Source organism: Bradyrhizobium viridifuturi, assembly GCF_001238275.1.
Lineage (GTDB): Bacteria > Pseudomonadota > Alphaproteobacteria > Rhizobiales > Xanthobacteraceae > Bradyrhizobium > Bradyrhizobium viridifuturi.
On sequence record NZ_LGTB01000003.1, the window covers coordinates 229,303 to 285,285 of the forward strand.

At 64.6% G+C, this 55,983-nt stretch carries 52 protein-coding genes and 7 pseudogenes (2 of these 59 cut by a window edge); 39 read left to right on the forward strand and 20 right to left on the reverse strand.

The annotated features are described in order from the left end of the window. Together ALC15_RS04645 and ALC15_RS04650 are read left to right on the forward strand one after the other, a co-directional pair. Positions 1–364, forward strand: the 3' portion of a protein-coding gene (locus ALC15_RS04645; protein ID WP_050626262.1) for a hypothetical protein. Its footprint begins 515 nt before the window's first position; 364 of the gene's 879 nt are visible here — the last part of the coding sequence; the start codon falls outside the window, past its left edge; it ends in the stop codon at positions 362–364. Between the two features lie 183 nt (positions 365–547). After that, the gene (locus ALC15_RS04650; protein WP_050420182.1) at positions 548–961 is read left to right on the forward strand and encodes a Ros/MucR family transcriptional regulator; all 414 of its coding nucleotides are present in this window, start codon (positions 548–550) and stop codon (positions 959–961) included. A gap of 3 nt (positions 962–964) precedes the next feature. Here the strand turns inward: ALC15_RS04650 and ALC15_RS04655 are convergent, their stop codons facing one another. Together ALC15_RS04655 and ALC15_RS04660 are read right to left on the reverse strand one after the other, a co-directional pair. Next, positions 965–1,396, reverse strand: a complete 432-nt coding sequence (locus ALC15_RS04655) for a SufE family protein (protein WP_050626263.1) — start codon at positions 1,394–1,396, stop codon at positions 965–967. Positions 1,397–1,515: 119 nt separating this feature from the next. After that, complete coding sequence (locus ALC15_RS04660; protein ID WP_050626264.1) at positions 1,516–1,893, reverse strand: DUF5330 domain-containing protein; 378 nt, start codon at positions 1,891–1,893, stop codon at positions 1,516–1,518. A 434-nt stretch (positions 1,894–2,327) separates the two neighbouring features. Here ALC15_RS04660 and ALC15_RS04665 point away from each other — a divergent pair, with 434 nt between their 5' ends. Together ALC15_RS04665 and ALC15_RS04670 are read left to right on the forward strand one after the other, a co-directional pair. Continuing rightward, positions 2,328–4,139 carry a PAS domain-containing sensor histidine kinase gene (locus tag ALC15_RS04665; RefSeq protein WP_050626265.1) on the forward strand — a complete coding sequence of 604 codons (1,812 nt, stop codon included), beginning with the start codon at positions 2,328–2,330 and terminating at the stop codon, positions 4,137–4,139. A gap of 7 nt (positions 4,140–4,146) precedes the next feature. Beyond that, a complete protein-coding gene (locus ALC15_RS04670; protein WP_050626266.1) occupies positions 4,147–4,896 on the forward strand; it encodes a peptidoglycan-binding domain-containing protein in 750 nt (249 codons plus the stop codon). 66 nt (positions 4,897–4,962) lie between these two features. On the opposite strand, the gene ALC15_RS04675 is transcribed toward ALC15_RS04670, so the two are convergent. Continuing rightward, the gene (locus tag ALC15_RS04675) at positions 4,963–6,606 is read right to left on the reverse strand and encodes an ankyrin repeat domain-containing protein (protein ID WP_050626267.1); all 1,644 of its coding nucleotides are present in this window, start codon (positions 6,604–6,606) and stop codon (positions 4,963–4,965) included. 225 nt (positions 6,607–6,831) lie between these two features. On the opposite strand from ALC15_RS04675, the pseudogene ALC15_RS04680 reads away from it, so the two are divergent. Next, positions 6,832–7,175, forward strand: a pseudogene (locus ALC15_RS04680) (DUF1491 family protein). 367 nt (positions 7,176–7,542) lie between these two features. Then, entirely contained in the window at positions 7,543–8,649 is a 1,107-nt protein-coding gene (locus ALC15_RS04685) for an NADH:flavin oxidoreductase (protein WP_050626268.1), read from the forward strand. An 80-nt stretch (positions 8,650–8,729) separates the two neighbouring features. Here ALC15_RS04685 and ALC15_RS04690 read toward each other — a convergent pair whose 3' ends face one another. The 3 genes from ALC15_RS04690 to ALC15_RS43090 all read right to left on the reverse strand — a co-directional run bounded on the left by ALC15_RS04690 (position 8,730) and on the right by ALC15_RS43090 (position 11,605). Next, positions 8,730–9,662 carry a DUF2336 domain-containing protein gene (locus tag ALC15_RS04690; protein WP_094193669.1) on the reverse strand — a complete coding sequence of 311 codons (933 nt, stop codon included), beginning with the start codon at positions 9,660–9,662 and terminating at the stop codon, positions 8,730–8,732. Positions 9,663–9,929: 267 nt separating this feature from the next. Beyond that, the gene (locus ALC15_RS04695; protein WP_210168577.1) at positions 9,930–11,120 is read right to left on the reverse strand and encodes a glycosyltransferase family 87 protein; all 1,191 of its coding nucleotides are present in this window, start codon (positions 11,118–11,120) and stop codon (positions 9,930–9,932) included. Positions 11,121–11,386: 266 nt separating this feature from the next. After that, entirely contained in the window at positions 11,387–11,605 is a 219-nt protein-coding gene (locus tag ALC15_RS43090) for a hypothetical protein (RefSeq protein ID WP_128089431.1), read from the reverse strand. A gap of 155 nt (positions 11,606–11,760) precedes the next feature. Here ALC15_RS43090 and ALC15_RS04700 point away from each other — a divergent pair, with 155 nt between their 5' ends. Beyond that, entirely contained in the window at positions 11,761–11,955 is a 195-nt protein-coding gene (locus ALC15_RS04700; RefSeq protein WP_050626271.1) for a hypothetical protein, read from the forward strand. Positions 11,956–11,971: 16 nt separating this feature from the next. Further along, positions 11,972–12,739 (forward strand): hypothetical protein, encoded by a 768-nt coding sequence (locus ALC15_RS04705; protein ID WP_050626272.1) that lies wholly within the window; start codon positions 11,972–11,974, stop codon positions 12,737–12,739. On the opposite strand, the gene ALC15_RS04710 is transcribed toward ALC15_RS04705, so the two are convergent. Continuing rightward, the gene (locus ALC15_RS04710) at positions 12,708–13,589 is read right to left on the reverse strand and encodes a LysR family transcriptional regulator (protein ID WP_050626273.1); all 882 of its coding nucleotides are present in this window, start codon (positions 13,587–13,589) and stop codon (positions 12,708–12,710) included. The genes ALC15_RS04705 and ALC15_RS04710 overlap by 32 nt on opposite strands. A gap of 91 nt (positions 13,590–13,680) precedes the next feature. Here ALC15_RS04710 and ALC15_RS04715 point away from each other — a divergent pair, with 91 nt between their 5' ends. Then, positions 13,681–14,520, forward strand: a complete 840-nt coding sequence (locus tag ALC15_RS04715; protein ID WP_050626274.1) for an MBL fold metallo-hydrolase — start codon at positions 13,681–13,683, stop codon at positions 14,518–14,520. Positions 14,521–14,693: 173 nt separating this feature from the next. Beyond that, on the forward strand, positions 14,694–15,809 hold the full coding sequence (locus tag ALC15_RS04720; protein ID WP_050626275.1) for a helix-turn-helix transcriptional regulator: 1,116 nt from the start codon (positions 14,694–14,696) through the stop codon (positions 15,807–15,809). On the opposite strand, the gene ALC15_RS04725 is transcribed toward ALC15_RS04720, so the two are convergent. From ALC15_RS04725 to ALC15_RS04735, 3 genes and pseudogenes are all read right to left on the reverse strand, one after another. Next, entirely contained in the window at positions 15,806–16,426 is a 621-nt protein-coding gene (locus ALC15_RS04725) for a DUF1254 domain-containing protein (protein ID WP_050626276.1), read from the reverse strand. The two genes, ALC15_RS04720 and ALC15_RS04725, sit on opposite strands and share 4 nt — an antisense overlap. Then, a pseudogene (locus tag ALC15_RS04730) lies at positions 16,423–17,000 on the reverse strand (DUF1214 domain-containing protein). The gene ALC15_RS04725 and the pseudogene ALC15_RS04730 overlap by 4 nt, the downstream one beginning before the upstream one ends. 1 nt (position 17,001) lies before the next feature. Continuing rightward, a pseudogene (locus ALC15_RS04735) lies at positions 17,002–19,274 on the reverse strand (transglycosylase domain-containing protein). A 287-nt stretch (positions 19,275–19,561) separates the two neighbouring features. On the opposite strand from ALC15_RS04735, the gene ALC15_RS04740 reads away from it, so the two are divergent. From ALC15_RS04740 to ALC15_RS04770, 7 genes and pseudogenes are all read left to right on the forward strand, one after another. Then, complete coding sequence (locus tag ALC15_RS04740; RefSeq protein ID WP_050626277.1) at positions 19,562–20,083, forward strand: YcgN family cysteine cluster protein; 522 nt, start codon at positions 19,562–19,564, stop codon at positions 20,081–20,083. Positions 20,084–20,274: 191 nt separating this feature from the next. Further along, complete coding sequence (locus ALC15_RS04745; protein ID WP_050626278.1) at positions 20,275–21,870, forward strand: MDR family MFS transporter; 1,596 nt, start codon at positions 20,275–20,277, stop codon at positions 21,868–21,870. Between the two features lie 551 nt (positions 21,871–22,421). Further along, positions 22,422–23,644, forward strand: a pseudogene (locus ALC15_RS04750) (ABC transporter substrate-binding protein). A 94-nt stretch (positions 23,645–23,738) separates the two neighbouring features. Continuing rightward, the gene (locus tag ALC15_RS04755; protein WP_050424320.1) at positions 23,739–24,614 is read left to right on the forward strand and encodes a branched-chain amino acid ABC transporter permease; all 876 of its coding nucleotides are present in this window, start codon (positions 23,739–23,741) and stop codon (positions 24,612–24,614) included. Position 24,615: 1 nt separating this feature from the next. Continuing rightward, positions 24,616–25,542, forward strand: coding sequence for a branched-chain amino acid ABC transporter permease (locus ALC15_RS04760; RefSeq protein ID WP_050626279.1), 927 nt, complete (start codon positions 24,616–24,618; stop codon positions 25,540–25,542). After that, complete coding sequence (locus ALC15_RS04765) at positions 25,543–27,021, forward strand: ATP-binding cassette domain-containing protein (protein ID WP_050626280.1); 1,479 nt, start codon at positions 25,543–25,545, stop codon at positions 27,019–27,021. Between the two features lie 41 nt (positions 27,022–27,062). Next, positions 27,063–28,303 (forward strand): annotated as a pseudogene (locus ALC15_RS04770) (ABC transporter substrate-binding protein). 120 nt (positions 28,304–28,423) lie between these two features. On the opposite strand, the gene ALC15_RS04775 reads toward ALC15_RS04770, so the two are convergent. Beyond that, a complete protein-coding gene (locus ALC15_RS04775) occupies positions 28,424–29,638 on the reverse strand; it encodes an NAD(P)/FAD-dependent oxidoreductase (RefSeq protein ID WP_050626281.1) in 1,215 nt (404 codons plus the stop codon). Positions 29,639–29,720: 82 nt separating this feature from the next. Further along, a pseudogene (locus ALC15_RS04780) lies at positions 29,721–31,354 on the reverse strand (thiamine pyrophosphate-requiring protein). A gap of 322 nt (positions 31,355–31,676) precedes the next feature. Between ALC15_RS04780 and ALC15_RS04785 the strand changes: the two are divergent. Then, positions 31,677–31,841 carry a Flp family type IVb pilin gene (locus tag ALC15_RS04785; protein WP_050424338.1) on the forward strand — a complete coding sequence of 55 codons (165 nt, stop codon included), beginning with the start codon at positions 31,677–31,679 and terminating at the stop codon, positions 31,839–31,841. A gap of 238 nt (positions 31,842–32,079) precedes the next feature. Here ALC15_RS04785 and ku read toward each other — a convergent pair. Further along, positions 32,080–33,056: pseudogene (gene ku / locus ALC15_RS04790) on the reverse strand (non-homologous end joining protein Ku). Positions 33,057–33,310: 254 nt separating this feature from the next. On the opposite strand from ku, the gene ALC15_RS44695 reads away from it, so the two are divergent. The 9 genes from ALC15_RS44695 to ALC15_RS04830 all read left to right on the forward strand — a co-directional run bounded on the left by ALC15_RS44695 (position 33,311) and on the right by ALC15_RS04830 (position 37,779). Beyond that, on the forward strand, positions 33,311–33,463 hold the full coding sequence (locus ALC15_RS44695) for a hypothetical protein (protein ID WP_167350126.1): 153 nt from the start codon (positions 33,311–33,313) through the stop codon (positions 33,461–33,463). 195 nt (positions 33,464–33,658) lie between these two features. After that, positions 33,659–33,838, forward strand: a complete 180-nt coding sequence (locus tag ALC15_RS04795; RefSeq protein WP_050626282.1) for a hypothetical protein — start codon at positions 33,659–33,661, stop codon at positions 33,836–33,838. Positions 33,839–33,870: 32 nt separating this feature from the next. Continuing rightward, complete coding sequence (locus ALC15_RS44700) at positions 33,871–34,029, forward strand: hypothetical protein (RefSeq protein WP_167350127.1); 159 nt, start codon at positions 33,871–33,873, stop codon at positions 34,027–34,029. Between the two features lie 160 nt (positions 34,030–34,189). Next, positions 34,190–34,390 (forward strand): hypothetical protein, encoded by a 201-nt coding sequence (locus ALC15_RS04805; RefSeq protein ID WP_050626284.1) that lies wholly within the window; start codon positions 34,190–34,192, stop codon positions 34,388–34,390. A 162-nt stretch (positions 34,391–34,552) separates the two neighbouring features. Next, entirely contained in the window at positions 34,553–34,840 is a 288-nt protein-coding gene (locus ALC15_RS04810; RefSeq protein ID WP_050626285.1) for a hypothetical protein, read from the forward strand. A gap of 55 nt (positions 34,841–34,895) precedes the next feature. Then, positions 34,896–35,312 (forward strand): hypothetical protein, encoded by a 417-nt coding sequence (locus tag ALC15_RS04815; RefSeq protein WP_050626286.1) that lies wholly within the window; start codon positions 34,896–34,898, stop codon positions 35,310–35,312. Positions 35,313–35,409: 97 nt separating this feature from the next. Beyond that, positions 35,410–36,438 carry an NAD-dependent epimerase gene (locus tag ALC15_RS04820; RefSeq protein WP_430649139.1) on the forward strand — a complete coding sequence of 343 codons (1,029 nt, stop codon included), beginning with the start codon at positions 35,410–35,412 and terminating at the stop codon, positions 36,436–36,438. A gap of 102 nt (positions 36,439–36,540) precedes the next feature. Continuing rightward, a complete protein-coding gene (locus ALC15_RS04825) occupies positions 36,541–36,753 on the forward strand; it encodes a hypothetical protein (protein WP_244485924.1) in 213 nt (70 codons plus the stop codon). Positions 36,754–37,569: 816 nt separating this feature from the next. Continuing rightward, positions 37,570–37,779, forward strand: a complete 210-nt coding sequence (locus tag ALC15_RS04830; RefSeq protein ID WP_050626288.1) for a hypothetical protein — start codon at positions 37,570–37,572, stop codon at positions 37,777–37,779. 186 nt (positions 37,780–37,965) lie between these two features. Here ALC15_RS04830 and ALC15_RS04835 read toward each other — a convergent pair whose 3' ends face one another. After that, a complete protein-coding gene (locus ALC15_RS04835; RefSeq protein ID WP_050424306.1) occupies positions 37,966–38,154 on the reverse strand; it encodes a hypothetical protein in 189 nt (62 codons plus the stop codon). A 667-nt stretch (positions 38,155–38,821) separates the two neighbouring features. On the opposite strand from ALC15_RS04835, the gene ALC15_RS04840 reads away from it, so the two are divergent. Next, positions 38,822–39,196, forward strand: coding sequence for a helix-turn-helix domain-containing protein (locus ALC15_RS04840; protein ID WP_050626289.1), 375 nt, complete (start codon positions 38,822–38,824; stop codon positions 39,194–39,196). Positions 39,197–39,211: 15 nt separating this feature from the next. On the opposite strand, the gene ALC15_RS04845 is transcribed toward ALC15_RS04840, so the two are convergent. Further along, positions 39,212–39,517, reverse strand: a complete 306-nt coding sequence (locus ALC15_RS04845; RefSeq protein WP_050626290.1) for a hypothetical protein — start codon at positions 39,515–39,517, stop codon at positions 39,212–39,214. 101 nt (positions 39,518–39,618) lie between these two features. Between ALC15_RS04845 and ALC15_RS04850 the strand changes: the two genes are divergently transcribed. Beyond that, positions 39,619–41,055 (forward strand): undecaprenyl-phosphate glucose phosphotransferase, encoded by a 1,437-nt coding sequence (locus ALC15_RS04850; RefSeq protein ID WP_050626291.1) that lies wholly within the window; start codon positions 39,619–39,621, stop codon positions 41,053–41,055. Between the two features lie 40 nt (positions 41,056–41,095). Here the strand turns inward: ALC15_RS04850 and ALC15_RS04855 are convergent, their stop codons facing one another. The 5 genes from ALC15_RS04855 to ALC15_RS04875 form a co-directional block, all read right to left on the reverse strand. After that, positions 41,096–41,692, reverse strand: a complete 597-nt coding sequence (locus ALC15_RS04855) for a hypothetical protein (RefSeq protein ID WP_050626292.1) — start codon at positions 41,690–41,692, stop codon at positions 41,096–41,098. Between the two features lie 4 nt (positions 41,693–41,696). After that, entirely contained in the window at positions 41,697–42,473 is a 777-nt protein-coding gene (locus tag ALC15_RS04860) for a metallophosphoesterase family protein (protein WP_094193670.1), read from the reverse strand. A 7-nt stretch (positions 42,474–42,480) separates the two neighbouring features. Further along, the gene (locus ALC15_RS04865; RefSeq protein WP_210168578.1) at positions 42,481–43,821 is read right to left on the reverse strand and encodes a hypothetical protein; all 1,341 of its coding nucleotides are present in this window, start codon (positions 43,819–43,821) and stop codon (positions 42,481–42,483) included. Between the two features lie 74 nt (positions 43,822–43,895). Continuing rightward, on the reverse strand, positions 43,896–44,180 hold the full coding sequence (locus tag ALC15_RS04870; RefSeq protein ID WP_128089432.1) for a hypothetical protein: 285 nt from the start codon (positions 44,178–44,180) through the stop codon (positions 43,896–43,898). 93 nt (positions 44,181–44,273) lie between these two features. Next, complete coding sequence (locus tag ALC15_RS04875; protein WP_128089433.1) at positions 44,274–44,576, reverse strand: hypothetical protein; 303 nt, start codon at positions 44,574–44,576, stop codon at positions 44,274–44,276. 298 nt (positions 44,577–44,874) lie between these two features. Here ALC15_RS04875 and ALC15_RS04880 point away from each other — a divergent pair, with 298 nt between their 5' ends. From ALC15_RS04880 to ALC15_RS04925, 10 genes are all read left to right on the forward strand, one after another. After that, the gene (locus ALC15_RS04880; protein WP_094193671.1) at positions 44,875–45,987 is read left to right on the forward strand and encodes a polysaccharide biosynthesis/export family protein; all 1,113 of its coding nucleotides are present in this window, start codon (positions 44,875–44,877) and stop codon (positions 45,985–45,987) included. A gap of 31 nt (positions 45,988–46,018) precedes the next feature. Next, the gene (locus ALC15_RS04885; protein WP_094193672.1) at positions 46,019–47,473 is read left to right on the forward strand and encodes an O-antigen ligase family protein; all 1,455 of its coding nucleotides are present in this window, start codon (positions 46,019–46,021) and stop codon (positions 47,471–47,473) included. A 2-nt stretch (positions 47,474–47,475) separates the two neighbouring features. Beyond that, positions 47,476–48,225, forward strand: coding sequence for a hypothetical protein (locus ALC15_RS04890; RefSeq protein WP_244485925.1), 750 nt, complete (start codon positions 47,476–47,478; stop codon positions 48,223–48,225). A 129-nt stretch (positions 48,226–48,354) separates the two neighbouring features. Further along, positions 48,355–50,628, forward strand: a complete 2,274-nt coding sequence (locus tag ALC15_RS04895) for a polysaccharide biosynthesis tyrosine autokinase (protein WP_050626299.1) — start codon at positions 48,355–48,357, stop codon at positions 50,626–50,628. Between the two features lie 13 nt (positions 50,629–50,641). Then, positions 50,642–51,454 (forward strand): hypothetical protein, encoded by an 813-nt coding sequence (locus ALC15_RS04900; protein ID WP_050626300.1) that lies wholly within the window; start codon positions 50,642–50,644, stop codon positions 51,452–51,454. Beyond that, entirely contained in the window at positions 51,451–52,209 is a 759-nt protein-coding gene (locus ALC15_RS04905) for a class I SAM-dependent methyltransferase (RefSeq protein ID WP_050626301.1), read from the forward strand. The genes ALC15_RS04900 and ALC15_RS04905 overlap by 4 nt, the downstream gene beginning before the upstream one ends. A 3-nt stretch (positions 52,210–52,212) precedes the next feature. Further along, positions 52,213–53,328, forward strand: coding sequence for a glycosyltransferase family 4 protein (locus ALC15_RS04910; protein ID WP_050626302.1), 1,116 nt, complete (start codon positions 52,213–52,215; stop codon positions 53,326–53,328). Beyond that, entirely contained in the window at positions 53,325–54,617 is a 1,293-nt protein-coding gene (locus tag ALC15_RS04915; protein ID WP_050626303.1) for an O-antigen ligase family protein, read from the forward strand. Before ALC15_RS04910 ends, ALC15_RS04915 begins: the two co-directional genes overlap by 4 nt. Before the next feature lie 26 nt (positions 54,618–54,643). Further along, positions 54,644–55,933, forward strand: coding sequence for an MATE family efflux transporter (locus tag ALC15_RS04920; RefSeq protein WP_244485926.1), 1,290 nt, complete (start codon positions 54,644–54,646; stop codon positions 55,931–55,933). After that, positions 55,930–55,983, forward strand: partial view of a class I SAM-dependent methyltransferase gene (locus ALC15_RS04925; protein ID WP_050626305.1) — the 5' portion only. Its footprint extends 570 nt past the window's final position; 54 of the gene's 624 nt are visible here — the first part of the coding sequence; its start codon is at positions 55,930–55,932; the stop codon falls past the right edge of the window. The genes ALC15_RS04920 and ALC15_RS04925 overlap by 4 nt, the downstream gene beginning before the upstream one ends.

Below are 55,983 nucleotides of genomic sequence, written 5' to 3' on the forward strand. Positions count from 1 at the left end.
GCCGGATTTGCTGTCGGCGGAACTGCGTCCGGGTCCCGCCGCGGCGGCCGACCCCGCGCCGGCAACGTTCGACGACGCATGGCCCAAGGCCGATCGGCCGAGGTCGGTCGACGTCGCGCCGCGGCGCGGCCCACGGGCGCCATCGACCTTCGGCGAGGCGCAGTCGGCGGCCGCGTCGCCGTCATCAGGCCATCCGCCGCCGCCGCAGGAGCAGCCCCCGGTGACCGTGCTCAAGTCGGGCGTCGTCGACGGCATGGCCTATTCGCTCTATTCGGACGGATCGATCGAAGCGCAGATGCCCGAGGGTATGATGCGGTTTGCCTCGATCGACGAGCTCCGCTCGCATCTGGAGCAAAGGCCGTAGATCTACGGCAATACTTGCGAACAGCCGGCGCGAAGTCTAAGACACGGCTGTTGTTGTCAGATTTTCTGTAATCCGCTCATATTCGCGAAGTAGTACGCGATTCTGTTGATGTATTGTTGCGCGCGGATACTGCCCGAACGGCGTGCGGCGCCGCGCCGTCGAGAGCACGGGGAAGGTTGAGCCATGTCCGATACATCAGGCAAAACGCCGGTCGAGCTGACCGCCAACATCGTTTCGGCCTATCTCAGCAATAATCCGACGCCGGCCTCGGACATCCCGAACCTGATCGGTCAGGTCCATGCCGCGCTGCTGCGGGTGTCGAGCGGCCGCAGCGATATGCCGAGCGAGCCGGCCAAGCCTGCGGTGTCGATGAAGAAGTCGATCACGCCGGAATATCTGGTGTGTCTCGAGGACGGCAAGCGATTCAAGTCGCTCAAGCGCCATCTGCGCACCCAGTACAACATGACCCCCGAGCAGTATCGCGACAAATGGGGGCTGCCGGCCGACTATCCGATGGTGGCGCCGAACTACGCGGTGGCGCGATCGCAGCTGGCCAAGAAGATGGGCCTCGGCCAGCAGGCGCGGAAGCGGAAGTAACACCTACGCGGCGGACGCCAGCGCCTCGCGGGCATCGTTGCGGATGCGATCGACCATCGAGCGCAGGCCGTTGGAGCGCTGCGGCGTCAGATGGTCGCGGAAGCCGAATTCGTCGAACAGCGCGAGCGCATCGGTGTCGAGGATCTGCTGCGGCGTGTGCCCGGAAAACAGCGTCAGCACGATTGCGACCAGGCCGCGCACGATGTGGGCGTCGCTGTCGCCGATATAGATGAGGCGCGGTTCGCCATTGGCATCGCGCTCGATCCGCTTCGACAGCCAAACCTGGCTGACGCAGCCCTGCACCTTGTTCTCGGCCGAATGCTCCGCCTCCGACAACGGCTCAAGCGTGCGGCCGAGCTCGATGACGTAGCGGTAACGGTCGTCCCACTCGTCGAGCAGCGCAAAATTGTCCCTGATTTCGTCGATCGTCGTCATCGTGGCCCGCGTCCTGTCCTCAGGGGCTTATATAGGAAGGCGGGCCGCGAAAGCGATGAAAATGGAACCGGTTCCCTGCGGTTTTGACGTGTTTTCCTGGCGCGAACCGGTACCCGTGCTCACGGCATCGGCGGCGGGTGGAATTCGATCGCCTGGTCGTCGGCAGTCAGCGTGTCGCGGGATGCCAAGGCTTGATCGGTATCGTCGTTGCCGATGGATCCGGTGTGATCGGGCTTCTTGTCGGTGATCATCTGGTAAAGCTTGCGCGCCCCGTCGGTCGCGCGCTGGCCGATCGCGGTCGCAGCCTGGCCACCGACTTCGCAGGCCGACGGCTGACGCTTGCAGAACTGACCCATGTCGTTGATCGTCGCGGTCGCGGCCGACACCGCGTCCGACGCGCTGATCTGCGGCGTCTTGTCGGCTTCTGGTGTTTTGTCTCTCGGCAGCAGCACGAGCACAAGCCCGAGCCAGAATGCCAAACGCAGCAGGAAGAACATGGCGCGATCCCGGTCGTCTATCTTGTCTTTTGCTTCTTCGCGGTCGATGCCGCTGTTTGCCTCAGAGTTAGCATCGGTCGATAAATCGGAAGTATCTGCATTGAAGTAAATCCGCCGAAAAATCGCGGAAAATTCGCCTGAATTGATTCGCCGTAAATTTTCGATTGATGGCGGCTTTTGGCTGCCGGAGACCGCGGCTGCGCCGCGTCCACCATTTCGAAACCATAGCTGGTCGCGCCCGGAAACCAGCCGTTCACCATCCCTGACAAATGAGCGGTGAATGGCAGCCTCGAAGCCTCGCCAATGCACGGTGTTTGGCGGCAGGCCACCCCGCCTTAGCGTTCGCTTAAGTTCGCTCTGACACGTTGACCTGCAATCACGAAGGAGGCGTTCCGGCGCGTCTGTCTTGACGATTGAGCCGAAGCGCGAGTGCTGTGAGTAGTTTGAGTCTGATCCGCGATTGCCTGGATGCGTTGCTGCATCCGTCGGCGCAATATGATGCGCTGACGCGTGCGCGCCATCGTGCCTTCATGGCGCCGCGACTGCTCGGCAGCCTGGCGGCGCTGGCTTCGTTCCCTGCCTTTCTGGCGATGCGCGGCGCACCGACGGCGATCGAGGTCGCGGCGTTCGCCTGGCTGATCGCACCGATCCTGCTGTCCTGGTTCCTGTCGCGCACCGGCCGCTATGAGGGCGCCCATGTGCTGTCGTCGCTGGCGCTGGCTGGTCTCGTGATGATGGTCGCGGCGTCGACCGGCGGCATCGCGTCGTTCGCCGCGGTGTGGCTCGTCGTGATTCCGATCGAGGCGGCGCTGTCGGCGTCGCGGCGCGTGGTCGCCTTTGCGTTTGCGCTGGCGATGATCTGTGCCGCGCTGCTCAGCGTGCTTGCACATTATCACGTGCTGCCGGCCGTCGATCCCGCGGTGGCGTCAAACGGCACGCTGGCCGGTTTCGGCGTGGTGTCGGCGATCTTCTATGCCGCCGGGCTCGCCTTCGGCGCCGAATCGCTGGCGCGCACCAGTGTGGCTCTGCTTTATGTCGAGGAAGAGCGCTACCGCCTGCTCGCGCATAACATGAGCGACGTGCTGTCGCGGCATAGCCGCAACGGCGCGGTCCGCTTCATTTCGCCCGCGGCCGAGCTCATGCTCGGCGTGCCGGCATCGCGGCTGGCGGGCCACGGCCTGTTCGACCGCGTGCATGTCGCCGATCGCCCGGCCTATCTCACCGCGCTGTCGGACGCCGCGCGCGGCGAGTCCCGCAGCGTCGAGTTCCGGGTGCGCCGAGAGAGTGCGCGGGGCGAGGCTGCCGCCGAATTCATCTGGGTCGAGATGCGCTGCCGCGCGCTCGACCAGAGCTCGGCCGACGCGGAAGTCGTCGCCGTGATGCGTGACGTGACCGATCGCAAGGTGCAGGAGCAGGCGCTCGAACAGGCGCGCAACGCGGCCGAGCAGGCCGACGCGTCGAAGACGCGCTTCCTCGCCACCATGAGCCACGAGCTGCGCACCCCGCTCAACGCCATCATCGGCTTCTCCGAGATGATCGCGCAGGAAGACGTGCTCGGGCTCGACGCGGCGCGCCGCAAGGAATACGCCCAGCTCATCAACGACTCCGGCCAGCATCTGCTCTCGGTCGTCAACGGCATCCTCGACATGTCGAAGATGGAGTCCGGCAATTTCGAGATCTCGCCTGAGCCGTTCGCGCCGCGGCCGGCGCTGCTCAATTGCTGCAATCTGGTGGCGTTGAAGGCGCGCGAGAGCGGCGTCGACCTCGTCACCCGCGTGCCCGACGACCTGCCAATCGTGAACGGCGATCCGCGCGCCTTCAAGCAGATCGTGCTCAACCTGGTTTCCAACGCCATCAAGTTCACCGAGCGCGGCGGCAAGGTGACGGTGTCGGCCGGCGTCGAGGGATCGCGACTATTGCTGCGGGTCTCGGACACCGGCGTCGGCATCGCCGCCGACGATCTCAAGCGGCTCGGCGATCCGTTCTTCCAGGCCGGCAAGACCTATCAGCGCCGCCACGAAGGGACCGGCCTCGGCCTGTCGATCGTCAAGGGTTTGGTCGGTCTGCACAATGGCGAGATGAATGTGGAGAGCAAGGTGGGCGAGGGCACCATCGTGTCGGTTGCGCTGCCGCTGGCGTTCACTGCGCCGGCCGCCGTCGAGCCGGCCAGCAATGTCTCGACGCTGAAGCCCGCGCTGCGATCCGGTCTCCAAGAGCAAACCCATCAGGTGAAGAAGAGTGCCTAGACAGACTTTGGACGATGATGAAAAGCCGCGCCGTCGGCGCGGCGCCAAGGCAGTGGCCATCGCGGCCGAGGAAGAGCGCGGCCTCGTGCTGCGCTTGCTGCTGCACAGTCCGAAGGACCTGATCGCCGGCGTGCTGGCCCTGTCTGCCATCGTTGCGATCCTGATCAATGCGCTGTTCCTGCAGGCCGGCCGGCATCCGTCACCGATGTTCGGCGGCTCGGTGGTGACGCTGCCGCCGCCGCCTCCGGCTGTCGCGGCCGCCAGCCCGATGCCGCGCCCGCGTCCCGCCGAGGCTGCCGCCCGATCCGTCGAGCCGGCTGCCATGGAGCCGTCCAGGCCGGTCGACGTGAAGCCGGTGGAGACCAAGCCGGCCGAGACCAGGTCCGTTGAAGCCAAGCCGGAGCCGAAGCCGGTTGAAGCCAAGCAGGTCGATCCGATGGCCAACCTGGTGCTGAAGTCGACCGCCGCGCCGCCGGCGGCCGCACCGACCCCGGCCGCCGCGCCATCCAGCGTCATGCGTCCGCCGGCGCCGATCCCGACCGCACATCTGAGCCCGGCCGGCAAACGCATCGCCGCGGTCCAGCGGACGCTGACGGAGTATGGCTACGGCCAGCTCAAGCCGACCGGCACGATCGGTGTGGACACCCAGCACGCGATCGCGAAGTTCGAGCGCGCCCGCAAGCTGCCGGTGACCGGCCAGATGTCCGATCGTCTGGTGCGCGAACTCGGCACGATGATCGGGCACCCGATCGACTAGTGCTTTTCTCTCGTCATGGCCGGGTGTCATCCGGCCACGACGGCTCTTCTTCGCGTTGAACTGGCCTCAGACTGCTTCGCCCAGCAGAACGTCCCTGACCTCGTCCGAGAACAGCTTCTTGCGGCCGGCAAGCAGCACCCATTCCGGATCGTCGCGATCCGGTGTGGCGTGCGGCATGCCGTGATCGAGCAGCGCCTGCGCGCAGCCAGCCCAATCGCCGCCGCCGATCGGTTCATTGCAGGAGGCCCACGACAGCGAGCCGGACGCGTTGTCGCCGAAGCCGTGCTGCTCGGTCCACTCGGCACCGTGCTCGAGCAGGAAGCGTGTCAGCCCGGCGTTGCCGCGGAACACCGCGTGATTGAGCGCCGACGCATCCCAGTCGCCGGCGCGCACCGCAATAGGCCAGCCGAGCTCGACCATCAGCCGCACCGCTTCGTCGCCGCCCGCCGCGGCGAGTTCGGGGAGCAGCCGCAACTGCTGTGGTGAAAGCGAAGCCGGGAGATCGGGCCGGCCGGCCTGGATCCGCCGCGCCTCGATCGCGTTGCCGCTGCTGCACGCCGCGACGAACCGCTCGTCATCGGCGAGCATCTCCTCACCAGTGCGCTCGCGCAGCAATTCCGCGACTTCGGTCAGGCCGAATTGCAGGGCGTAGCGATAGGCGCTGAGGTCATCCGGCGTCGTGACGTGCGGGTCAGCGCCGGCGTCGAGCAGGGTCGCAATGCACTTCCGCGACCGCCGTCGCCGGATCGCCCACATCAACGGTGAGCCGCAATCAGTCAGCGGCGCATTGCGGGCAGGTTCGTTCGGATTGCCGCCGTGCCGGAGCAGCAATTCGAGCGCCGGCACGTTCTCGTCGTCGAGCACCTTGTACATCGCGTTGGTGCCGGCGATCCGCGCGCCATGTTCGAGCAGCACGCCTGTCGTCAGGGAGCCCTCGAGCGAGTGGTACAGCGATTCATTGTCGTTCGGATCGGCGCCGGCTTCGAGCAACAGCCTGGTCAACTCGAGATCGTGGTTTTGCCCGGCGGCGCCATATAGAGCCGACAGCGGATTGCTGTCGTCGGGCGCGTCGAGCGATCCTGGCGGCCAGCGGCTGCTGATGCGCTGGTCGGGATCGGCGCCGGCTTCCAGCAGCAGGCGCGCGCAGCGATGCAGCTGCGCCCGAAACTCCGGAGTCTGCAGAAGGCTCGAATGCGTCACCGCGACCAGTGGCGGTAGTTTTAGAGGTCCGCCGGGACGATTGACCCATGTGGGATCATGGGCAGCGGTGCGCCGCAGTGTCTCCTCGTCGCCAATAGCGCAAGCGAGATAGGGATCGTCGGCTGCGAGACCTGGATCCTCGGTGAGCACCCGTATCGCAACACGCGGGTGCGCGCGATCGCTGGTGCCGGCGACATCAGCGGCATAGACCAGTTGCAGCCATCGCCGCACGCGGTCGGCCTTGCTTTTGCCGGGCGGCAATTGGGCTTCGACATAGCGCCGCAGGTCGGGCCATGAGGCGAAGCCGAGATCGCGCGCCACGCAGGACTGCGCGTCATGGAGCCGCAGATCGAGTGCGTCGAGTTGAGCGTCGCTGCGTCCGGCCGCCGCCGGAAGCGCCTGCCGAAAACGGGCGTAAGCCTCCGGCGCCTGCCGCCGGTAAAGGCGGATCAGCTCCTTGGCCTGCTTCTTCAGATGTTCGAGATTCAATCGCGCGGGCGATCGGTTCATGGCAACCTCCGTGCATCATCGCCGATGGTCCACAAAACCGGCTGCACAAAGGCTTGGTTGGCCGCGTATTTGGTGCAAGTGGGTTCAACCCTTCCCGTGGACCCGGGTGCGGCTTGCACCGCAGATGCAAGGATATGGGCGAGCATTGTATCGGTCAACCCGCCGCTCCGTGACATCATCTGTGACAATTGGACGTGGCCGCGCCGCTGGCCTATAGGTCGGCGCATGCGATTGAAAACCAGCATATGGGTGGCGGCGTATCTGCGCCGCTGCCAGACCGAAGGCGTGTTCGGAGCGGTCCGCAAGAAGGGCGCCGAGGAAGCCGGCGCCGTGTTCGTCAAGGTGGCGCTGATGGACGGCAACGCGATGCTGTATGCGCCGGCGCCGCAGACGGTCTATGACGACAGCCGTCCGGTCGAGCGCTTGTTCGTAGCGACCGCGCCGCAGCCGGTGTCCGAGCCGTCGGTCGAGGAGCGGTTGACCAAGGAGCTCCGCTTCGATCCCGACGCTGGATCGTCGAGACTGAAGACCGCGCCGGGCGGCATTTTCTCGATCTGGCGAAGGCCTAGGCGCAGCCTCGGCTGCCGGGGAAGCAAGGCGCATTTGATGGCCGCTTGCTCCACGGCGGCGGCGCAAATCCCGACATCCAACGACCTCATGATCGGACCAGATCTCGTCGAGTCCTTTGGGATCGCGCGACGTGGCCAAACGAAGCTGCGGTCGATCGGTGTGGTGCACCGATGCACAGCCGTTGTCGAGCAAAGCGTAGTCCCGTTCAGCAATCTGTGACCCTAGGTACGCTGCCAAGGGCCGAGCCGGTGAGCGCATCCGCGTGAGTCGGCCGGCGTATCTCAGACGATCAGGCGAGCGAACGCCTGATGACGGCTTGCATCAGTGCACTCTGGTCGATTGTCTCTCGCGCCCCGGAAACATCCCATGTCCAGCCTTGACGTCCTGTTCAGATCCTACCGCCTGAACGCTCTCAATCTGCCGAACCGTGTCGTGATGGCTCCGATGACGCGGTCCAGGTCTCCGGGCGGCGTACCCACCGCCGAGGTCGCCGGCTATTATCGGCGCCGCGCAGAGAACGGTGTCGGTCTCATCATCACGGAGGCAACAGGGGTTGGTCGTCCGGCTGCACTCAACGAGCCCGATATGCCCCGCTTCTACGGCGAGGCGGCACTGGCTGGCTGGAAGAAAGTGGTGGACGAGGTTCACGCGGCAGGTGGGCGCATCGTGCCGCAGCTGGTTCATGTGGGGCATAAGGTCTCGAGCGCGGTGCCCGACTGGACACCCCCTGCGCCCTATGAAAGTCCCCCGGGGCTTTCAGTGACAGGCGAGCGCGTCAATCGACCGATGAGCGAGGCCGACGTGGCCGACATCATCGACGCGTTCGCGAAGGCGGCAATGGATGCCGAGCGGCTCGGCTTCGACGGCATAGAGCTGATGGGGGCGCACGGCTATCTCATCAATCAGTTCTTTTACGACCATCTCAACTTGCGCGACGACGAATACGGTGGCTCGACGCTCATCGAGCGTTCTCGCTTCGTGGTCGAGATTCTGAACGCAATCCGGTCGGTGGTGGCCTCGGGCTTCCCGGTGATTCTCCGCCTCTCGCAATGGAAGCCGAAAGACTTCAGTTCACAGTTGGCCGCGACGCCGAAGGCGCTGGAACAGTGGCTTTCCGTCCTTGTCGACGCTGGAGCGGATGCCTTCCACCTCTCGCAGCCGAAGTTCTGGCTGCCCGCTTTCCCCGAAATCGATCGGGAACTGAACCTTGCGGGCTGGGCGAAGAAGCTTACGGGAGTCACCGCGATAACCGTTGGCGCCGTTGGCCTGTCCGGTGACGTGTACGCGTCTCTTGCGGGCGAGAGCGCCCAATCCACGCCGCTGGACGGGCTGCTGAGGCGGCTGGAACGCGGCGAGTTCGACCTGGTCGCGGTCGGACGCGCGTTGCTGCAGGATGCCGCCTGGCTTGAGAAAGTACGGCAAGGTCGCGAGATCGCCGAGTTCACGCCGGCTGCGTTCGCCAGCCTGAGTTAATCAACGGGTGGCGGCGGCACCGCGACAAGCTTGCCGCGTGAACAAGTCCATGCTCCGAACAAAGCTAAGTTGGCCGAGCCTTAGCTTCCAGACTTCTGATTGCGTATAGCGGGCGCGCTGCCGGGCTGCACCGCCGGTCGCGTCGGCGACGATGCCGTGCGCACGCGATGTCGCTCGTCATCATAGAGCGCCGAGCGATACTTGTTGCGAGCCACCGCCATGGTCGAGCCGCGCCAGGCCGCCAGCATCACCAGCGCCGAGCGCTCGCCGAGGCGATCGTAGAGCCGCGACAGCCGGTAGACATAGTTGACCGACGAGCCGGCTTCCGGATTGAGGAACATCAGGATCCGCTGGAACGCTGCGCTCGATACGTCGAGCGCCCGCATCGCGCAGGCGAGCGGCTCGCCGCCGGGATCGTTGACGACGTCGGCGGCGATCCGCGATGGCAGGATCAGCGCTTCACCGAGTTCGAGCGTGAAGTTGTCGAGGTCCTCGGCAAACGCCGCCATCTCCAGGATATGGATCGCGCGTGCGGCGCGTGCCGCCGGAATTCGTGCCGCGGCCTTCAGCGGCGTCGCCTGCAGATTGTGCAGGATCTGCGCGCGCTCCCTTACGCCGGCGGCAAAGAACATGTCGGAGAGTTCGGCGGCATCGTTCGGCCGCATCGCAAGGCTCGCGGCCATCCGTTGCTCGGCCTCGGTCGGAATCCTGGCCGGCGGCGTTGACGCTGCGGGCGCGGCAATCGGCGCGGCCGCCGGCACCGGCTGGTCCGGTCCGGTGCGTCGCAGCCCGAGCTTGTCCATGATCCCGGCGGGCGTTGCCGGATAGATCGCAAGCCGCGCGCGGACGGCGGCGCGGGTCGCGTCGTCGACCTCGTCGATCAGCCGCGACGTCAGCTCGACGAACTGGCGCTCTTCATCGGCGGAGTGTGCGCTGGCCTGCACATAGAGGTCGGTCAGGACACGCAGCAAAGTGGGACGGATGTCGACACCCTCGCGGCGGGAGAGCGTCATCAGCCCATCGAAACCAGGAAATAGCGGAGCTGCGCTCATCTCGGCGTACGCGACTTGCCAGTAAGATTCGGTTTGAAAACCCTGTGGCAGCGAGCCTACGCAGGCAGTTTTAAGACGCAGTTAAGGAAAACAAGCCGTGAAGCCGAACGCTCGAATTTGCGCGTGTCTATTGAGGCACAGCGCCATATCCGTAACCGTCCGTATCGGCAGTTTAAGATGTCATTAACCTCGCGAAGAGGGGAAACCGGCATAAAGCGCTCGGTTGGGTCAGCGCGATTGCGCTGGTGCTTGCGGCTGCGACTCTACCAGTGCGCTGGAGATCAACGATGATCCGCCCGCTAGAGCGTCGGGGGAAGATGATCTGATCCAGATCAATACCAACAGAAGCAAGACGATTTCTGGGCTTAACGGAACACCACAGTACATGCCCGCGAGCCTGGCGATCGCGGGCAGGCCCCAAGCCGCAGCGAGTGCGGATTTTTCAAAGGGGCGGAAGCCGGTTTTCAATCCCTCATTTGTCAGTGCTGCGATGGGCAACGCCAAAAGTACGAAGTCGTAGTCCAAAACAAAAGGAGTGCTCAACAGCATCGCGGTCGCTGCAGCTCCAGCTCGCAACGATAGCGAAGCTTTACCGCGCCAGATGAGCCACAGTAGCGCCGCCGCGAAGATCGCCACCGCTGCTTGCGCAGCGTATGCCAGGTTGACCCCTGCACCAAGGAGTCGTGCAGCGGCAAACACGCTCTGCATCTTTCCGAGGCCGATCATCTGTTCTTCCAGAATGGCCTTGGTCATAGGAAGAATTGATTGGAAGTTGGACCAAATCTCCGGTCCGAACAGCAACGTGGCTGCTGCAATCTGCGCTGCGAGGCTGAGGGCCGCGCCTAAGGCCATTTTCCAGTTGTTGCGTGCCAGCATTACAACAGCCAGCATGGGCGCGAATTGCGGCTTATAAAGCATGCACCCCAGAATGACTCCCGCCAGAACGGGTCGTCGCTCGGATAGAAGCAGACCAGATCCAATGATCGCGACTGAAAGAAAGCCGTTTTGACCGTGGCTTGCGTTGAGAAGAGCGGCTGGAAATCCCAAAATCGGGACGAGCGCCTCCGATGACGCGGGAATGAATTTCCTGACTGTCACAACGTAGGCCGTTCCTGTTGCGGCGAGCCAACAGAAAAGGGATGGCAAATAGGGCACGAGACCCAGTGGCGCCACCATCAAAAGCGCCGTTGGTGGGTACAGCCATGCGAAGTATTCGACTTCTTTGCCAAAGAGCTTTGTCTGGGCAGCATGATGCTGAAGCGGATGATACGCGTCTGCAGCATTACCCGTCAGGACGAAGTTTGAAGCGGTCCAAAAACTCGCGAAGTCCGTGCCTATTGGCTTGTCGTAGAAGCCAAGGTTGCCACGCGCGACCAAAACATTCGCCACGAAGACGAATGCGCCAACTATCAGGAACACGGCTGGATATAGTTTCGCGCGCTTTGCTGTTAGCCACGAGCCCGAAATTAGCCAAGCCATTTTGGGAAGTGTCGCCTGTTGAACTTGATAACTTGGCCTTACCGATCCGACGTTGGTTGTCTGGACTGGCGAAAAACGCGTCAGCCGTCACCTGACCTTGGGCCGTTAAGTCTGGGCGGGCCCAAGAGAAAGAATTAAGGCGAGCGCACCTGAAAAAGCTTCATGAGGTAGTACCTGGCAGCAAACGACTAACGCTATCATTGCAATCAAGGGGCGAGCAACGGGGATAGCGGCCGTTGATTAACGGTTGCCCCGCTCGAGCTGGAAGACTGTTCGCCGTCCGGGCTTTCGATCATCGTGTCGATACCGGTGATTGGCGCGCGGCGCGCCGCATCGCCGAGGTGTTGATGCCGTTGGAATGCAGCCGTGTCTTCAGCTCGGCGCGCCGGGGCGGCAAGTGAGATGATCTCCGATCCGGTGATCATAGTCTCCTCTCCTCCGTCCGTAGTCTTGCGGATGCGCCAGGACCAAAAGACAGCCTGATCAATGCCTTAGCGTTAAGATGTCATTAACCATGCCCGTTCTTAACTCGGTGAGCGCGGGGCAAATCATGTCCGTGCGGGGCCAGAGAGAACGGAACATGGGCACCATCGTTGAGTTTCCGGCGGATGCGGCTGCGCGGCGGCCGAGCACGGCCGGTGCTGCCGGCGAAGGCATGGGGACCGTGCTGATCCTTCCCGTCGTGCGGATCGAACGAACGACGGAGGAGACCGGCGGTGGTCGCGGACCGGAGCAGGGCACTGCGCAGGGCCGCCGTCGCCGACGGCGCTCCTGATCGCGGATAGCGTGCAATGCCCGCGCCTGCGCAGCGGACCGCCGCTTGGCGGTCATTCCCGACGCTGATCCTGCTGGTCGCGGGCTCGGCGCTCGCGGGCTGCAGCGGCGGCGATTTCGGCCGCACCCGGGCCGATTTCCGCAACGACGACATGCATCGCTGGATGGGCGCCGAGGCGACCGGCAGCATCGGCAAAAACGCCTCGCAGTTTCAGCTTACCGAACACGAACGCCAGCTGCGCGATCTCGCCTATCAATTCGTCGAGCCGCCGCTGTCGCGTCCGGCGTGGAAGAGCGTGTTCGGCGACTACCAGCCGCTGCCTTCGCCGTGGCGGCAGAAGGCGGTGTTCGATCGCACCGCGTACGGCCGCAACCTGATCGACGAGCCGCATCGCTCGTTCGCCTCGCGCTATTCGCTGCTGATCGACCAGGTCCGCGACGATATCACCCGGTTCGAGCCGTTCTTCGCGACGGCGATCCAGGTGATCGAGCTCGACCGCAAGCGCAGTGCCAGCCTCAACATGATCGCGGACGTGTCGCCGCGCGAGCGGGCCGATGCGGTGGCGCGGATGGAAGAGAACACGCTGATCGTGCAGTGGGTCCAGCAGGCCCTCGAGCGGCGGATCTCGTCCTATCGCTGGGCGCTGGAGCGGCTGGTGATCCAGGCGCCTGACGGCATGGCTGCTGATGCCGAACGCCAGATCAACGAACTCGCCCGGCTCACCGCCAATGCGCCGCTGGTCTCGGGACCGGTCACGGGCCAGGCCGTGGTGACGAAGGGCTAGCCCGCTTCATCTTCCTGGAACTGGTGCGGCGACTGCTCGCCTGCCGTGGCAGGCTCGCAATGAACGCCTTCAGCGCATCAGAGGGCGGATGGGCCGAGGGGTAGGCGAGGCCGACCTGGCGCGTGACGTCGACATCGATCGCGCGCACCGCGACGTCCGGATTGCCGCGTGCCACGCCTTCGGGGACGATCGCGACGCCGACCCCGGCCGCGACCAGCGCCATCGCCCACTCCTCCGATTCCGCGATCGCCACCGGCTTGCGCGGCGGTGCGGTGCGCTTGAAGAACTCCTGCTGCTCGCAGTGGCAACGATCGATCATCGGAACGCCGGCGAAGTCGCTGGTCCGCAGCGTCTCCTTGAGGGTCAGGGGATGCGACGGCGGCAGTGCCGCGACATAGCGCTCGCTCCACAGCGGGATGAAGTGCTCACCGGGCGCGATCATGGTTCTCGCGACGATCCGCGCGTCGGCCTTTTGGCCGGCGCCGACCAGCCGAAGCGCGAGATCGGCGTTGCCGGTCAGCGGCTTGAGCAGGGCGATGGTCCGAGCCTGATCGAGCGTCCGCAACAGACCGAGCGTCAGCGCCTGCTTCGTCGCCGGCTTGCGAAACAGGTTTCGCGCCGCGTCCGCCTCATCGATGATCTTGCGGGCGATGCCGTGGAACTGCGCGGCTGATTCCGTCGGCGCCATGCCCTTCTTGTGCCGGATGAACAGCGTGGTGCCGAGCTCCGCCTCGAGATTGGTGATCGCCGCGGAGATCGATGGCTGCGAGATGAAGCAGCGCTTTGCCGCAGCGGTCAGATTGCGCTCGCGGTAGACCGCGGCGAAATAGCGGAGTTCGCGGATATCCATAGGAATGTCCTATCGTATCGATAGAAAGACAATATTTTACCTATGGAAATGCGAGTGGCAAGTCTGCGCCTGGCACAGCGGAGGATTTGTCATGCGCATTCATCATCTCAACACCGGCACGATGTGCCCGATCGGAAGGCGGCTCGTGAACGGCAGCGGCAGCATCTTCCAGCGGGCGCGGATGGTCTGTCACTGCCTGCTGGTCGAGAGCAATGACGGCCTGGTGCTGGTCGATACCGGCATCGGGCTTGGCGACATCGCAGACCCGCCGCGGCTCGGGCGCAAATGGGTGCGGCAGACCACGCCGCGGCTCGATCCGGCCGAGACCGCGGTCCGCCAGGTGACGGCACTCGGCTTCTCGCCCGACGACGTGCGTCACGTGCTGCTGACGCATCTCGATCGCGACCATGCCGGCGGCGTGCCGGACTTTCCGAAGGCCAAGGTGCACGTCCATCGCAGGGAGTACGACATGGCGGTGACGCATCAGGTGACGCCGCCGGAAGGACGCTACATCACGGCGCAGTGGAAGCACGGGCCGGACTGGGCGTTCTATGGTGCCGGCGGCGAGGACTGGTTCGGCTTCAGGGGTGTGCGGGCGCTCGGCGACCGCGAGCCGGACATCCTGATGATCCCGCTACCGGGCCACACGCTCGGCCATTGCGGCATCGTGGTGCGCGACAAGGATAGATGGCTGCTGCACGCCGGCGATGCCTATTTCCACCATGCACAGCTCGACGCCAGGCCGCGGATCCCGCTGGTGCTCGGTCTGTTCCAGCGCCGGGCCGACATGGATCGCGCGACGCGCATCCAGAACCAGGAGCGGCTGCGCCAGCTGAAGGCCGCGCATGGCTCCGATGTCAAGATCGTCAACAGCCACGACCCCGTCGACTACGAGACCTGCCGTTGCGGCCGGCACGCGCTCGCTCTCTGATTTGACCGCGCGGTCCGCATTCGACCTTCGTCGTAGAGTTTGCTGCGATCCTGGCGCGATCGTTGCGTCCACCTTGCCAATTGAAATTCGAGCGATGGAGATGCCAGTATTTGGGCGGAGTTGCGCCGGCTCCTTGTTTGACGTCGATTGTCTTGGGGCAGGTAGGGGTGGCAATGACGGACATTGACTTCGAGCGCATCGTGGACCGGATCCATGAGGCTGCTGTCGTTCCAGACCTGTGGCCGGACGTTCTCGAAGACATCGCGCATGCCGGCGGCGCCCATGGCATGGTGATGATCAGCTCGGGCACCGATCGGTGGAGCGGTGTCTGGAATGGCGTGGTGACGTCACCATCGATCGAAGAGGCATTCTCGGCCTTCATCAGCGAGGGCATTGCCAGTCGTACTGAGACGACTCCGAGACTGCTGGCACGGGATCACCCTGGTTTCGTCAGCGAACAAGACGTCTTCACGCTGGAGGAATGGGAACGCGATCCGTATCGGACGGAGTGGAACAAGAAGTGGGGTTTCGAGCACGCCTGCGCGACGGCCGTCCATAGTCCGTCCGGCGAGCTCGTCGTGTTTCATATGGAAAGACTCGCAGGCCAGCCGGCTTTTTCGCGGCAGGATCTCGATTTTCTCGACCGGTTTCGTCCCCATCTCGCGCGGGCGAGCCTGCTGGCGACGCGCTGGCGTCTGGCGCGGATGCAGGCGGCGACCGAGGCTCTGGCGCTCGTCGATTTGCCGGCGTTGGCGATTGAACGATCCGGACGTGTTCTGGTGGCGAACGCCTTGATCGAAGGGATGACGGACGTCTTGCGCTGGCTCCCCGGCGACCGTATCGCGATGAGGGACGCCGCGGCTGACACCCTCCTGCGTGCCGGTTTGTCCCAGCTGGGGTCGCCGCTTGAGAAGGCCGTGCATTCCTTTGCAGCGTGCCGCGCAGACAATCAGGACCGCGTGGTTGTTCATCTGGTGTCGATGCCCGGCGAAGCGCGCGATGTTTTCGATGGGGCGGTGGGCATCCTGATCGTGACCCCGGTCACGGCACCTGAAGCCCCGAGCCTTGCGCTCATTCGCGGACTCTTCGATCTCTCTCCCAGCGAAGCGCGTGTTGCCCGCGGCATCGTGCAGGGACAGACGATCGGTGATATCGCGGCACTTCACGGGCTAAGCCGCGAAACGATCCGCAACCAGGTCAAAGCGGTGTTTGCCAAGACGGGAACACATAGCCAGCGGGATGTCGTCGCGCTGCTCGGCGCCATCCCGAAACTGACGGTTACCGGCTAGCGCTTGCGTGCCGCGGGCGGCGGAGCCGGCGCGGGGAGCGGCGGCGGGGCTTCCTGCTTGGCCGCGACCGGCTCGGCCTGCACCTTGCAGGATGACGCCGCGAGCGAGGCCTGCGCCTGCGGCATCAGGCCGGGCTCGGGCGCCAGTGCCTTCAGCAGGATCAGGCCGGTCGAGGTCGGCGAGTCGATGATCAGCCGGTCGGCGGCGGTGATTTCCTCGTCCTCCGGCAGCTCGTTGTGCTGCGCTTCCGTCATCAGGTCGAGCTCGATCACCTTCTTGCCGGCGGAGCGGTCGTTGATCGCGTAATAGGCGACCTCGTTGCGGGTGTAGAACGACACCGACGTGTAGGCCTGGCTGACCGGCACGGTGAGCTTGAGCGGCCCGGTCGAGAGATCGTAGCGGCAGATCGCCACCGCGAAGGCCGGATCCATCAGCGGCATCGGCGAGTGGCTCGGGTCGGCCAGCGGCAGCTGCGTCACCTCGTTGAGCTTGGTCATCGGCGTCAGGCGCGAATAGGCGTCCTGCGAGGCGATGCGTGGCAGCGCCAGCACGCTGACGAGATGCACCACGCCGCCGAGCAGCACGCCTGCGAGGATGGTGAACAGCACGCGGATCATGGGCAGCCCGTCGTTGCGATCGAGGGCATCGGCGCGTCGCGCTGGGTGCGGGTCGCGACCCCGACCGGCGTGTCGTAGAGCCGCAGCATCAGTGCGTAGCGCTCGATGCCGCCGGTCGGCAGCCAGTTGCCGGCGCGTGAACGCGAGGCGATGTGGATCTCGAACGTGCCGTCGGAGGCGCGCATGATCTCCTGGCTGGTGAAGCCGTAGCGCTGCAGCGAATTCGCGACCAGGTGGCCCTTGCGGTCGAACAGCGTCAGTGTCCAGAACCGCGCCGCCGGCGTCACGCCGCTGACGACGATGTCGCAGCGGCCGTCGAGCGGCTTGTTCTTGTCGTCTGATGTTGCCGAGAACGCGATGCCATCGCCGGTGCCGATCGGCAGCTCGCCGCTGCGCGCGATGGTGGCGCGCGAATAGGGGTCGACGTCGGAGGTGCCGTTCTTCGGCCGCGCCGTCCAGGCGCGATCTTCAGCGTGCCGAGATCGGTGCCGCGCGTCGCCGTCGCGTAGGTCAGCCCGAGGCCGACGGCGGTGGCGATGACGAGTGCCAGCAGGGTGGTGAGGAGCAGCCGCACGTCAGTTCTTGCGTGGCACGGAAGGGGGCGCGCCGTCCGGTCCGGCCGCGGCAACGTAGTTTCGGGGAACGCCAGCGCGCTCGAGGACTCCGGCTTGCCGGTCTTCGCGGGCTCGTTCAGCGTGGTCTTGCCGGTCGTCTTGGCGGCGTCGTCGAGCAGCTTCTCGACGCGGACCAGGATATCGGCGCCGCGCTTGGTCAGCACCGGCGGCGGACCCGGCTTGGTTTCCAGCACGCGCGGCGCCGCGTTGGCCTGGGCATTGGCCTGCGCCGGCTGCGGCGGCAGCTTCTGGCCCATGCCGACGCCGTTGAGCTCGCGCACTTCCACGCCCTGATGCGCGGCGACCATGATGTCGTGCCAGGTCTGCGCCGGCAGCGAGCCGCCGGTCATGCGGTTGGTCGGCGAATAGTCGTCATTGCCGTACCACACCGCGCAGGTGAAATTGCCGGTGTAGCCGACGAACCAGGCGTCGCGATAGGCATTGGTGGTGCCGGTCTTGCCCGCGGTCGGAATGCCGTCGAGCGCGGCGCGGCGCGCGGTGCCTTCGCTGACCACGTGGCTCATCATGCCGGCCATGTCGGCGGCGATATTCGGCGGGATGGCCTGCCGCGGCTTCGGCCCGTCGCGGTCCCAGCGCCAGACGAGGTCGCCGGCGCCGGTGCGCACCTCGAGCACCGAATGCGGCGTCACCGCCTTGCCGCGGTTCGGGAAGGTCGCATAGGCCACCGCGTGTTCCAGCACCGTGACTTCGTCGGAGCCGATCGGCAGCGACGGCGTATCCGGCAGCGGCGCCTTGAGGCCGAAGCGGCGCGCCACCTCGACGATCTTGGCGCGGCCGGCCTTCGGGCCTTCCTTCCCGCCGAGCATGATCGAGAGCTTGACCGGCACCACGTTGATCGAACGGGTGATGGCCTGGGTCAGCGTCACCTGACCCGAATAGGAGTGGCCATAGTTCTGCGGACACCAATTGCCGATACAGACCGGGCCGTCGACGATCTTCGAGTTCGGCGTGAAGCCGTTCAGCAGCGCCGTGGTGTAGACGTAAGGCTTGAACGACGAGCCCGGCTGCCGGTAGGCGTCGGTGGCGCGGTTGAATTGGCTTGCGCCATAGTCGCGGCCGCCGACCATGGCCCGGATGCCGCCGTCGAGATCGGACACCACGGTCGCGGCCTGCGTCGCGTGATAGTCGCGGCCGAACTGGCGGAGCTGGTTCTCGATCGCTTCCTCGGCCGCCTTTTGCACATTCATGTCGATCGCGGTGCGGACCACGAAGACGCGCTCGGTGTAGGATTTCGGGAAAGTGTCGACCAGCTTGCGCATCTCGTCGAAGGCGTAGTCGAGATAGTAGTTCGGCGAGTTCTCGTCGCGCCGGTCGACCGCGACCGCCGGATTGCGGCGGGCGCCGAACACCTGACCCTCGGTCATGAAGCCGGCATCGACGAGGTTGTCGAGCACGACGTTGGCGCGGGCGCGCGCCGCGGGCAGGTTGATGTGCGGGGCGTATTTGGTCGGCGCCTTGAACAGGCCGGCCAGCATCGCGGCTTCCGCGAGGTTCACGTCGCGCACCGACTTGTTGAAGTAGAAATGCGCCGCGCCGTCGACGCCGAACGTGCCGCCGCCCATATAGGCGCGGTCGAGATAAAGCTTGAGGATCTCGTTCTTGGTGAGCCGCGTCTCGAGCCAGATCGCGAGGAAGGCTTCCTTCACCTTGCGCTCGATGGTGCGCTCGTTGTTCAGGAACAGGTTCTTGGCGAGCTGCTGGGTGATCGACGAACCGCCCTGGCGCACGCCGCCGGCCTGCGCATTGGTGACGAGCGCGCGGGCGAGGCCGGGCACGTCGATGCCGAAATGGTCGTAGAAGCGGCGGTCTTCGGTCGCGAGCGTCGCCTTGATCAGATTGTCCGGAAAGTCTTCCAGCGGGATCGAGTCATTATGCTTGATGCCGCGGCTGCCGATCGGGTTGCCGTAGCGGTCGAGGAAGGTGACAGCGAGGTCGGATTTCTTCAGCCAATCCTCGTCGGCGGTCTCGCGGAAGGCCGGGATCGCGAGCGTCAGCATCAGGATCATGCCGCCGAGCCCGATGGTCGCGGCCTCCGACAGCGGCTCGATGAACACCCAGCGCTTCCAGCGGCCGACGTAGAAGCGGTCCATGAACGTGGAATAGCGCTCGTAGAGCTCGCGCAGGCCCTTGCCCGACGAGAACAGCGTCGAGTCGATACGCGCATCGAGGTCCAGGAAGAAGTTCCGGACCTTCTGTTTCCAATGCGACGGCATGATCTGAAAGGACCGGACCCTTGATCAGTTTGACAGCACTGCGGGCGCCCAAACGGGCACAGGCCAGCGTCTTGCTTCGATGTTGCGGCAATCCCAAGGCGCTTTTGCGTCGTTGGGGACTCGTTCCACGTTCTATCCGAGCGGCTGCCATAAACCAATGGCGCGGCTGGTGAATTTAATGAAAGCCCTAACGCTGCCCACCGGCTTTTTCGACCCCGCAGTACCACCCACTTGCGCCGGCCGCGCCGGCGTCCCAAGAAGAGCTTTATTGCCATATCAGGGACAGCATGACCGCACCGCCCAAGCGCACGTCGGGCCAGGAGGGATTCTTCTGGAAAACCAAGGCGTTGGAGGAAATGTCCAACGCCGAATGGGAGAGCCTGTGTGACGGCTGCGCACGCTGCTGCCTGGAAAAGCTCGAGGACGAGGACACCGGGAAGATTTACTTCACCCATATCTCCTGCAAGCTGCTCGATGCCGGCCTGTGCGCCTGCAAGGACTATTCGAACCGCTCCGAGCAGGTTCCGGATTGCGTCCGCCTCACGCCCGAAAATGTCCGCACCCTGAACTGGCTGCCGCCGAGCTGCGGCTACCGCCTCGTGGCCGAGGGGCGCGACCTCTATTGGTGGCATCCCCTGATTTCGGGCGATCCCAACACCGTTCACGAAGCCGGGGTCTCGGTGCGCGGCCGGGTGGAGGGCACCGAGATCGATGTCAACGACGCTGATCTCGAGGATCATATCGTGCGCTGGCCGGCGTTGCTGCCGAAACGGGCCCAATTGAAGAAGCGCCCGAAGGCCTCCAAGTAGAATTCCGAGCCGTAACGGGGACGTGCCGGAGCTGATGCCGGCGCTTTCGCGATCACGTCGTCGCGAGAACATTGCTGCGGGATGCACCCATGCGCTGGGGTGCCTGCCTCAGCAGCGAATTGCTGCATAAATTGCAAAGCAGAGAATGATTCCATCGCGGGACGCGCCCGCGCAGCAGCATTACGCCCCAAATGAACAAGTATGAACGGCAGAGCCCGTTTCCTGCCGACCAATCGACATTGCCTGACGACATTGCCGAAGAGCTGTCTCATCTCCCAAGCGAGGTGATCGAACTCAGCGACGCGCCGCCGCTGGCGCCGCCGGCACCGCTCAATCCGGACGAAGTCCGCACCATCGTGATCAGCCTGATGCTGACGATGTTCCTGGCCGCGCTCGACCAGACCATCGTCGCGACCGCGCTGCCGACGATCGGGCGCCAGTTTCACGACGTCACCAACCTGTCCTGGGTGATCACGGCCTATCTGCTCGCCTCGACGGCGGTTGCGCCGGTGTTCGGCACGCTGAGCGACATCTATGGCCGCCGCGTCATGATCGTCACCTCGCTCAGCCTGTTTGTGGTAGGCTCGGTGCTGTGCGCGATCGCGCCCAGCATGACGATGCTGATCATTGCTCGCGGCCTGCAGGGGCTCGGCGGCGGCGGCATCATGCCCGTGGTCCAGACCGTGATCTCCGACGTGGTCACCCCGCGCGAGCGCGGCCGCTACCAGGCCTATTTCTCCAGCGTCTGGATGGCCGGCGGCATTCTCGGCCCGGTGGTCGGCGGCGTGTTCGCCGAGCATCTGCACTGGTCGATGATCTTCTGGATCAACCTGCCGCTCGCGGCCGCCGCGCTGGCGCTGCTGCTGCCGAAGATGGGCAAGATCCCGGTGTTCCACCGCAAGCGCAAGGTCGACTGGCTCGGCGGCGTGCTGCTGATGGCCTCGGCCGTGGTGCTGATGCTGGTGCTGACCTGGGGCGGCACCCGTTTGTCCTGGCTGTCGCCGACCATCACCGCGATGATCGGCGCCTCGATCGCGCTCGCCGGAGCCTTCGTCTGGCATGCGCGCCGTGCCGACGAGCCGTTCCTGCCGCTGTCGCTGCTCGGCGGCTCGGTGGTACCGTTCGCGATGGGCGCGGGCGGCTGTGCGCTCGGCGCCATGGTCGGCCTGACCGTGCACCTGCCGCTGTACTACGAGGTGGTCTATCACCTCACCGCCAGCGAGGCCGGCCTTGCGCTGATCCCGCTCGCGGCTATCTCGACCTTCGGTGCGGCGATCGCCGGCCGCACCATGGCAAAGGCCAAGCACTACAAGCGCGTTGCGATCGTCGGCACCTCGGTTGCCGCCATCTGTGCCGTCGGCATGGCCGTGACGACGCTGCCGCTGTGGGGATTGCTGCTGCTGATGAGCGTGTTCGCACTCGGGCTCGGCACCACGTTCCCGATCAGTGTGGTGTCGCTGCAGAACGCGGTGGCGCGGCCTCAGGTCGGCACCGTGACCGGCGCGATGAACTTCTTCCGCGCCATGATGGCCTCCTTCACGGTTGCCGCCTTCACGACGATCCTGCTGATGACGCTCGGCACCGACATCTCGCTCGCCGGTGAGCATCATGCCGCGGCGGCCAGCACGGTGAGCGCGATCCCGATGGCCGACATGATCCATGCGTTCCGCTACGTGTTCGGTGCCGCCGCCGTGCTGCTGACCACCGCCTCGATCTGCATGATCACGATGGAAGAGCGCCCGCTCGCCGGTCCCGCCGCGCGACCGCCGGCCGAGATGGCGGAGTAGGGGCGGGGTCGCCACGCTCATCGCCGTCGTCCCGGCGAAGGCCGGGATCCATACGCCGCGGCGGATGTTGTCGCTGGGACTCGTCGTTCCAATAGAGCTTGGCAATTCGCATCGGTGGTTATGGGTCCCGGGCTTCGCCGGGACGACGATGAGGACGGTTCTCGATTCATCGTCTTACACCACGCGACGTCAGCGCCCGCGAGAGACGCTGGTGCCTGAGCCGAGAAGCGGCGGCGTACTGGATCGCCCGGTCGAGCCGGGCGATGACAGCTGAGGATGAGGGCAGCTTCGGAAGTGCGCACCCAGGCATGACGAGAGGAGAGATCGTCACCCACGACTCTCATTTATTCCCGCGCTGCCTCATCTTTGTTCAGCTGCAGAGTCCCCACCCACTACTTTAGTTGTCGTCCGTGCATGGCGATCTGCGCGCAGTTTCACTTGCTGCGCATTTTGTCGCGGCTATAGTCCCGCCCCAAGAGCTCGAAGTAGCCGAAAAACAACAAGAGGAGAGAAACAGAGTGACAAGAACATCGCGACTGCCATTTCATGCGATGCAGCAATTCGCCGGCGCAGCCGCTTTGGGCCTTGTCGCGCTCGCGCCCGGTGGAGCGCAGGCCGCCGACACCCTCAAGATCGGCGTGATTGCCGAAGCGCAGGCGATTGCCGGTGCCTCGATCCCGCAGGCGGCGCAGCTCGCTGCCGACGAGATCAACGCCAAGGGCGGCATCGACGGCCGCAAGATCGAAATCGTCTCTTACGACAATCACTCGTCCTCGGCGGACTCGGTGCGCGCATTCCAGCGCGCGGTCAACGAGGACAAGGTCAACGTCGTCATCTCGAGCTACATCAGCGAGGTGGTGCTGGCGCTCGAGCCTGGGCCTCGCGCCTGAAGACGCCGTTCGTCACACCCGGCGCCGCCTCCAACGAGATCAGCAAGAGCGTCCACGCCGACTACGAGAAGAACAAGTACACCTTCCACGGCTACCTGACCTCGGCGGCGCTGGCGCTGTCGGTCTGCGACGCCGCCAAGGAGCTGCTGGTCGATCAGAAGCACATGAAGACCGCGGTCATCATGAGCGAGGACGCGGCCTGGACCAAGCCGCTCGACGTCGGCTACGAGGAATGCCTGCCGAAGATCGGGCTCAAGGTCGTCGACCATATCCGCTTCTCGCCCGATACCACCGACTTCACGCCGATCTTCAACAAGGTCGAAGCCGCCAAGCCCGACGTGATCATCACCGGCATCTCGCATGTCGGCGTGCAGCCGACGGTGCAGTGGAAGAACCAGCAGGTGCCGATCCCGATGTTCGGCATTTCCTCGCAGGCGACCAACGAGACCTTCGGCAAGGACACCAACGATGCGGCGGAAGGCGTGCTGTATCAGGGCGTGTCGGGCCCGAACGTCGCGGTGACGCCGAAGTCGGTGCCGTTCGCGGAAGGCTTCAAGAAGCGCTACGGCAACTATCCGTCGTATGCGGGCTACACCGCCTATGACGAGGTCTACTACATCGCCGATGCGGTGAAGCGCGCCGGCTCGGTTGAGGCCGACAAGGTGGTCGATGCGCTGGAGAAGACCGATTGGGAAGGCACCATCGGACGCGTCCAGTTCTATGGCAAGGATGACCCCTTCACCCATTCGATCAAGTACGGCAAGGGCCTGATCACCGGACTGATGCTGCAGTGGCAGGGCGGCAAGCAGGTCGCGGTCTGGCCGAAGGAGATCGCCAAGAGCGATCTCAAGTTCCCGAGCTTCATCAAGCTCACCACGAACTGACTGATGATCATGCTCCCGGGCCAGTCCCGGGAGCATCGCTATTCAGTCCCGCGTCCTCCACAACGGGCAGCGCTGCTGCCGCGGTCGATATGAGATGCTTGCCTTACAAATCCTGATCGATGGCTTCGCCATCAGTGCGCTCTATGCGCTCGGCGCGACCGGCTTCACCCTGATCTTCGGTGTCTCCGGCGTTCTCAACCTCTCCCACGGTGCCATCATGGTGGCGGCAGCGGTCGCGGCCTGGGCCGCGGCCAGCGTGCTGCACCTCGACATCTACACCGGCGCGCTGTTCGGGGTCGGCGTGGCGCTGATCGTGTCGTTCGCGACCTATTTCGCGGTCGTGAAACCGATCCAGAACTCGACGCGGATCCCCAATGAGGAGAAGGAAATCTTCGTCCTCACCGGCACGCTGCTGTGGGGAATCATGATCCAGGAGCTGATCGCCTATTTCTTCACCAACAACGCCAAGACGGTGCTGCCGATCGTCGAGGGCGTCGTCGACATCTTCGGCAACCGCACCCCGCGCAACAACATCTTCACCGCGCTGGTGTGCTGCCTCGTGATCGGTCTGCTGTGGCTGCTGGTGAACCGCACCCGCACCGGCAAGGCGGTGCTGGCGGCCTCGATGAACCCGCGCGGCGTCACCTTGCTCGGGCTCGAGCTCACCCAGATCTACATCGTGGTGTGGGGCATCTACGGCATCCTCGCCGGCATCGCCGGCGTGCTGCTCGGCATGTTCCTAGGCGTCAGCTCCTACAGCGTCGGGCCGCTGACCGCGAGCGCGTTCTCGATCGTGGTGCTTGGCGGGCTCGGCAGCGTCTCGGGCTCGCTGATCGCGGCCTTCGTCGTCGGCTATCTCGAGACCATCACCGCCTACATGATCTCGCCGGCCTACCGCACCATTCCGGCGCTCCTGCTCTTGGTGTTCGTGATGTATATCCGGCCCCAGGGCCTCTTGGGGAGGCGCTGAGATGGCCAACTTCTTCACGTCGCGCCTGTTCTTCATTTCGCTCGCCTGCGTGGCGGTTGCCGCGACGCTGCCGCTCTATGTCTCCGGCTACATCCTCGGGCTGCTCACGGTCGCGTTCTATTTCGGCGTGTTCGCGATGGCCTGGGACCTGCTGTTCGGCTTCGCCGGCGAGGTCAATTTCGGGCCGACCTTCCTGATCGGCACCGGCGCCTATACCGCCGGTATCCTCAACAACCAGTTCGGCTGGTCGGTCTATCTCTGCATCCTGCTCGGCGCGCTGGCCTCTGTCGTCGCGGGCTTCGTGCTGGCGCTGCCGGCGCTGCGGGTGAGGGGACCGTATTTCGGCCTCACCACGCTGGTCGCGGTGTTGATGCTGCAGAACTTCGTCGTGGTGTTCGCTGACCTGACCGGCGGCGAGATCGGGCTGACGATCCCCGACGTCATCACCATCAATGCCGGCGCCAATTACTGGATCGCGCTCGGCTTCATGACCATCAGCGCGGCGATCCTGTATGGCCTGTCGCAATCGCCGGTCGGACTCGTGCTGCAGGCGAGCGGGCAGGACCCGGTGCAGGCCGGCGCGCTCGGCTTCAACATCGTCAAGCACAAGCTCGCGGCATTCATCGTCAGCGCCTTCTTCTCGGGCCTGTCGGGCGCGCTTTTGGTGTTCTACTTCGGCACCGCCTCGGTCGGCACCGTGGTCGACGTCGCGGTCGGCGTGAACGTGATCGTGTCCGCCGTGCTCGGCGGCCGGCGCACCGTGCTGGGGGCGGCGCTCGGCGCCATCTTCCTGATCGTCGCCGGCGAATTCCTGCGCCCGACCGGCGAGCTTGCGACCTTCATCGTCTCGGCGGTGGCGCTGCTCGTCGTGCTGTTCTTCCCCGGCGGTTTCCTCGGAGCGGCCCTGTCACGCGAGGCGCGCTCTTAAATGGATCAGACCGTGACCACTGCAACGCTCACCGTCCGCGGATTGACCAAGAGATTCGGCGGCCTCACCGCGGTGAAGAATCTGAGCTTCGAGCTGCGCCCCGGCGAGATCCTCGGCCTGATCGGGCCGAACGGCTCTGGCAAGTCGACCGCGATGAAGAGCGTGATGGGCATCGAGCGCCCGAGTGCGGGCGAGGTGCTGTTCGAGGGCGAGAATGTCGCCGGCCTGCCGGCGCACAAGATCGCGCGCAAGGGCTTTGGCATGGTGTTCCAGCACTCGCGGCCGCTGAACCGGCAGACCGTGCTGGAAAACATCATGGTCGCGCTGCTGCCCGACAGCCTGTTCATGCTGTTTCCCGACAAGGCGCTGACCGAGCGCGCCAAATGGATCGCCGAGCGCGTTGGCCTCGGCGCAGTGATGGACCGCCGCCCGCCGACGCTGCCATTCGCAGATCTGCGTCGGCTCGAGCTCGCCAAGGCGATCGCGCGCGACCCGAAGGTGGTGCTGGTCGATGAGCCCTTTGCCGGCCTGACCAGCGCCGAGGTCGGCATGTTCTCGCAACTGATCCGCAGCTTCCGCGACGAGGGGCGCGCGGTGATGCTGGTCGACCACAACGTCAAGAGCGTCGCGGCGCTGGTTGACCGCGTGCTCGCGATGTATCTTGGCGAGGAGATCACGACCGGCCGCGCCGAGGACGTGATGAAGAACGAGACCGTGCGGCGGGTCTATCTCGGCGGCGCGATCGAGACCCATGCGCGGCCCGAGACCTCGTTCAAGGACAAGGTGCCGTTGCTGCAGGTCGAGAATGTCAGCGTGCATTATGGCAAGGCGCAGGCGCTGGAGAACGTCTCGATCCACGTCCATGAGGGCGAGTTCGTCTCCGTCGTCGGCTTGAATGGCGCCGGCAAGACCACGCTGTTCAACACCATCTCGGGATTTTTGCCCTACACCGGCGAGATCCTGCGCGGCGGCGAGAAATTGCGCGGCACCGGGCCTGCGAAGATCGCCCGCTCCGGCCTCGTGCAATGCCCGGAATCGCGCGAATTGTTCGGCGAGATGACGGTGCGGGAAAATCTCGACCTCGGCGGCCAGCATCTCGACGATGCGGCGCGGGCCAAGCAACTCGCCTGGCTGTTCGAACTGTTCCCGATCCTGAAGGAGCGACAGGGCCAGATGGCGCAGACGCTGTCCGGCGGCGAGCAGCAGATGCTGGCGATTGGGCGTGCGCTGATGATGCAGCCGCAGATCCTGATCCTGGACGAGCCGACGCTCGGATTGGCGCCTGTGATCCTCGAACTGTTGTCGAAGGCGCTCGAGAAGCTGCGCCAGACCACCAAGATCACGGTGCTGCTCGGCGAGCAGAACGTGACCTTCGCGCTTCCGCATGCCGACCGCGTCTATGTGCTGGAGCACGCGCGGATCGTCTGGGAGGGCGATCCGGGCCGGTTCGCCGCGGAGGCCGGCAAGGACTTTCTCTGACGTTCGACGATTGAAAAATAACAAAGCAAAGGGAGATGATCATGTCAGGATATTCAACCGCCGCCCGCGGGAGCCTGCTGGCGACTGCGCTCGCGCTCTGCCTCGCGGCGCCGGCCTATGCGCAGTCCAAGGATCCGATCAAGATCGGCGTGATCGCCGAGGTGCAGTCGATCGCCGGTGCGGCAACTCCGGGCGGCGCGCAGATCGCGGCCGACGAGATCAACGCCAAGGGCGGCGTGATGGGCCGCAAGATCGAGATCGTCACCTACGACAACAAGAGCTCGTCGGCGGACTCGGTACGAGCATTCCAGCGCGCGGTGAGCGAGGACAAGGTCTCCGCCGTGATCGCAAGCTACATCAGCGAGGTCGTGCTGGCGCTCGAGCCGTGGGCTTCGCGGCTGAAGATGCCGCTGATCACGCCCGGCGCCGCCTCGAACGAGATCACCAAGGCTGTTCATAACGACTATGAGAAGAACAAGTACACCTTCCACGGCTACCTGACTTCGGCCGCGCAGGCGCAGCTCTCTGCGACGCCGCCAAGGAGCTTCTGGTCGACCAGCTCAAGTTCAAGTCGGTGGCGATTATGAGCGAGGACGCGGCGTGGACCAAGCCGCTCGACATCGGCTACGAGGCCTGCCTGCCGAAGGCCGGCCTGAAGGTGGTCGAGCACATCCGCTTCTCGCCCGACACCACCGACTTCACGCCGATCTTCAACAAGATGGAAGCCGCCAAGCCCGACGTGATCGTCACCGGCATTTCCCATGTCGGAGTGCAGCCGACGGTGCAGTGGAAGAACCAGCAGGTGCCGATCCCGATGTTCGGCATCAGCGCGCAGGCGCTGAGCCCGTCGTTCTGGGGCGACACCAATGGCGCCGCCGAAGGCGTGCCGTCGCTCGCGGTCGCGACCCCCGACGTTGCGGTGACGCCGAAGACAAAGCCGTTCGCGACGGCCTTCAAAGCTAAGTTCGGCACCCCACCGGCCTATACCGGCTACACCGCCTACGACGAGGTCTACATCATCGCCGAAGCGATCCAGCGCGCCGGCTCGACCGATCCGGACAAGATGGTGGCCGAGCTGGAGAAGACCGACTTCGAGGGCACGATCGGCAAGATCCAGTTCTACGGCAAGAACGACGAGTTTACCCACGGCATCAAATCCGGCCCAGGCGCCGTCACCGGCCTCGTGTTCCAGTGGCAGAACGGCAAGCAGATCACGGTCTGGCCGAAGGCGATCGCGGAAGGGAAGCTGAAGTTCCCGGACTTCGTGAAGCTGTCGCAGTAAGCGCGGAAACCAAGCAGCGCCGTCATTGCGACGAGCAGAGCGACGAAGCAATCCATCTATCCGCGCAAGCGGTGCGATGGATTGCTTCGCTTAGCTCGCCATGACGGTGGTGAGGAGAAGCTATTTGCGCGTCGGCGGCGCCGCCTGGATCGTCGGCGCGGCGGCAGCGAGCAGCGCGGCGCGATCGCCGTTGCGCGGCGGATAGATGCGCTGCCGGTTGATGGTCTGCTTGGTGAGCTTGGCGGCGGCACCTGTGGTGTGCACATCGCGGTCCCAGCCGGTGGTGTAGAGCGCGCCCCAGGCGCCGAGATCGAGCACCGTCACGTACCAGTCGATATTGAGCGGTAGCAACTCTTCGCCGAACAGATCGGCGACCACATTGTGTCCGGCAAACCGGCCCATCGGCCGCGCGAACTGGCACGACATCACGGTCGGATGTTCGCCGTCGATCAGGCAGGCGGCGACGTCGCCGGCGGCGAACACGCCGGGCAGGCCTTCGACCTGCATGAAATGATCCACCGCGAGGCGGCCGAGCGCGTCGCGCCTGGCAGGCAGCATCGCGGCGAGGGGGCTCGCATGCATGCCGGCGCACCACACCACGGTCGCGGCCGGAATGACTTCGCCCGAGCCTAATGTGATGCTGTCGGCGCCGACCGCGCTAACCCTGACGTTGAGCCGTGTCTCGACGCCGAGCGCGGACAGCGCCTCGTTGATGACCGGACGGCCATGCGCGCCGAACGTGGCGCCGACCTCCGGATTGGGATCGATCAGGACGACGCGATGATCGCCGGCGATGCCGGCATGGGCGAACTTGGCCGGCATCTCGGCCGCGACCTCGATCCCGGTGAACCCGGCGCCGACGACCGCAACCGTCGAACGTGCCGGCGACGCCGGCTGCTTGCCGAGCGCGGCAAGATGCGCGTCGAGCCGCGTCGCCGCTTGATACGTGTCGACGTCGAAGCCATGGGCGGCAAGGCCTGATATGGCGGGGCGGACCAATTCGCTGCCGGTCGTCAGCACCAGCCGGTCATAGGTCAAGGTCTCCGCGCCGGAGTTCGTCTTGACCACGACCTCGCGCTTCGCCGGATCGATCGCCGCGACCTCGGCGACCCGATGCCTGACGCCGACCGGATCGAGCAGTTGGTCGAGCGGTAGCGCGACATCGGCGAGATCGACCTCGTAATTGCGCACCCGGATGTTGTGATAGGCGTTGCGATCGACGACGAGGATCTCGGTATCTGCCGCCCGCGCACCGATCTCGTCGCGCTTGCGGGCGGCGCCGAGCGCGGCCCACAGACCGGCAAAGCCGGCCCCCAGCACCAGGATGCGCGCCATCTCTCCCTCCGATCGTTGGTCGGAGGGAGCTTGCCTGCGCAGGCGCGGTCAAATCAAGTGGGTGAGGGCGTGTGAGGTGCCGTCACGTCCCCGGGCGCGACACCTCGGTCTCCTTGCTGGTGATGAATTCCAGCAGCACCGGCACGCCCTCCTTGGTCTTCTGGATGCCGCGCTTGATCGCGGGGATGATGTCCTCGGGCCTGGTCACCCGCTCGCCATGGCCGCCGAAGGCGCGGGCCATCGCGGCGTAATCGCCGGAGATGTCGGTGGAGCGGTACTTCTCGGTCGAGATCGGCATCACCTTCAGCTCGATCGCCATCGAGAAGTTGTTGAGCAGGATCGACATGATCGGAATCCGCTCGCGCACCGCGGTCTCGAAATCCATCCCGGTGAAGCCGATCGCGGCGTCGCCCCAGACATTGATGCAGAGCTTGTCGGGCCTTGCCAGTTTGGCGCCCATCGCAAGGCCGAGACCATAGCCGAGCTGCGTGGTCTTGCCCCAGCCGATATAGGACAGCGGCTCGACCGACTTCCAGAATGGCGACAGCTGGTCGCGCGGGCTGCCGGCGTCATGGGTGATGATGGTGTTGTGGATGTCGACGGTGTGCTGCAGGTCCCACAGCACGCGGTAGGGATTGAGCGGCGCGTCGTTGTGCGTCAGCTTCGGCATCCACTTGGCGAGCCATTCCTTGTGCGACGCGGCGATCTCCTCCGCGACGGCGCTCGCGTTGCGGTCCGCGGTGACTGTCTTGCCGATCTCCTCCAGCAGCGCGTCGAGCACGAGGCCGGCGTCGCCGACCAGCCCGATCTTGGCCTCGACATCCTTGTTGATGTGGTTCGGATCGAGCGTCGAATGGATGATGGTCTTGCCCTTTGGCATCGCGATGCCGAACGAGGTTTCGGTGAAGGAGCAGCCGATGCCGAAGATCACGTCGGCTTCAGCGAGAAATTTCGGCACCGCGCGCGGCACCGCAAGGCCGCCGGAGCCGAGCGACAGCGGATGCGTCTCAGGGAATGACGACTTGCCGCCGAGGCTCGTGGTGACCGGGATCGCGAGCCGCTCGGCGAGCCGCTTCAACTGCGGCCAGGCCTTTGCGTAGTGCACGCCTTGGCCGGCATAGATCACCGGACGCTTGGCATTGACGAGCAGGGCGGCGGCTTCCTTGATGTGAACGGGATCGGCGCCATAACGGGTGCGCAGCACCGGCGTGTAGTTCAAGGGCTCCGGCACCTCCTCGTTCCACATGTCGGCGGGGATCTCGACAATCACAGGCCCGCCGCGGCCGTTCTTCAGCTTGGTAAACGCGCGGCGGAAAATGTTACAGACCTCCGGGGCGAGATTGATCGGCTCCGAGGACTTGGAGAACGCCTTCATCGCCTGGCTGGAATTGAAGTTCGGGTCGATGTTGGCGAGTCGCCGCTCATAGCCCATCGGCAGCACCAGCACGGGCACGGATTCGCCGTAGCACTGCGCGACGCCGCCCATCGCATTCTCGGCGCCCGGGCCGTGCTGCATGCAGAACGCGCCGATCTTCTCGCCCGAGGTGACGCGGGAGATCGCGTCCGCCATGTGCACGCCGATGCGCTCCTGGCGCACCATCACGGGGCGGATATCGGCGGCGGCGGCGTATTCGATCAAATGGTTGACGGGTACCCGTGAGGATCTCGATCCCCTCGCGCTTCATCGATTTCCGCGATCGCGGTGCCGAGCTTCATGACGGTCACTCCCATTGGATGCGGCCGGTTCGCTCCGGCCTCGTTGTCGCCCTGTCCGATAAAGGAACAGGATTTCGCTGGCTGGTAAAGCCGAGCGGCGGGCCGGATCAGGTAGTCCTGATGCGTTTACGCCCAATCGCGGCTGGCCGCCTCGCGGGGCGAGGTCGCGATGCAGGCAAAACTAGTGGGGAGTTTCTCTGCAACCCTTAAGCGATCGTTCATCCTGTCCCTCAATGGGCCGTCAACCAATGTGGCCTAGTTTTGCTGGAATATTACTACGGCGCGGGAGAAAAAAGCCGCGAGCGTCGGACAGGAGCTTTTCATGCGCGCGTTGCTTGCAAGATTTCTGCGTGACGATGTCGGCGCTACGGCGATCGAATACGCCATCATTGCCGGCGGCATCAGCATCGTGATCGTCGCCGGCGTCAAAGGCATCGGCACCAGCGTGAGCGGCCAATTCAGCGCCGTCGGTGCGGCGTTCAAGTAAGCACCGCTGGACACGCTTTCGATTCAGCCGTTCTCGCTTTCTCCATTCAACGCGCGCAGCATCGCGATGCGCGCGAACATCAGCCCGCCGCCCCTTGTTTTAACGCGTTGACGAGATGCTCGGCCGCGACCTGCCCGCGCGCATCCTGATGGGCGTCTTCGGATAGCTTCATGATGTAGTCGGCGGCGCAACGTCACCAGCGTGCCGCCGCGATGCTGCTCCGCCGCGTAAGCGCCTCTCAGCCGGCCTTCTTTCGCGCGGCGGTGCCCTGCGCCCGCGTTGCCTTCTCGGCCTTCTTCGGCTCCGGCTTGACGGCTTCCTTGGGCTCGCGCTTGCCGCTGCCCGAGATCGGCAGCAGCATCTCGCGCTGGCCTTCGATGCGCTTCTTCGGCTTCTTGCCCTTCGCGGCCTTTGCTTCGGCCCTGGCGGGAGCAGCCTGCTTCTCGTTGGCGAGGCTCTTCTTCAGCGCGTCCATCAGGTTGATGACGTTGCCGCTGCCTTCGCCGCGGGCTTGGCGATCTTGATGCCGTTGCGCTTCTGGTTGATCAGGTCGATCAGCGCCTGCTCGTAGCGATCCTCGAACTCCTCCGGATCGAACTCGGCGGACTTCTGCTCGACGATATGCTTGGCGAGATCCAGCATGTCCTTGGTGATCTTCACGTCCTGGATGTCGTCGAAATATTCCTTCTCGCTGCGCACCTCGTAGGGGTAGCGCAACAGCGTGCCCATCAGCCCATTGTCGAGCGGCTCGAGCGCAATGATGTGCTCGCGGTTGGTCAGCACGACGCGGCCGATCGCGACCTTGTCCATGCTGCGGATGGTTTCGCGGATCACCGCGAAGGCGTCGTGGCCGACCTTGCCGTCGGGAACGAGATAATAGGGGCGGATCAGATAGCGGCTGTCGATCTCGCTGCGCGGCACGAATTCGTCGATCTCGATGGTGCGGGTCGAATCCAGCGCGATGTCGTCGAGCTCTTCCTTGGTGACCTCGATGTAGGTGTCGGTGTCGACCTTGTAGCCCTTCATGATGTCGTCAGTGGCGACTTCCTCGCCGGTCTCCGCATCGACCTTGGCGTATTTGATCCGGTGGCCGGTCTTGCGGTTGATCTGGTTGAAGGAGACCTTCTCGGTATCCGACGTCGCCGGGTACAGGGCAACCGGGCAAGTCACGAGCGAAAGGCGCAAAAAGCCCTTCCAGTTGGCGCGGGGGGCCATGGGGAAAACTCCGATTACGCAACCGACGGAACGGTCAAGGATAACACCGGGAACCCCAGTTTGAAACAACACCGCCCGGTGAATCTGGTAACGGCGTTAACCGTGGCTTCGGCCTGCGCCGGTTTGACGCGGTGGCCGCAGCGGGCGCCGGGCCGTCGCCAGACAGCTCGGAACATCACTCCATATGCCGCGTTGGCTTTTCGAAGGGGAGCGGCAATCGCCGGAATTACAGGCACTTAAGCAAAGAGGTCGCCATGGCTAGGGAACAACACGGTCAGATCATCGAAACCCCGACCGAGGCGCGCCAGGCCGAACCCGGACCTTCGGTTCTCGCACTGCTCACAGCCTCGACCGGGCTCGCCGTGTTGATCCTTGGCATCGTCTGGTTTGCCTTCTTCCGGGTGTAGGCGCTGCTGACGATCGTCTCCCGTGTGCGAGGTGTCCATTGTCGAAGTGAGATGCCGTTGAAGCAGGGTGCCATGCGCGTGAGGGTGCGTACGCTCGCTTCCGGCGTCGGCCGCTTGAGCATGCGGATGCATGCCGTCTGTCAAGCTGCGCGGCGACTCGACGCGTGACGCGCATCCGCGCCGCGGATCGCCAACATGCGCGTGGAAATTCCGGCGCAGGCTGCTGCGATGGGCGGCGAAATCATCCCTGACCATCTGGCGAAGAAACTTGAGCCGGATTTTGAGCGAAGGCTCGCGGCTTCACGAGATTTTGCGCTGAGACCCGTGATGCGCGCTGCGGTGGCGCGTCACGAGATCATCGAAATTGGCTGCTAGCTGATTTGAATCAGATACGCCTTGAGCTTGAGATGTTCTTTCCGCAAGAAGAAAAAAACTCGTTGTTGGCGCGCTTCAAGGAGAAAAGCGTCTCAGGTGTCTTCGTCGGACTGACGGTGCTGGCGATGGCGGGGTGGATCTATCTCCTCAGTTCGATGTTCCTGAAATTCATGCTGTGGTGGTTCTCCTGAAGCGCTTTGCGCGAGAACAACCGGTGTTGGCGCCTGAGCATTGTCGCGCCGTTTGATTGCACAAAAATTCCAGCGGCTGAACATTCTTTCGGCGCGCCCAATCATGATGTCGTCACAACTTCGAATGTTAATAACATCGGGGCTAACGTGGACGACTGTGATGCTTTCTCCTGTTCTCATTCTTGCCGCGGCGTTCGTCGCCGGCTTCCTCTCCGGCTTCGCCGCGCGCTCGTGGCGGTCGCACAAGCGCCGCGCGCAATATCGGATCTATGCGCCCTATGTGGCACCGTCGGCCGCTCGATCGTCGAGGCGGGAACAGCAACCGGTTTCCGCGTTCGGCCACATGCGCCGCGCGTTCTAGCGGGGGCTAGCTCCACAGAGGTAGCGCGACAGTGTGGTGAGTTGGGGTTGGCGGGCGACATGCAATCGGTCATCTTGTCTTCGTTGCGGCAGCCGGGCCGGGTCCGCGTGCCGGTCTGGTCCCGCCGTCGGCCTGCGCGGATCGCGAGGGAACTTGCACAGCATGAGTGATCTCAGGGGACATTCGCCGAGGCGGTATGTCGTCGACGTCAGTGGCCGGCGCGTGCTGGTCGGTCTCACGCTCGAAGAGACGTCGGAATTCGAAGGATTGGACACTTCCCTGCCGGTGGACGGGGAAGCTCGGAACCAGGAGGCCTTGAGCGCCGAGCCGATACCGTCGGCCGTCGAGGGGCGGTGGCTCGAACTCTACGACAAGCATGACAAGGCCTGGATCAAGTGGAAGGCCGACCTGAGGGCCGGGCAAGAGGGCGATTCACCCTTTTTTAACTAAGACCGGGCGATTTTTGAGCGATACTGCCTGAATGGCCCGAACCGGATACTGACAGATGTTTCAGCTGTTTTTGCGGGCTCGCGCCCACGACCTGATCCGGTCGCGGCGTAGCGAGGAAGGTTTCAAGGCACGCTCGGCTGAGCGCGATGCCGAGACCGATCGCGCCCGGATCGGATCGATCATGGCCGCCATCGAGGCCGCGTTGCAGGCGGCCGAAAGCGAGCAATCCGGCCTTGGCCGCCGCGTCGACGATGTTCTGGCCCGCGCCGCGGTGACACTGGGCAACGGCACCGACGAATATCTGGAACGCGAGGCGCTTGACAATTATCATCAAGACCTGTTTGACGCCGAGATCTCCAACGGCCAGCGTCGGCTGAAGGAACTGGCGACCGAGATTGCGCACTTCAAGTTCATGAAGGCCGCGGTACTGAGCCGCTTTCCGGACTACAAACCTGCGGCCGCCAGCAACTGACGCACCCCGCAGCCGGAACTCGACGGTAGTCGCTGCGGCCCGCGCCTGACTGCGCGTGCGGCCTGCTCCGGCGCAAGGCGAAAGGAACAGGCGGAACGTGGTGATCGCAGGCAATCTACTCGTCACGGGCTGCGCCGGCTTCATCGGCTTCCATCTGGCGGAGCATTTGCTGCGGGCAGGGCAGCCGGTCATCGGCATCGACAATCTGAACGAGTATTACGACCCGGCGCTCAAGCGCGCGCGGCTCGATCTGCTCAAGCAGCACCGGGGGTTCACCTTCCTGGAGCTCGATCTCGCCGACCGCGCCGGGATGAAGGCGCTGTTCGAGCGTTATCGCTTCGAGGTCGTGGTGCATCTCGCGGCCCAGGCCGGCGTGCGCTACTCCCTGCAGAACCCGCATGCCTATGTGGATTCCAACCTGGAGGGCTTTCTCAACATTCTCGAGGGTTGCCGGCACACGGCGTGCAAGCATCTGCTGTTTGCGTCGTCATCGTCGGTCTACGGGGCGAACACCAAGCTGCCGTTCTCGATCCACGACAATGTCGATCACCCGGTCAGCCTGTATGCCGCGACGAAAAAGGCCAACGAGCTGCTCGCCCATTCCTATAGCCACCTCTATCGCATCCCGACGACCGGGCTGCGGTTCTTCACCGTCTACGGGACCTGGTACCGGCCGGACATGGCGCTTTACGCGTTCGCGGACGCGATCACCAAGGGGAAACCGATCCAGCTGTTCAACAACGGCAACATGCGGCGCGACTTCACCTATGTCGACGACGTGGTCGAGGCGATGGTGCGGCTGATCGACCGCCCGCCCGCGGGCGACGTCAATTGGTCGGGAGCGCATCCCGATCCGGGGTCGAGCAAGGCGCCGTGGCGCGTCTACAATATCGGCAACAGCAGGCCCGAAGAATTGATGCATGTGGTGGCGTTGCTCGAGCAGGGCTTCGGCCGGCGGGCCGAAAAGCAGTTGCTGCCGATGCAGCCTGGGGATGTGCCGGAGACGGCAGCTGACGTTTCCGACCTGGAGCGAGACATCGGCTTCCGGCCGCAGACCCGGATCGAGGACGGCGTTGCCAAATTTGTCGACTGGTATCGGGCTTATCACGACATCGATCGGAAATAGTGCGCTCTTCGCAGATCCAGCCTCGAGAAAAACTTGCGCGGCGTGGAACGGAGTGTGGCAATGCGAGTTATCACGGGTTTTGCCGTAGCTTCAGTTATGATCATGTCAGGAGCAATCGCTCCGGCGATCGCGATCGACGTCCAGGTCGCACGCGCCTGCGATGCTCTGGTGGCGCGCGCATTTCCGCCGCGGCAACCCGGCAATCCCGCTTCCGGCAGCGCGAGGGGTGGCGCTAAGGATCAGCGCGACTATTTCAACAAGTGCGTCGCCAACGGTGGCAAGATGGACGACGACACGCCTGCCAAATCGAAATAGCGCGGCGGTCGCGACGCGCACCGCCAATTAGCGATGCTTATGGCGATTGATGGTGCGGACGGCTGTTAGCTGCGGTGAACGTGCAAAGCGCATGTGCGATGAAGCGCGAAGTGGCTTGCTTCTTCCGCTGAAGCCGAAACGCTTCAACGTCGCTCATTTTGAATTAGAATAGCATTGTCGGATTTGGTCCGGATTCGAGACGAATCTCTTTGCACGATCGAACGTGAAGCGCTGAATCTTTCCGTCTTATCGCCAGGGCGCCGATCGGAACGCCCGACGTTCGCGGCGCCCCAATGTCTGCGGTCGGCGCGGATGGCTGCGCGCATCCATGCCGCTTAGTTTAACCTGTTATGCGCTGCGCAAATCCGATTGATCGAGTGCAGCAGATTTAGTGTGTGCATGTCGTCGTTGGTGGAATATCTGGTTCGCGGCTGGAACATCGCCTGAAGCCGCCGGCCTTTGACGCGGCGACATTGTGATCTCGCGCAGGCGTTCCGCCGGTTTCCCCCGCGATTGCGGCGATCGATGATCGTCAAATGATTTCATGCTCTTGGTCGCGCCGTGCGGCCAGCACCTGTTGCGTTCTTCGGCCGCGCGTCGCATCGCTGCCGTCGACATCCCATCGCAGCGACACAATACGGCCATCGATTAAACCTTTCGCGATCAGGTTGTGGAACCAAATTGGAAAAATTTCTGTCAGCGTAACGTTGGTCGCAAACCTGCCCCATTAACCGCTTTCCATGTGCGTGATCTAACCCTGTCATCGAAACTTCAATCACATCGCTCATACCCTTAACCGCAGAGCGAGGGCGCGCCATGAAGCAGCACAAGATTCAACACTTGCATCAGCCGATCGAAGAGGCGTTGCTCGCGACCAACCAATCGCTGCGCAACGAGGTCGTTGCGCTGATGCTGGATATCGCTGAGCTGCGTGAAATCCACGAGCGCCCGGTTGCGTCCCGCTCGTTCGGTGTATCGCGTGAGCAGACCACCCCGCGCGCCGCGCTGCGCCGGGTTCATCGCTGACGTCCGTCCGCGAATTTCTCACCACGCAATTGCCGCCACTTCCGCGCCGTCCGGCGCGGGTGGTGGCTTGTCCATGATCGCGGACAACTCAATTTAAGATTGAGGCGTCGATCGCCTGCCGATTATGCTGCGCGGGCCGCCCGACGGATTCCGCGACGCGTCTGCATCGAGGGGCGCGGGGGCGTATCAGTGCTCTTGCCGCACCGGTTTGTGCGCCACGACGTCGGACAAGCGCTCGCGCAGGATCCAGGTCTGCAGGACCAACTCGACGGCGGTATGCCGGAGCTCGGAATTCTCCGCGACGAGCCGTTCCAGGGCGTCGGTCGCCTCGCTGGACGCGGACTGCTTCCCCTCGAAGACCTTGAGACGCGCCATGGTGTCGATCCTCGTAAAATCTGTTGATCAGAGGCGGGCTCTGACAAGCGTCAGCACAGAATAGTTCGCAGACTATCCGGCGGTCGTGGCTCCGCCTGATGGTCTCGGGTGGGAAAGCGCTTAATTGATAATTCGCGGATCGAGCTATGAGAGTTAGGTGTCGTGAAAATAATCCTCAAATATGTTGAAACTCTCATGACACCTAACGTCTTAGTAACTACCGCCGCGCGTGCGCGGCTGCAAGCTACCGGACGCGAAGGTCGCGGGATTAATTTGTTAGAATTTTGTGAAACTTCTGCTTGAACGGCGGCGTAACTATCACGGAGAGGCATGGTGCACTCACAATCTGTCGAGGGACCGATTGGATGTTCTCATTTGCTTCTCATTCAGGAATGCAAACGGTGCGCCAGTTATCCAGATCAAATTCTCATACGCAGAAAGTCGTATAACTTTTCCTGTGAGGCCGGTTCGGCGCGGGAATATTGCTCATATATTTCGGTAAATACCTTGCAGCTTCGGCGTTTCTTCGCAAAATGCAGCGTTACCGACGGCAAGTTTGAGGCTCCCGAAAGACCCCCGGGAAATCCTCAATTTGAATTTCCTGTTGCATTTACATAGCTTATAGGCCATGCGATGATTGCTAATCTAGGGGGCAATGAGATGACCAATGAGGCGTCATTCTACTGAGGAGATCACTTCCAAGGTCAAACAGGCCGAGGAACTCATGGCGCGGGGGCAGTCACAAGCCCAAGCGTGCAAGGTGCTGGGCGTTAGCGTGATGACATTTCACCGCTGGCGCAAGCAGGAGGCCGCGCGCGGCCATCCGGCGAATGGTACTGTGACCGAACTCGCCGCTCGCACCGATGATCGAGATGGGATCCCCCACGTCCACAACCGTATTGACGAATTGCGGCTGGAAAATGAACGGCTGCGCCGGATCGTGACCGATCTGCTGCTCGAGAAAATGAAGATCGAGGAGAAGCTTGCGGTCAGGTCCAACGGCGGGAACGGCTTGCCCCGCCGGGGTGAAGTCCAGAGCTGACGATAAGCTGATCCGTTAATGGATACGCGAGGGCCTGGGCGCCAGCAGCAGCTGGTCGCTCAGATGCGCTTTCTCTGATCGTGCGCGAAGCTCTTCGAGGATTGGACGTAGCCTCTCCTGAGCGAGGTCCAGACCTTTGACAATGTCCTGATTCGGCATTTCGGCCGGAAAGCGGGCCGATCGCAGCTTGGTTTCGACCGCCTTGACCAGTACCTCGACGTCGTCGCGGTGCTGGCCGGCGACCAGCTCCGCGCCCATCAGGCGGATCAAGTGGAGGAGGGCCACCAGCGCGGCCTCGGTTTCGCCAGCCGAAGAACTCATGGATGCTCTCTGCCTGATATTGCCGGCAGGTCTTGCGAGCTCACGGCCTGCCTGATACTGATAATGCACATATGAATTGTTAACACGAATGTTAATTCCCGATGACCGACCTGTCGGACGCTCGATTAGCGAAGGATCCGGTTAACGTCGGCGCGTTCGCTTTTGCTTCGCTCGAGGCGTTTGCCGTCGCTTTCGAGATGATCATCGTCGTGCTGTCCAGCATCATTGGCGGTGCGGCCTATCACCTGTTCTACTACCACACGGTTTATAGCAACAGCTTCGAGGGTTTTCTAGGCATCGGGGTCCTCGCCGCCATCCTTCACATGTTCGTGGCGAAGTCGCAGGGCCTCTACAATGCACAGGTGATGGCCGGGCTCGACCGGCGCTGGAGCAGCCTGCTCGGCGGGTGGCTGCTGGTCGTCCTGTTGATGACACTGATCATCTTCCTCCTGAAGGTTGGCTCCGGCGTCTCGCGCGGGTCGGTGATGTCATTCGGCCTGATCGGCGGCCTCGGGCTGGTGGCTGGACGGATGCTGCTGCAGGCGCCGCTGCAACGTGCGATCGACCGCGGCATGCTGGCGACCCGCCGCGCCGTCGTGGTCGGGTTGGCGGACGAATTGTCACGGGTGCGGCAATCGAGCCTGCTGCGCGATTTCGGCCTCAGCGAGGTGCGACGGGTTCAGCTGTCGGGCCAGTCCGACGACGCGGGCGACCGCGCGGGTGTTGCGTCAGCCATTCGTGCCGCGCGTGAGTGCGGCGCCGACGAGATCATCCTGGCGATGCCCTGGCAGCAGGAGCCGCGCATCCAGTTCGTCTGCGATCAATTGCGGGCGTCGCCGCTGCCGGTGCGGCTGCTGCCGGATCGAACTGCGGAGAGATTCCTCGCGCTGCGGATGGTGGCGAGCGGCCCGATACCGACGCTGGAAATGCAGCGCTCGCCGCTCACCGCGGTTGAGCGTGCGGGCAAGCGGCTGTTCGACATCGTGGCGTCGAGCGGCCTGCTGGTGCTGTTCGCGCCGCTCCTGATCGGGACCGCGATTGCGATCAAGCTCGACTCCAAAGGCCCGATCCTATTCCGGCAACGCCGCAACGGGTTCGACGGCAAGCAGTTTACCATCCTGAAATTCCGCTCGATGCATGTGCTCGAGGATGGCGACGTCATCGTGCAGGCGCGTCCGAACGATTCACGGCTGACCGGGATCGGCGCGACGCTGCGCCGCCGCAGCATCGACGAGCTGCCGCAGCTGGTGAACGTGCTGCGCGGCGACATGTCGCTGGTCGGCCCGCGGCCGCACGCGCTGGCCCATGACGACAAGTACTCGAAGCTGATCGCGAGCTATGCGCAGCGCCAGCACGTCAAGCCGGGCATCACCGGCCTCGCCCAGGTGCAGGGATTGCGCGGCGCGACGCCCGCGATCGAGGACATGCAGCTGCGCGTAGCGCACGACCTGATCTACATCAAGAGCTGGAGCTTCGTGCTCGACCTGCGGATCCTGCTGCGCACGGTCGGCGCGGTGCTGCGGCACAAGGGTGTCTGACAGGCCAGGCATCCGACGGCAGCCCGGGTGCCGACGCGCCTTATTCCGGAAGGCTCTGGTTGGCGTCCTTGAATTCCGCCTCGATGATGCGCCGGTTGGCGTCGGTCGCCACGCGATAGGCCTGGCCGACCGCGCCTTTGAGCTCCGGCGCGCGGGTGAGGATCAGGCGAATCTGCCGCTGCAGCAGGTCGACCAGCTCCACATCGCGCGTGGTGTCGACCTGCGCCAGCAGGATCAGGCGCGGCGCGATCAGATCGCTGCGGTTGAAGCCGGTGTAGTAGGACATCTTCAGCGCCTTCGATGCGGTCGGGTTCAGCCAATCGAACCGCCCGGTCGCCGAGGCGAGGCCGAACCAGGCGCCGGCATCCATCGGCGAGAGCCGAAGCGCGCGCGTGAAGGCGGCTTCGGCCGCCTCGGGCGAAGTCTGCAAATCGCTCCAGCCGTCACGCAGCCACAGCTCGCTTCTGATCACGCCGATGCCGGCCGCGAGCGACGGCTTGCCGCGCGATGTATCGGCGGCGAGCCACCAGGCCGACAACGCCAGCGTCACGGCGCCGATCGCGGCCGCGGCCGGCGCGAAGGCCGGCGACAGCTGCCGTGGGAATCGCCGGAACGCGTCGGATATCGTGTCAGCCATCGTGCTATCCATGGCGCGCGGCCCGGTTGCCGGTCATCAGCAGCGTTCGCCGTGCGCCCTCGAGCTTGACGCAGGTCAGGCGGCCGGTCGCATAGGCTCCGGTGTCGACATTGATGCGGTTGTGCAGCAGCTCGGCCTCATGCACCGGCGTGTGGCCGTGGACCACGACCTTGCCGAAATCATCTTCCGACATCAGGAAGTCGTCGCGGATCCAGAGCAGGTCTTCCCTGCGCTGCTGGTTCAGCGCGACGCCGGGCCGGACGCCGGCATGCACGAAGAAGTAGCGGCTGTGCACATAACAGATCGGCAGCGAGCGCAGGAAGGCAAGATGCGCCGGCGGCATCTGGCGAACCAGCGCCCGCGCGAGCGCCCGGCGTTCCTCCGCGTCGGGATTCGACGAGGGCGTCAATCCATAGGACATCAGCGTTTGCAGGCCGCCGAACTGCCGCCACTGCGCCAGCATGTCGGGATTGACGAGAAACTCCAGCAGGCACGCCTCGTGATTGCCGAGCAAACAGACCATGCTTCGGGTGCGGCGGCGTTGATCGAGCATCGCGATCACCTCGCGCGAATCCGGTCCGCGATCGATGTAGTCGCCAAGGAACACCTGGATCGGCCGCACCGGCCGTGACTTGCGGATATCGGCATCGATGCGCGCGCAGATCTCGTGCAGCAGGTCGGCGTGGCCGTGGATATCGCCGACCGCGTAGATGCAGGTCTCGTCTCCCGCGTGCTCGAGGTCGCCGGTCTGGCCGACAATACGTTGGAGGAGGCTGCGCATGTACCGCCTAGCCCGCCTGCAACCGTGAACGGCCGATCCGCTGCGCCAGTCCTGTTCCGATCACGGCTCCCAACACGATCACTCCGGGCAGCGCCGGCAATTCCGGCAAGGTGAAGGCAGCGAGCAGCAGCGTCAGCAGCACGGCCGCGGCCGCCGCAGGATAAGACCAGTTGCGGCCGCGATTGCGCGCACCGGCCGTGAACGCCGCGATGCCCACGATCGTAACCGCGAGTAGAGTCCAGAACATGGCGGAACCGAACTGGACGATCAAGGCGGCGGCACTGGTCGCCACCACGGGCTGCGTGGCTGCGCCTTGCCAGTCCATGTAGGTCGACGCCAGCATTGCGGTGGTCCCGGCGCCGCTGCCGAGCGCGGGCAGGTCGGCGAGCAGATTGTGGGTCGATTGCACGAACTCCGCCGGTGCATCGGCGAAGGCTATGGCAAACGCCACATCGGGGTGGCGATTGGCAATCGCCGTCGCCAGGGCGATCAGCGCGATCGCGGCGGCAGCAGCAGCGCTGCTCCAGCGGTGCAGATGAAGTTTTCGCGCGGCGAAGGTCATCAGGACGAGGGCGATGCCCGCTGCGATTGCGATTGCGGCACCGCGACGGCCGTACCAGCAGGCGCTGGCGGCGCCGAACAGTGCGCCGGCGGCGAACAGCCAGCGCAGTCGCGCGAGCGGCGCCGCCGTGCGGCCATCGGCATGGCCACCGGTGTCGAGCGTGCGCGCCAGGCCAAGCGGAATGCCGACGAGAACGACGACCAGGAAGCCATTTGCGGTCCGATCGCGCGCCACGTCGCCGGCACCAAGCCAAGTTTTGATCGGATCGCTGTACAGCAGCAGGATCAGAGCCGCGACGGTTGCCGTTGCCGCGATGCTGCGGGCCACCATGTCGGCGCGGCGGGCATCGATCGCGATCGCCGAGGCTGATATCATGACCGATAGCAGTGACAGCCAGACCAGCAGCGCGCCGAGGCTTGCGCCGGTATCGATCGTGATGCTGCCGCTGAGCGGCATCCCCAGCGTTTCACCGGCGAATTTCCACACCGGATGCGCCAGGAACGGCAGTGGCAACATCTGCATGATGATCCAGAGCATCGGTATCAGCGCCACTGCAACGGCTGGCCCCGCGACCGATTTCAGGAATGACAGTTCACCTGGACGGATCACCATCAGGCTCGCCAGCAACCCAAGCGACGTTGTGGTGCCGGCGAGGCCAATGGCGAGCGAGGCGTCGAGCAGACCCAGCGGAATCGACGTACCGATCAGGATGCAGATGAATGCCGTGACGTTCCACACGAGAGGGGCAAGTCCTGAGGTGGGGTTCTGCGGAAGATGCGAACGCAAGGCAGCGGGATGCCCCGGGCCCGCGGCGAGGTCAATGGAAATCGGGCACGCCGAATTGGAAGCGTGGTGCCGCGTCAATGCGGACGGCGCAAGGCCAGCAGCGGCGTCGAGGAGCGGGACCAGAACAACGGCGCGAGCGCGCTCGCGAGATATCCGCCTTGCAGCGATACGATCGCGGTGATCATGAGCAGCATCGTCTCCGACCACACAAGGCGCGTGCCTGCGATGATGGCCAGCAGCGTGAGTTCCGCAAGCATGACGGGCACCAGCACCAGGCAGTGCTGGCGCAGCCCGAGAACGACACCGCCGATCAAATTGCCAAGGAAAACAAATAACATAACCAAACCCTGTAACCGCATGATAGCGGGCCGGGTCCTAAGCCTGGGTTAAGCCGACCGTCGCAAATCGGCCGGCACGCGAATGGCTGGGTGGTTATGTTAGTCGATTAACAATCAGAATGGGCGCAGATCGCCGTAGCTGTAGGCCGCCCAATAGTCACGGCCGCCATAGGGGCCATAGGCGCCGTAGAGCGGCGCGCAGGAGTAACGATCGGGACAGCCGTGCCAGCACACCCGCTTCCACTGGCAGACATCGCCATGACAATATTGCAGTCGCTGGCAGTTACCGCCGACGCGCTGCACCGCGCGCGGGGTCGGAGAAATGCTCAATTCCGCGGCAAAAGCGCCCGAATTGCCAATGCCGAGCAGCAAGGCGACGGTTCTCAACGCGATCGCCAGTGGCTTCATGCGAGCCATCGAACCCTCAATCGTTAAACTCAAACCATCTCATTCACCGATAACTGGGACATCACGCGAAATCAAAGCCGGAGTGATGCCGCACGGGCCGTTTGCATCACGGTATCGCGCCGGTGTCGCCGAATTGCCTCACCTTGCTAACATTATTTATCAATTGTACCGCATTATATCGCGGAACCTTGTGATTGTGATAGTCGGCATGTTACGGCACGGCCGGAGTATTTGAATGTCGCGTGCGAATTTCATTCGGATAATGATATTGCTTGCGGCCGCCGTTTCGGTCAGCGGTTGCCATTATATGCCGACCAACGGTCCGACCAGCTCCGATGTGGTCGCCGGGCAGAAGGACCCGGAAAGCCTGCCTTACGCGATGGTCAAGATCACGCCGCAGGTCGAGAACGTGCTGGCGTCGTTCGCGCCGCAGCTCGCCGGCGGCATTCAGGGCCCGCCGCCGAAAGATATTCACTTCGGCATCGGCGACGTCGTCAGCGTCACGATCTTCGAGGCCGCCGCCGGCGGTCTGTTCATTCCGGTCGAGGCCGGCGTGCGTCCCGGCAACTACATCACGCTGCCGAACCAGAACGTCGATACCGACGGCAACATCTCGGTGCCCTATGCCGGCGCGATCCGTGCCAAGAACCGCACGCCGACCGAGGTGCAGCGCTCGATCGTCGACGCGCTGAAGAACCGCGCGATCGAGCCGCAGGCGGTTGTCGCGCTGATTGAGCAGCGCACCTCGCTGATCTCCGTGCTCGGCGAGGTCAATTCGCCGAACCGCTTCCCCGCCAACGCCGCGGGCGAACGCGTGCTCGATTCGATCACGCGCGCCGGCGGCCCGAAAGGGCAGGGTTTCGACACTTGGGTGATGCTGGAGCGCGACGGCAAGCGGACGACGGTGCCGTTCGGCCAGCTGGTCTACGAGCCCAAGAGCAACATCTATGCGCATCCGGGCGACACCATCTATGTCTACCGCGAGCCGCAGACCTTCGTTGCCTTCGGTGCATCGGGCGCGCAGGGACAATTCAATTTCGAAGCCTGGCGCATCTCGCTCGCCGAAGCGGTCGCCAAGGCGGGTGGCCTGAACGATTCCTCGGCCGACCCGGCCTCGGTGTTCGTCTATCGCGGCGAGTTGCCGGAAGTCGCCGCCAAGCTCGGCATCGACGTCAGCAAATATTCAGGGCCGATCATCCCGGTCGTCTACAACATCAATTTCCGCGATCCGGCCGGCTATTTCCTGGCCACGCGTTTCCAGTTGCGCAACAAGGACGTGCTCTATGCGTCGAATGCGGCATCCGTCGAGGACGCCAAGCTGATGCAGCAGATCCGCCTCGTGACCGCAACGGTGAACGATCCGATCGTGGCCGCCTACAACGCAACCTTACTTCGTAATTCGATCAAGCTTGCGCCCTGATATTGGGGCGTAAGCCGGCTCGGCCGGCTTCATGACACGTCTAAGATCACCTTCCGGCTCGGGCGAGGCGACGGCATTGCCGTGGCCGGTGCGCTGGTCATCGTGGCTGTTCTGCGCCGTCGTTGCGCTGGCGCCGTTGCCGCTCGGTTCGGTCGGCGCCGTTGCGCCCGCGATCTGGTCGATCCTGCTCGGGATCGCGCTGCTCGGCGTGCTGCCGGTGCGTCTGCGTGGCAGCCAGCTCGCGATCCTCGCAGTGACGGCGCTCTTGACGGCGCTCGCCGTGCTGGTGCTGCACGAGCAATCGGCGCTGCGGCCGTGGCTCGGCGCGGCGCCGAACGCGCTGTGGGCGGAGGCGGGAAAATTGCTGCCCGCCGTTCTGCCGCCCGTCGTGACGATCGCAACCAATCTGCCGTTCTATTCCGCCGGCGTTGCGATCGTCTGTCTGCTCGCCTTTGCGATCGGCGTCGTGCTCGGCGCCAATCGCATGTTGGCGCGCGGGTTATTGCGGGCAGTGGCGCTCGCGGGCCTCGCCTATGCGATCTGCGGCATTGTCACGTTCGCGATCGATCCGACCCGGATCTATTTGCTGCACGAGAAGCAGGCGCATCTGGAGTGGCTGACCTCTCCCTTCGTCAACCGCAACACGGCGGGCATTTATTATGGCTGCTGCGCACTGATCTGGCTGTTGTTCGGCTGCGAGCTGATCGAGCGGCATTGGCCGTCGCACCGATCCGGCCTGTCACGGCTGTTCGCCCGGCTCGACATGCCGGCACGGCGCCGGCTTGCCGGCCTTGCGTTCGGCTGGCTCACTTGTCTGCTCGCGATGTTCCTGACCGGATCGCGCGGCGGGGTCGGGATCTCGCTGCTCGCCGCGGTCGTCGCGGCCGCGATCCTGTTTCGCAAGCGGATGCCGCGCCGCTACGGCCTGATCGCGGCGCTCGGCATCGGCAGCCTGGTCGCACTCGCCCTGCTGCAACTGCTCGGCGGCGGCGTCGGCGCACGCTTCAGCACGATGGGCCTGTCGGATGAGGGACGGTTCTCGACCTATCGCGCGACGTTGCGGATGATCTGGGATCATCCCTGGCTGGGCGATGGTATCGGGTCCTTCGAATGGGTCTATCCGGCCTATCGCACCGACGACATTTCGCTGCGCGGGACCTGGAACCGGGCGCACAACAGCTGGCTCGAGCTGGCGTCTGACGGCGGAATGTTAATGGCCGGCGCCGCCATGATCGCGCTGTTCGCGGCCTTCGGCGTGCTCGCGCATGGGGTGCGGACCCGGCGTCGCGACGTCATCGTCCCGCTCGTGGCGCTCTGCGCGTCGGGTGCCGGCACGCTGCATTCGATGATCGATTTCTCGCTCCAGATCACGGGCTACGCCGTTGTTATCGCTGCCTTGCTCGGGGCCGGGTTGTCGCAATCCTTCCGTTCCGGCAGGGGCGGCGGCGTCCGTGACGCCGGTGTTACAGCCGGGGCGGCCGGTTAACGTTGATTATTCGCGCGGCGCGCGGGCCGCGGCCGGGCAGGGGTTTTAATTGGCGCGATAACTCTGACTATGCTAACGAACTGTTAGTATTCGTTAGGGAGATAGAGGTGTTCACATTTGAGCGATCCGGCGGTTTTTCCGCTCCGCGCCTTGCGGTCTTGGTGATGTTGGCACTCGCGGCGCCGGGCGGCGCCGTGATCGGACAAACGCCTGGCGGGCTGATCCAGCTCCCCCAGGCGGTGACGAATTTCAAGGCCAATCCAGAGCAGTTGCTGACCCAATTTCCGAACGCGGGCGTGGAATTGACCTCGCGGGCGCGCGACTTCGCTCTCAGCGATCCGACGGCGCTTGATCCCCTGATTGCGCTGCTTGCCAAGGCAAGCAAGGACCAGAAGACGGCGATCGCCGCCGGTCTCGCCCAGGCCGCGCGTATCGTGGTGCGCAGCAACCAAACCTATGCGACGCGTATCCAGCAGGCGATCGCCGACACCAAGGACCTCGACACGGTGATGGCATTTGCCGCAGCGTCGGGAGATACCGGCACCGCTGCGACCGGCGCCGGCGGCGCGGGCAGCGCTGGTGCATCCGGCGGCCAGACCAGCGCGCTTGGCGCTAACGGCGCGGGAGGCAGCGCGCTCGAGGCGATCGGCGGCAATAGCGTGAATACCGGCATTTTCAGTTTCACATCGTCGGTCTCGTCGTCCGGCAACGGGCCGACCGGCACCACGCTGATCTCAACCGTCACTCCCTGAGCGGGCTTCCGATCGCCGATGGAGAACTCTCTGCAGCGATGCACTTCGATGTCGGCGGCGGGAGGCTACCCGATGCCATTGGAGGGCGCGCGGGCAGGCACCAACCTGCCGGCGCGGCGATAGGACGAGATGCTTCAGCGCAACCAGATTCCGCCGTCAGTCGATCTGAGAAATCGGCCGGCCGAGCTGCCGTCGCTGGCGGAAACCTTCGACGCCTTCGTCACCTATCTGCTCCGGCAATATTGGGTGATCCTCGGCACGGCCGGGCTCTGCTTGTTCGGCGGCATCTGCTACCTGATGACGGCGGCGCCGAGCTATACCGCGCTTGCCACGATGATCATCGACACGCGCAAATTCCAGGCCTTCCAGCAGCAATCGCCGGCGAATGACGTTCCGGTGGATTCCTCCGCGGTCGAGAGCCAGGTCGAAATCCTGAAGTCGGAGAACGTCGCGCTCGCGGTGATCCGCGACCTCAAGCTCAACGAGGATCCGGAATTCATCGGCTCCAGGGCCGGCGCGGCGGGAGCGGTGCTGGATTTCGTGTCCGGTCTTTTCGCCGGCCGCGCGCCGCCCAACGAATTCGACCGGACCCGGCGTGCGGTGCGCACCTTCCAGAAGCAGCTCGACGTCCGCCGCCGCGGCATGACCTATGTGATCGAGGTCAGCTTCCGCTCGCTCGATCCGGAGCGCGCGGCGCAGATCGCCAACGCCGTGGCCGACGCCTATATCGTCGACCAGCTCGACTCCAAATATCAGGCAACGCGCCGCGCCAGCGCCTGGCTGCAAGACCGCATCAAGGAGCTGCGCACGCAGGCCTCCAATGCCGAGCGCGCGGTGCTCGACTACAAGAAGACCAACAACATCGTCACCTCCAGCGGCAAGCTGCTCAATGAGCAGCAGCTCGGCGAGCTCAACACCCAGCTGGTCCATGTGAAGTCTCAGGTCACCGACGCCAAGGCCAGGCTCGACCGCATCGAGGCGGTGGTGAAGGGCGGCGTCCCCGACGCCACGGTTGCCGATACCCTGAACAACCAGGTCATCACCAAGCTGCGCTCGCAATATCTCGAGCTGGCCAATCGCGAGGCCGACTGGTCGTCGCGCTATGGCTACAATCATCTTGCCGCCGTCAATCTGCGCAACCAGATGCGCGAGATCCAGTCGTCAATCATCGACGAATTGAAGCGGCTCGCCGAGAGCTACAAGAGCGACTATGCGATCGCCCTGCAGCGCCAGAACGAGATCGAGCGCGCCGTGAACGATTCGGTGTCGCAATCGCAATCCACCAACCAGGCGCAGGTCACGCTGCGCGAGCTTGAGAGCTCGGCGCAGACCTATCGCTCGCTCTACGACAATTTCCTGCAACGCTACATGGAAAACGTGCAGCAGCAGTCGTTTCCGGTCAGCGAGGCGCGGGTGATCACCCGCGCCTCGCGTCCGCTCGGCAAGAGCCACCCGCAGACCCTGGTTGTGCTGGCGCTCTCGGCGCTGGGCGGTCTGATCGCCGGGCTCGGGCTCGGCGTGTTGCGCGACCTTTATGACCGGGTGTTCCGTACCGCTGAAATGGTCGAGACGATCCTCGACGCCGACTGTGTCGCGATCGTTCCCCGCGTCTCGCCGGGCCAGCTCAAGGCACCGGCAGCCGGCCGTCCCAACCTGCCGGTCGGTCCGCGCACGATCCGGCGCGGCGACGAGCCGGTGCTGTGGGCGGCGATCGATGCGCCGTTCTCGCGCTTCTCGGAAGCGATCCGCTCGATCAAGGTCAATGCCGACCTCAATGTCACCAAGCCGTCGAAGATCCTTGGCCTGACCTCGGCGCTGCCCAACGAGGGCAAGTCGACGCTGGCTTTCGTGTTCGCGCAACTGGTCGCCCAGAGCGGGTCGCGCGTGCTGCTGGTCGATTGCGACCTGCGCAATCCCTCGCTCAGCCGCAAGATCGCCGCCAACGCCGAGCGCGGGATTCTCGACGTACTGTCGAACAATGCGACCTTGCAGGACACGCTGTGGCGCGATCCGGAGACTGGCCTTGCCTTCCTGCCGGGCGCCACGCGCTCGCGCATCGCGCATTCGCATGAGGTGCTGGCCTCCGACCAGATGAAGGATTTCATCGACGCCGTCCGCGGCCATTATGATTACGTGATCGTCGATTTCCCCCCGCTCACGCCGGTGGTCGATGTCCGCATCACCGCGCACTTCGTCGATTCCTTCGTCTTCATCGTGGAGTGGGGCAAGACCCAGGTGCAGGTGGTCGAGCGCGCGCTGCGCAGTGCGCGGGCGGTCAACGAGAACCTGCTCGGCGTCGTGCTCAACAAGGCCGATATCGCCGCGATGAGCCGCTACAGCGGCTATGGCGGCAAGAACTACTATTACAACTCGCATTATGGACGATATGGCTACACCGAGTGAGACGCGAGGCGAGATGCCGCGGCGCGCCGCCGCCTGGCTGGCGCGCGGCTTCCTGGCCGCGGCCGCGTGCTCCTCGGTTGCCTGGGGCGCGACCACGTTGCCGGTCTTTGTCGACCAGGCCCGGCTCGACGGCGCGAGGGACCTGATCTTGCGCAACGTGCCGGTCAGCGATGCCGAGCTCGGTGACCTCGGTCCGCTATTGTCGCGCGTGGCGGCGGATAAGGATTGCATGCCGGCGATCGATCGCAGCGCGGCGGTGATCCGGCTTCGGCTCGCCGAGAACGCACTCGCATCGGGCGATCAGGTGGACGCAAGGATGGACGAGCTCGACGCAGCGGTCCGCAAATCGCTCGGCTGCGCACCGGCCGATCCTTACCTCTGGGTCGTGCTGTTCTGGCTTCGCAACACCAGGCAGGGTTTGAGCGATGCCAATTTCGACCTATTGCGGATGTCGTATCGGCTCGGACCCAACGAGGGCTGGATCGTCGTCAAGCGCAGCGCCATGGCGCTCGCCATGCTCGATGCGCTGCCGCCCGACCTGTCGGACGCGGTGATCGCCGAGTTCGCGCGCCTCGTGAAAACCGAATTGTACACCGAGGCGATCGATCTGTTGAAAGGACCGGGCTGGGCGCACCGGGACAGGCTGCTGGCCGGCCTTGCAGCTGTCCCGCAACGGAACGTCGACATCCTGACCCGCACGATGGCCGACATCGGATACGATCTCGACCGCCGCTCGCCGGCGGAGCGACGCAATCCGGAGCGCAAATCGAACGACCGCATCGACGAGATCGCCCGAATGCCGCCGGAGGCGAGGGCCAGGCCATGACGATGGAATTCAGCGTCGGTCAACACAACGCGCATTATGAAGGCGTCTATTCGACGCAGGAGCGCGACTGGCGCCGCGTCTGCGCGGTCGACAAGGCCGATCATATCGCTGGCCTGCTCGGAGCCGCCGCCGCCAGCGTCGGCAACGTACTCGAGGTTGGCTGCGGCACCGGCGCCGTGCTGGCGCGGCTGTCCGCGATCGGCATCGGCCGCGACTTCACCGGCATCGACGTCATCGATCCCACGACCAACCTGGAGATCGATGGCGCTGCAGCGGCGCCGTTCCGCTGGTCGAGCTATGACGGTGCGACGATCCCGTTCGCTGACGGATCGTTCGACCTCGTCTATGCCAGCCATGTGCTGGAGCACGTGCCCGAGCCGCGCGCATTGCTGCGGGAGTTCGCCCGGGTTGCGCGGAGCTTCATCTATGTCGAGGTGCCCTGCGAACTGCACGCGCGGACCAATCGCCGCGCATTGCAATCGACGCTCGACATCGGCCATATCAATTTCTACACGCCCGACACGTTCCGTCTGGTGCTGGAGACCGCGGGACTCCATGTCGCCGGCTTCGGCACCTACGACCACAGCTTGCCGGTGCACGCATTTCATTCGTCGCGGGTGAGGGGGCTCGCAAAGAGCATTGTGCGGAAGTCGCTGCTGTCGGTCAGCCCGGCGTTCGCCACCCGGCTTGCGACCTATCATTGCGGGGCGCTCTGCCGGCGCGGCGAGGCGCAGGCGCCGCCACGGGATCGGTAAGCCATGACGTCGCGCGTGGTCGTCTTCAACAACATGATCACTCCCTACACCAACCGGCTCTACAACGAGTTGGTCGATCGTGGGCTGGATCTCGCGGTGCTGTCCTGCACTGCGCAGGAGGCCGATCGCGCCTGGGCGGGAACGTTCACGCCGCGCTACGTGACGCGCACGGTGCCCGGTGTCTCGATCCCACTGTCGCGGTCGCGTCACACCCATCTCAATATCGGCATCGGCCGCGCCTTGAACGCGCTCGCGCCCGACCTGCTGTTCGTCAACGGGCTTTTCCCCTCGATGCTGGCGGGCGCGGCGTGGGCGCGGGCCAACGGCAAGGCGCTCGCGCTGACGATCGACGGCTGGCGCGAGACGATGCCCGATACCGCCTATCATCGCCTGGCGCGGCCGTGGCTGCTGCGCCAGTGTGCGGCGGTCGTATGCTGCAGCGACAAGGGCAGGGCGTACTTCCGTGCCGAGGGCGTTGCTGACGACGATCTGTTCGTGGTGCCGCTGGTGCCGGCGTGGGATCCGCCGCCGTCGGTGCCATGCTTCCATGATCGTCCATTTCACCTGCTCTGGTGCGCCCGCATCAATGACGGCGCCAAGAATGCAATATTCTTCGAGAACGTCGCCATCGCGCTGGGCCGTGTCCTGCCTGGCCTGAAGGTCCGCGTGGTCGGGTCTGGCGCCGCAGAGGCGCGCATGCTGGCGCGGCTCGGTGACGCCGGCATCGATGTCAGCCACGACAGCTATGTGCCGTGGCAGGCGATATCGGAAGTCTTTCTGCAATCCCGGCTGTTGCTGCTGCCCTCGTTGCTGGAGCCGTGGGGGCTGGTGTGCAACGAGGCGATGCAGTGCGGCGTTCCGTGTCTGGTGTCGCCGCATGTCGGAGCGGGCGGCGAGTTGGTGCGCGACCACCTGAACGGCCACGTTTGCGCGCTTGATGAGCGGGCGTGGGTCGACACGGCGCGCGGCCTGCTCGAGGATCCCGCGCGCTGGGAGGTGATGTCGCAGCAGGCCCGGAAGAGCGTACGGCGGGAAGCGCTTGCCGACGCCGCTGGACGCTTCAAGGCCGCGGTTGATCATCTCGCGAGGGCGCCAGCCCGGCGGGAGGCCGTTCAATGATCGGCCGGTGGTGGTTTCGAACTGATCTCTTCCTGCACGCCTATCTGGTGATGGTGCTCGGCTGCATCTATTTCCTGTTCAATTTCGTCGAAGGCATCTCGTTCGCGGAACGGGCCGGGGAGTCCACGCTGTTCCGCGTTGCGTGGTTGCTGCTCTACATCCTGCTGATGCTGCACATCGCGGTAGACCGGAAGCGCTTCGGCCTGCTGATGCTGCAATCGCAGCTCTATCTGACGTTCGTTGCCTTTGCGCTGGTCTCGCTGGCGCTGAGCGCCGACCCCGCCGGCGCGTCGGTCAAGTTCGCGATGTATCTGCTGACCACGCTCTTCTCGGCGTGGGTCGTGATCAGCTGCCCCGTCGACCGTCTCGTCGACACCCTGTTCCGGATCGGGATCGCGGTGCTGATCGTTCACGTCCTGCTGTTTCCGGTGATCGGCTCGCAGTGGGACTACGACCCGCTGCATCGGCCGACGGTGCTGGGCACCCAGGCCTATGCCGGCGTGTTCGGCCACAAGAATCTGGCCGGCGCCTTCTTCGGCTTGATGGTGCTGATCTGCTTCGTGCGCATGCTGGCGGGGCCGCGCAAGCAGTTCGGCTGGTCGCTGCTCTTGATGGGATGTCATCTCTTCGCGCTCGCCGCGGCGGGCGCCGCGGGACCGCTGATCAGCATGCTGACGGCGCTTGCCGTGACCTTCGGGCTGCTGCTGGTGGTGCTCGGATACAGGGGCGCGGCTTCGATCTACTGGCTTTGCCTCGCTTTTGTTGCGCTGGTCGTGTTCGCCGTGCCGAGCGATGAGTTGTACGGGCTGGTCGGCCGCAGCGGAAACCTGACCGGCCGCTCGTTCCTCTGGTCGGTCTGGCCGTACTTCTTCTGGCAGCACCCATGGCTCGGCTACGGCTTCTCGGGGTTCTTCAACGAGCTGCCGAACTCGCCGGCGAACGAGCTGACGAGCATGGCGCCCTGGAATACCGAGTTCGGCTCGTTCGAGAATTCCTATCTCGACGCTTTCCTCCAGTTCGGTCTGCTCGGCGGTGCGCTCTATATCCTGCTGCTGGCGCGCGCGTTGTGGAACACCATCGTCTTCACATTCGAGCGGAAAGGGATGTACTGGCTGGCGCCGTTTGCAATGCTGCTGTTCGTCGTGATCGCGTCGGCCAACGATTCGAGCCAGCTGCTGCACAATTACTTCGGCTGCGTGCTGGTGTTCTGGTGCTATTTCGGCCCGGAGGCCCGGCTGCAAGCAGCGCCGCGGCGCGCGTTCGCCAGATTGCGTGTGAGTGAGGCGTGAGTGCGTTGACTGAAAGGCTCGACCGAATGGCGGCCCAGACCCGGGTCGCCGTTGCCGCGGGCGGCGCGCTCCGCGGGCTGCGCCGCGCCGGCGGCAACGTTGCGCTCGGCCTGATCGATCAGGCCTTGCTCAGCGGCTCCGCCTTCGTGCTGACGATCGTGCTGGCCAACGTGCTCGATATCAAGTCGTTCGGCCAGTTCAGCGTCGCCTGGTCGGTCTCGATCCTGATCGAGGCGGTGTTTCTGCGCGGCCTGTTTGACGACGGTCTGCCGGCGACCGCGCATCGCATCCCGAAATCGCGCTGGCCGCAGCTGCGGCTCGGCCTCTATCTGTCGTCGCTCGCCGTCGCGGCCGGGTTTGGCCTGCTGCTGGCGATTGCCGGCCTCGTGATCATTGCGGCCGGCGACAACACGGGCGGGCTCGTGATCGCAACCGGGCTCGCGATCCCCGCCGTTCGGCTGCAAAGCATGTTCCGCCGCATCTGCTATCTCGACGGGCGGCTGCCGCGCGCGGTGGCGTCCTCGCTGACCTATTGCGTGGCACTCGTCGCCTCGGCCGGGTTGATGATCGTGCTCAAGCTGACCGGCGCTGCGGCGGCGATGGCGTGCATCGCGATCTCGGCGGCGGCCGCCGCGAGTCTGTTGCTGGCCCACACCGGCGAGCTGGCCCGGCCGCGCGCCAGAATTTTCCGCGGCTCGCTGCGGCGGCTGTTCAGGAACGGCCGCTGGTTCGTCGCGACCTCGCTCACTTACTGGGTCGGCAGCATCGGGCTGATCCCGGTGTGTGGCGTCCTGATCGGGCTCGACGCGAGCGCATCGCTGCGGATTCTGCTCCTGCTGTTTGCACCGCTGAGCCAGTTCTGCGCGACGATGTTCTCGGTCCGCCTGCCGGAGATCGCGGCCGGGCTGCGCGCCGGCAGGCGCGGCGCGGTCACTGCGGCCGCGCGCGAAAACGCCCTGCTGCTCGGGTCGGTCGCCGCCGCCTATGGCGCGGTGGTCGTGCTGTTCGGCCAGCGCATTCTTGCGCTCGTCATCCATGGACAGACCTACGAGATCGGCACCGGCAGCCTCGCCCTGATGGGCGCGGCGATGGCGCTTGACGCCGTATGGCTCGGCCTCGCGCTGCCGCTGTTCGCGACCGGCAAGCCGCAGCGCTTCATGCTGAGCCGAATCGCCGGCCTCGTCGCGCTGTGCTGCGTGCTGCCGTTCGCGGCGCAGGCTTGGCAGGTGATGGGCGCGGTTGCGGCGATGGTGGCCTCCAGTGCGGCGTCGGTGATCACCGTCGTGCTGACCAATCGGGCGCGGGGGCAGGCATGACTGACCACGCGCGCGGCTCGCTCCCGAGGCTGCACATCGGCGCCTTCAAT

Excerpts from the sequence above, each read along its gene's own strand:
- ALC15_RS04650 (WP_050420182.1), top strand. The coding sequence starts at position 548 with ATGTCCGATACATCAGGCAAAACGCCGGTCGAGCTGACCGCCAACATC.
- ALC15_RS04655 (WP_050626263.1), bottom strand. The coding sequence starts at position 1,396 with ATGACGACGATCGACGAAATCAGGGACAATTTTGCGCTGCTCGACGAG.
- ALC15_RS04660 (WP_050626264.1), bottom strand. The coding sequence starts at position 1,893 with ATGTTCTTCCTGCTGCGTTTGGCATTCTGGCTCGGGCTTGTGCTCGTG.
- ALC15_RS04675 (WP_050626267.1), bottom strand. The coding sequence starts at position 6,606 with ATGAACCGATCGCCCGCGCGATTGAATCTCGAACATCTGAAGAAGCAG.
- ALC15_RS04685 (WP_050626268.1), top strand. The coding sequence starts at position 7,543 with ATGTCCAGCCTTGACGTCCTGTTCAGATCCTACCGCCTGAACGCTCTC.
- ALC15_RS04690 (WP_094193669.1), bottom strand. The coding sequence starts at position 9,662 with ATGACGCTCTCCCGCCGCGAGGGTGTCGACATCCGTCCCACTTTGCTG.
- ALC15_RS43090 (WP_128089431.1), bottom strand. The coding sequence starts at position 11,605 with ATGATCACCGGATCGGAGATCATCTCACTTGCCGCCCCGGCGCGCCGA.
- ALC15_RS04700 (WP_050626271.1), top strand. The coding sequence starts at position 11,761 with ATGGGCACCATCGTTGAGTTTCCGGCGGATGCGGCTGCGCGGCGGCCG.
- ALC15_RS04705 (WP_050626272.1), top strand. The coding sequence starts at position 11,972 with ATGCCCGCGCCTGCGCAGCGGACCGCCGCTTGGCGGTCATTCCCGACG.
- ALC15_RS04710 (WP_050626273.1), bottom strand. The coding sequence starts at position 13,589 with ATGGATATCCGCGAACTCCGCTATTTCGCCGCGGTCTACCGCGAGCGC.
- ALC15_RS04715 (WP_050626274.1), top strand. The coding sequence starts at position 13,681 with ATGCGCATTCATCATCTCAACACCGGCACGATGTGCCCGATCGGAAGG.
- ALC15_RS04720 (WP_050626275.1), top strand. The coding sequence starts at position 14,694 with ATGACGGACATTGACTTCGAGCGCATCGTGGACCGGATCCATGAGGCT.
- ALC15_RS04725 (WP_050626276.1), bottom strand. The coding sequence starts at position 16,426 with ATGATCCGCGTGCTGTTCACCATCCTCGCAGGCGTGCTGCTCGGCGGC.
- ALC15_RS04740 (WP_050626277.1), top strand. The coding sequence starts at position 19,562 with ATGACCGCACCGCCCAAGCGCACGTCGGGCCAGGAGGGATTCTTCTGG.
- ALC15_RS04745 (WP_050626278.1), top strand. The coding sequence starts at position 20,275 with ATGAACAAGTATGAACGGCAGAGCCCGTTTCCTGCCGACCAATCGACA.
- ALC15_RS04755 (WP_050424320.1), top strand. The coding sequence starts at position 23,739 with ATGCTTGCCTTACAAATCCTGATCGATGGCTTCGCCATCAGTGCGCTC.
- ALC15_RS04760 (WP_050626279.1), top strand. The coding sequence starts at position 24,616 with ATGGCCAACTTCTTCACGTCGCGCCTGTTCTTCATTTCGCTCGCCTGC.
- ALC15_RS04765 (WP_050626280.1), top strand. The coding sequence starts at position 25,543 with ATGGATCAGACCGTGACCACTGCAACGCTCACCGTCCGCGGATTGACC.
- ALC15_RS04775 (WP_050626281.1), bottom strand. The coding sequence starts at position 29,638 with ATGGCGCGCATCCTGGTGCTGGGGGCCGGCTTTGCCGGTCTGTGGGCC.
- ALC15_RS04785 (WP_050424338.1), top strand. The coding sequence starts at position 31,677 with ATGCGCGCGTTGCTTGCAAGATTTCTGCGTGACGATGTCGGCGCTACG.
- ALC15_RS44695 (WP_167350126.1), top strand. The coding sequence starts at position 33,311 with ATGGCTAGGGAACAACACGGTCAGATCATCGAAACCCCGACCGAGGCG.
- ALC15_RS04795 (WP_050626282.1), top strand. The coding sequence starts at position 33,659 with ATGCGCGTGGAAATTCCGGCGCAGGCTGCTGCGATGGGCGGCGAAATC.
- ALC15_RS44700 (WP_167350127.1), top strand. The coding sequence starts at position 33,871 with ATGTTCTTTCCGCAAGAAGAAAAAAACTCGTTGTTGGCGCGCTTCAAG.
- ALC15_RS04805 (WP_050626284.1), top strand. The coding sequence starts at position 34,190 with ATGCTTTCTCCTGTTCTCATTCTTGCCGCGGCGTTCGTCGCCGGCTTC.
- ALC15_RS04810 (WP_050626285.1), top strand. The coding sequence starts at position 34,553 with ATGAGTGATCTCAGGGGACATTCGCCGAGGCGGTATGTCGTCGACGTC.
- ALC15_RS04815 (WP_050626286.1), top strand. The coding sequence starts at position 34,896 with ATGTTTCAGCTGTTTTTGCGGGCTCGCGCCCACGACCTGATCCGGTCG.
- ALC15_RS04825 (WP_244485924.1), top strand. The coding sequence starts at position 36,541 with ATGTCAGGAGCAATCGCTCCGGCGATCGCGATCGACGTCCAGGTCGCA.
- ALC15_RS04830 (WP_050626288.1), top strand. The coding sequence starts at position 37,570 with ATGAAGCAGCACAAGATTCAACACTTGCATCAGCCGATCGAAGAGGCG.
- ALC15_RS04835 (WP_050424306.1), bottom strand. The coding sequence starts at position 38,154 with ATGGCGCGTCTCAAGGTCTTCGAGGGGAAGCAGTCCGCGTCCAGCGAG.
- ALC15_RS04840 (WP_050626289.1), top strand. The coding sequence starts at position 38,822 with ATGAGGCGTCATTCTACTGAGGAGATCACTTCCAAGGTCAAACAGGCC.
- ALC15_RS04845 (WP_050626290.1), bottom strand. The coding sequence starts at position 39,517 with ATGAGTTCTTCGGCTGGCGAAACCGAGGCCGCGCTGGTGGCCCTCCTC.
- ALC15_RS04850 (WP_050626291.1), top strand. The coding sequence starts at position 39,619 with ATGACCGACCTGTCGGACGCTCGATTAGCGAAGGATCCGGTTAACGTC.
- ALC15_RS04855 (WP_050626292.1), bottom strand. The coding sequence starts at position 41,692 with ATGGCTGACACGATATCCGACGCGTTCCGGCGATTCCCACGGCAGCTG.
- ALC15_RS04860 (WP_094193670.1), bottom strand. The coding sequence starts at position 42,473 with ATGCGCAGCCTCCTCCAACGTATTGTCGGCCAGACCGGCGACCTCGAG.
- ALC15_RS04870 (WP_128089432.1), bottom strand. The coding sequence starts at position 44,180 with ATGCGGTTACAGGGTTTGGTTATGTTATTTGTTTTCCTTGGCAATTTG.
- ALC15_RS04875 (WP_128089433.1), bottom strand. The coding sequence starts at position 44,576 with ATGGCTCGCATGAAGCCACTGGCGATCGCGTTGAGAACCGTCGCCTTG.
- ALC15_RS04880 (WP_094193671.1), top strand. The coding sequence starts at position 44,875 with ATGCCGACCAACGGTCCGACCAGCTCCGATGTGGTCGCCGGGCAGAAG.
- ALC15_RS04885 (WP_094193672.1), top strand. The coding sequence starts at position 46,019 with ATGACACGTCTAAGATCACCTTCCGGCTCGGGCGAGGCGACGGCATTG.
- ALC15_RS04895 (WP_050626299.1), top strand. The coding sequence starts at position 48,355 with ATGCTTCAGCGCAACCAGATTCCGCCGTCAGTCGATCTGAGAAATCGG.
- ALC15_RS04900 (WP_050626300.1), top strand. The coding sequence starts at position 50,642 with ATGCCGCGGCGCGCCGCCGCCTGGCTGGCGCGCGGCTTCCTGGCCGCG.
- ALC15_RS04905 (WP_050626301.1), top strand. The coding sequence starts at position 51,451 with ATGACGATGGAATTCAGCGTCGGTCAACACAACGCGCATTATGAAGGC.
- ALC15_RS04910 (WP_050626302.1), top strand. The coding sequence starts at position 52,213 with ATGACGTCGCGCGTGGTCGTCTTCAACAACATGATCACTCCCTACACC.
- ALC15_RS04915 (WP_050626303.1), top strand. The coding sequence starts at position 53,325 with ATGATCGGCCGGTGGTGGTTTCGAACTGATCTCTTCCTGCACGCCTAT.
- ALC15_RS04920 (WP_244485926.1), top strand. The coding sequence starts at position 54,644 with ATGGCGGCCCAGACCCGGGTCGCCGTTGCCGCGGGCGGCGCGCTCCGC.